General features: G+C 59.0%; 50 protein-coding genes and 2 tRNA genes (2 of these 52 cut by a window edge). 30 read left to right on the top strand and 22 right to left on the bottom strand.

What is annotated here, in order from left to right:
* Positions 1–715: the 3' portion of an imidazole glycerol phosphate synthase subunit HisF gene (gene hisF / locus ABGM91_RS04490; protein WP_215426788.1), read on the top strand. 53 nt of this gene lie to the left of the window's left edge; only the last 715 of its 768 coding nucleotides appear in the window; its start codon lies off the left edge, out of view; the stop codon is at positions 713–715.
* Positions 716–787: 72 nt separating this feature from the next.
* Positions 788–2,902 (top strand): glycoside hydrolase domain-containing protein, encoded by a 2,115-nt coding sequence (locus tag ABGM91_RS04485; protein WP_354834007.1) that lies wholly within the window; start codon positions 788–790, stop codon positions 2,900–2,902.
* 423 nt (positions 2,903–3,325) lie between these two features.
* On the opposite strand, the gene nifJ is transcribed toward ABGM91_RS04485, so the two are convergent.
* Positions 3,326–6,904: a pyruvate:ferredoxin (flavodoxin) oxidoreductase gene (gene nifJ / locus ABGM91_RS04480; protein WP_354834005.1), complete on the bottom strand. Its 3,579-nt coding sequence runs from the start codon at positions 6,902–6,904 to the stop codon at positions 3,326–3,328.
* Between the two features lie 344 nt (positions 6,905–7,248).
* On the opposite strand from nifJ, the gene lysS reads away from it, so the two are divergent.
* The 5 genes from lysS to ABGM91_RS04455 all read left to right on the top strand — a co-directional run bounded on the left by lysS (position 7,249) and on the right by ABGM91_RS04455 (position 11,847).
* Complete coding sequence (gene lysS / locus ABGM91_RS04475; protein WP_354834003.1) at positions 7,249–8,730, top strand: lysine--tRNA ligase; 1,482 nt, start codon at positions 7,249–7,251, stop codon at positions 8,728–8,730.
* 16 nt (positions 8,731–8,746) lie between these two features.
* Complete coding sequence (locus ABGM91_RS04470) at positions 8,747–9,532, top strand: protein phosphatase 2C domain-containing protein (protein WP_354834001.1); 786 nt, start codon at positions 8,747–8,749, stop codon at positions 9,530–9,532.
* Between the two features lie 154 nt (positions 9,533–9,686).
* On the top strand, positions 9,687–10,343 hold the full coding sequence (gene plsY / locus ABGM91_RS04465) for a glycerol-3-phosphate 1-O-acyltransferase PlsY (protein ID WP_354834000.1): 657 nt from the start codon (positions 9,687–9,689) through the stop codon (positions 10,341–10,343).
* 1 nt (position 10,344) lies between these two features.
* Positions 10,345–11,355 (top strand): NAD(P)H-dependent glycerol-3-phosphate dehydrogenase, encoded by a 1,011-nt coding sequence (locus ABGM91_RS04460; RefSeq protein ID WP_354833999.1) that lies wholly within the window; start codon positions 10,345–10,347, stop codon positions 11,353–11,355.
* 57 nt (positions 11,356–11,412) lie between these two features.
* Positions 11,413–11,847 carry an exosortase system-associated protein, TIGR04073 family gene (locus ABGM91_RS04455; protein WP_102712942.1) on the top strand — a complete coding sequence of 145 codons (435 nt, stop codon included), beginning with the start codon at positions 11,413–11,415 and terminating at the stop codon, positions 11,845–11,847.
* A gap of 70 nt (positions 11,848–11,917) precedes the next feature.
* Here the strand turns inward: ABGM91_RS04455 and ABGM91_RS04450 are convergent, their stop codons facing one another.
* Positions 11,918–12,367, bottom strand: a complete 450-nt coding sequence (locus tag ABGM91_RS04450; RefSeq protein ID WP_354833997.1) for a hypothetical protein — start codon at positions 12,365–12,367, stop codon at positions 11,918–11,920.
* Between the two features lie 221 nt (positions 12,368–12,588).
* Here ABGM91_RS04450 and ABGM91_RS04445 point away from each other — a divergent pair, with 221 nt between their 5' ends.
* The 5 genes from ABGM91_RS04445 to ABGM91_RS04425 all read left to right on the top strand — a co-directional run bounded on the left by ABGM91_RS04445 (position 12,589) and on the right by ABGM91_RS04425 (position 18,273).
* Entirely contained in the window at positions 12,589–13,383 is a 795-nt protein-coding gene (locus ABGM91_RS04445; protein WP_354833995.1) for a hypothetical protein, read from the top strand.
* Positions 13,384–13,454: 71 nt separating this feature from the next.
* Positions 13,455–14,516, top strand: a complete 1,062-nt coding sequence (locus ABGM91_RS04440; protein ID WP_354833993.1) for a radical SAM protein — start codon at positions 13,455–13,457, stop codon at positions 14,514–14,516.
* Entirely contained in the window at positions 14,509–15,756 is a 1,248-nt protein-coding gene (locus ABGM91_RS04435; RefSeq protein ID WP_215426801.1) for a radical SAM protein, read from the top strand. The genes ABGM91_RS04440 and ABGM91_RS04435 overlap by 8 nt, the downstream gene beginning before the upstream one ends.
* Before the next feature lie 120 nt (positions 15,757–15,876).
* A complete protein-coding gene (locus tag ABGM91_RS04430) occupies positions 15,877–17,166 on the top strand; it encodes an aminotransferase class I/II-fold pyridoxal phosphate-dependent enzyme (RefSeq protein ID WP_354833991.1) in 1,290 nt (429 codons plus the stop codon).
* Between the two features lie 408 nt (positions 17,167–17,574).
* The gene (locus tag ABGM91_RS04425) at positions 17,575–18,273 is read left to right on the top strand and encodes a PEP-CTERM sorting domain-containing protein (RefSeq protein ID WP_354833989.1); all 699 of its coding nucleotides are present in this window, start codon (positions 17,575–17,577) and stop codon (positions 18,271–18,273) included.
* A 123-nt stretch (positions 18,274–18,396) separates the two neighbouring features.
* On the opposite strand, the gene ABGM91_RS04420 is transcribed toward ABGM91_RS04425, so the two are convergent.
* The 4 genes from ABGM91_RS04420 to leuB all read right to left on the bottom strand — a co-directional run bounded on the left by ABGM91_RS04420 (position 18,397) and on the right by leuB (position 23,246).
* The gene (locus tag ABGM91_RS04420; RefSeq protein ID WP_354833987.1) at positions 18,397–19,932 is read right to left on the bottom strand and encodes a YifB family Mg chelatase-like AAA ATPase; all 1,536 of its coding nucleotides are present in this window, start codon (positions 19,930–19,932) and stop codon (positions 18,397–18,399) included.
* 73 nt (positions 19,933–20,005) lie between these two features.
* Complete coding sequence (locus ABGM91_RS04415) at positions 20,006–20,884, bottom strand: rhomboid family intramembrane serine protease (RefSeq protein WP_354833985.1); 879 nt, start codon at positions 20,882–20,884, stop codon at positions 20,006–20,008.
* Positions 20,885–20,969: 85 nt separating this feature from the next.
* Positions 20,970–22,010, bottom strand: coding sequence for an FAD-dependent oxidoreductase (locus tag ABGM91_RS04410; protein WP_354833983.1), 1,041 nt, complete (start codon positions 22,008–22,010; stop codon positions 20,970–20,972).
* Between the two features lie 126 nt (positions 22,011–22,136).
* The gene (leuB, locus tag ABGM91_RS04405; protein WP_354833981.1) at positions 22,137–23,246 is read right to left on the bottom strand and encodes a 3-isopropylmalate dehydrogenase; all 1,110 of its coding nucleotides are present in this window, start codon (positions 23,244–23,246) and stop codon (positions 22,137–22,139) included.
* A 165-nt stretch (positions 23,247–23,411) separates the two neighbouring features.
* Between leuB and ABGM91_RS04400 the strand changes: the two genes are divergently transcribed.
* Positions 23,412–23,486, top strand: a tRNA-Asn gene (locus ABGM91_RS04400).
* A gap of 24 nt (positions 23,487–23,510) precedes the next feature.
* Here the strand turns inward: ABGM91_RS04400 and ABGM91_RS04395 are convergent.
* Positions 23,511–23,900 (bottom strand): hypothetical protein, encoded by a 390-nt coding sequence (locus ABGM91_RS04395; protein WP_354833979.1) that lies wholly within the window; start codon positions 23,898–23,900, stop codon positions 23,511–23,513.
* A gap of 469 nt (positions 23,901–24,369) precedes the next feature.
* Here ABGM91_RS04395 and ABGM91_RS04390 point away from each other — a divergent pair, with 469 nt between their 5' ends.
* From ABGM91_RS04390 to feoB, 6 genes are all read left to right on the top strand, one after another.
* Positions 24,370–25,665, top strand: coding sequence for a DUF3440 domain-containing protein (locus ABGM91_RS04390; RefSeq protein ID WP_354833977.1), 1,296 nt, complete (start codon positions 24,370–24,372; stop codon positions 25,663–25,665).
* Positions 25,662–26,177: a ParB/RepB/Spo0J family partition protein gene (locus ABGM91_RS04385; protein WP_354833974.1), complete on the top strand. Its 516-nt coding sequence runs from the start codon at positions 25,662–25,664 to the stop codon at positions 26,175–26,177. Before ABGM91_RS04390 ends, ABGM91_RS04385 begins: the two co-directional genes overlap by 4 nt.
* Positions 26,178–26,186: 9 nt before the next feature.
* Entirely contained in the window at positions 26,187–26,381 is a 195-nt protein-coding gene (locus ABGM91_RS04380; RefSeq protein WP_354833972.1) for a hypothetical protein, read from the top strand.
* A 308-nt stretch (positions 26,382–26,689) separates the two neighbouring features.
* Positions 26,690–27,346 (top strand): metal-dependent transcriptional regulator, encoded by a 657-nt coding sequence (locus ABGM91_RS04375; protein ID WP_354833970.1) that lies wholly within the window; start codon positions 26,690–26,692, stop codon positions 27,344–27,346.
* A gap of 27 nt (positions 27,347–27,373) precedes the next feature.
* Positions 27,374–27,598, top strand: coding sequence for a FeoA family protein (locus tag ABGM91_RS04370; RefSeq protein ID WP_215426812.1), 225 nt, complete (start codon positions 27,374–27,376; stop codon positions 27,596–27,598).
* A 23-nt stretch (positions 27,599–27,621) separates the two neighbouring features.
* The gene (gene feoB / locus ABGM91_RS04365) at positions 27,622–29,745 is read left to right on the top strand and encodes a ferrous iron transport protein B (protein ID WP_354833968.1); all 2,124 of its coding nucleotides are present in this window, start codon (positions 27,622–27,624) and stop codon (positions 29,743–29,745) included.
* Between the two features lie 167 nt (positions 29,746–29,912).
* Here the strand turns inward: feoB and ABGM91_RS04360 are convergent, their stop codons facing one another.
* The 3 genes from ABGM91_RS04360 to ABGM91_RS04350 form a co-directional block, all read right to left on the bottom strand.
* Positions 29,913–30,812, bottom strand: coding sequence for an SDR family oxidoreductase (locus ABGM91_RS04360; protein WP_354833966.1), 900 nt, complete (start codon positions 30,810–30,812; stop codon positions 29,913–29,915).
* A 313-nt stretch (positions 30,813–31,125) separates the two neighbouring features.
* A complete protein-coding gene (locus ABGM91_RS04355) occupies positions 31,126–31,689 on the bottom strand; it encodes a chromate transporter (RefSeq protein ID WP_354834812.1) in 564 nt (187 codons plus the stop codon).
* Entirely contained in the window at positions 31,689–32,258 is a 570-nt protein-coding gene (locus tag ABGM91_RS04350) for a chromate transporter (RefSeq protein WP_354833964.1), read from the bottom strand. The genes ABGM91_RS04355 and ABGM91_RS04350 overlap by 1 nt, the downstream gene beginning before the upstream one ends.
* Positions 32,259–32,282: 24 nt before the next feature.
* Between ABGM91_RS04350 and ABGM91_RS04345 the strand changes: the two genes are divergently transcribed.
* A complete protein-coding gene (locus ABGM91_RS04345) occupies positions 32,283–32,564 on the top strand; it encodes a hypothetical protein (RefSeq protein ID WP_354833962.1) in 282 nt (93 codons plus the stop codon).
* A 64-nt stretch (positions 32,565–32,628) separates the two neighbouring features.
* Here the strand turns inward: ABGM91_RS04345 and ABGM91_RS04340 are convergent, their stop codons facing one another.
* Positions 32,629–32,889 (bottom strand): hypothetical protein, encoded by a 261-nt coding sequence (locus tag ABGM91_RS04340; RefSeq protein ID WP_215426816.1) that lies wholly within the window; start codon positions 32,887–32,889, stop codon positions 32,629–32,631.
* A 272-nt stretch (positions 32,890–33,161) separates the two neighbouring features.
* Between ABGM91_RS04340 and ABGM91_RS04335 the strand changes: the two genes are divergently transcribed.
* Positions 33,162–33,629, top strand: a complete 468-nt coding sequence (locus ABGM91_RS04335) for an acyl-CoA thioesterase (RefSeq protein WP_290565217.1) — start codon at positions 33,162–33,164, stop codon at positions 33,627–33,629.
* Positions 33,630–33,649: 20 nt separating this feature from the next.
* On the opposite strand, the gene ABGM91_RS04330 is transcribed toward ABGM91_RS04335, so the two are convergent.
* From ABGM91_RS04330 to ABGM91_RS04320, 3 genes are all read right to left on the bottom strand, one after another.
* Positions 33,650–35,059, bottom strand: coding sequence for a DHA2 family efflux MFS transporter permease subunit (locus ABGM91_RS04330; protein ID WP_354833960.1), 1,410 nt, complete (start codon positions 35,057–35,059; stop codon positions 33,650–33,652).
* 102 nt (positions 35,060–35,161) lie between these two features.
* On the bottom strand, positions 35,162–36,319 hold the full coding sequence (locus ABGM91_RS04325) for an acyltransferase (RefSeq protein ID WP_354833958.1): 1,158 nt from the start codon (positions 36,317–36,319) through the stop codon (positions 35,162–35,164).
* 271 nt (positions 36,320–36,590) lie between these two features.
* Complete coding sequence (locus tag ABGM91_RS04320) at positions 36,591–37,481, bottom strand: hypothetical protein (protein ID WP_354833956.1); 891 nt, start codon at positions 37,479–37,481, stop codon at positions 36,591–36,593.
* Positions 37,482–37,783: 302 nt separating this feature from the next.
* Between ABGM91_RS04320 and ABGM91_RS04315 the strand changes: the two genes are divergently transcribed.
* Positions 37,784–38,863, top strand: coding sequence for a hypothetical protein (locus ABGM91_RS04315; RefSeq protein ID WP_354833954.1), 1,080 nt, complete (start codon positions 37,784–37,786; stop codon positions 38,861–38,863).
* Between the two features lie 40 nt (positions 38,864–38,903).
* Here the strand turns inward: ABGM91_RS04315 and ABGM91_RS04310 are convergent, their stop codons facing one another.
* Both ABGM91_RS04310 and gpmA read right to left on the bottom strand, forming a co-directional pair.
* Positions 38,904–39,923, bottom strand: a complete 1,020-nt coding sequence (locus ABGM91_RS04310) for a 2-hydroxyacid dehydrogenase (RefSeq protein ID WP_354833952.1) — start codon at positions 39,921–39,923, stop codon at positions 38,904–38,906.
* Between the two features lie 25 nt (positions 39,924–39,948).
* On the bottom strand, positions 39,949–40,704 hold the full coding sequence (gene gpmA / locus ABGM91_RS04305) for a 2,3-diphosphoglycerate-dependent phosphoglycerate mutase (protein ID WP_354833950.1): 756 nt from the start codon (positions 40,702–40,704) through the stop codon (positions 39,949–39,951).
* A 178-nt stretch (positions 40,705–40,882) separates the two neighbouring features.
* Here gpmA and ABGM91_RS04300 point away from each other — a divergent pair, with 178 nt between their 5' ends.
* Complete coding sequence (locus ABGM91_RS04300; protein WP_354833948.1) at positions 40,883–42,814, top strand: beta-galactosidase; 1,932 nt, start codon at positions 40,883–40,885, stop codon at positions 42,812–42,814.
* Between the two features lie 82 nt (positions 42,815–42,896).
* Here the strand turns inward: ABGM91_RS04300 and ABGM91_RS04295 are convergent, their stop codons facing one another.
* Together ABGM91_RS04295 and ABGM91_RS04290 are read right to left on the bottom strand one after the other, a co-directional pair.
* Positions 42,897–43,469: a tyrosine-protein phosphatase gene (locus tag ABGM91_RS04295; RefSeq protein ID WP_354833946.1), complete on the bottom strand. Its 573-nt coding sequence runs from the start codon at positions 43,467–43,469 to the stop codon at positions 42,897–42,899.
* A gap of 8 nt (positions 43,470–43,477) precedes the next feature.
* On the bottom strand, positions 43,478–44,131 hold the full coding sequence (locus ABGM91_RS04290; protein ID WP_354833945.1) for a nitroreductase family protein: 654 nt from the start codon (positions 44,129–44,131) through the stop codon (positions 43,478–43,480).
* A gap of 288 nt (positions 44,132–44,419) precedes the next feature.
* Here ABGM91_RS04290 and ABGM91_RS04285 point away from each other — a divergent pair, with 288 nt between their 5' ends.
* From ABGM91_RS04285 to ABGM91_RS04255, 7 genes are all read left to right on the top strand, one after another.
* Entirely contained in the window at positions 44,420–46,648 is a 2,229-nt protein-coding gene (locus tag ABGM91_RS04285) for a hypothetical protein (protein ID WP_354833943.1), read from the top strand.
* 132 nt (positions 46,649–46,780) lie between these two features.
* Complete coding sequence (locus tag ABGM91_RS04280) at positions 46,781–47,308, top strand: gamma carbonic anhydrase family protein (protein WP_251841345.1); 528 nt, start codon at positions 46,781–46,783, stop codon at positions 47,306–47,308.
* Positions 47,309–47,327: 19 nt separating this feature from the next.
* Positions 47,328–47,813, top strand: a complete 486-nt coding sequence (locus ABGM91_RS04275) for a bifunctional nuclease domain-containing protein (protein WP_290565207.1) — start codon at positions 47,328–47,330, stop codon at positions 47,811–47,813.
* A 154-nt stretch (positions 47,814–47,967) separates the two neighbouring features.
* Positions 47,968–48,053: transfer RNA gene (locus tag ABGM91_RS04270), tRNA-Tyr, on the top strand.
* 233 nt (positions 48,054–48,286) lie between these two features.
* Positions 48,287–50,152 carry an SLC13 family permease gene (locus tag ABGM91_RS04265; RefSeq protein ID WP_215426831.1) on the top strand — a complete coding sequence of 622 codons (1,866 nt, stop codon included), beginning with the start codon at positions 48,287–48,289 and terminating at the stop codon, positions 50,150–50,152.
* 126 nt (positions 50,153–50,278) lie between these two features.
* On the top strand, positions 50,279–50,512 hold the full coding sequence (locus tag ABGM91_RS04260) for a hypothetical protein (RefSeq protein ID WP_215426832.1): 234 nt from the start codon (positions 50,279–50,281) through the stop codon (positions 50,510–50,512).
* Between the two features lie 82 nt (positions 50,513–50,594).
* On the top strand, positions 50,595–51,110 hold the full coding sequence (locus tag ABGM91_RS04255) for a hypothetical protein (protein WP_354833939.1): 516 nt from the start codon (positions 50,595–50,597) through the stop codon (positions 51,108–51,110).
* Positions 51,111–51,146: 36 nt separating this feature from the next.
* Here the strand turns inward: ABGM91_RS04255 and ABGM91_RS04250 are convergent, their stop codons facing one another.
* The 4 genes from ABGM91_RS04250 to ABGM91_RS04235 form a co-directional block, all read right to left on the bottom strand.
* Positions 51,147–52,172 (bottom strand): glycosyltransferase family 10, encoded by a 1,026-nt coding sequence (locus tag ABGM91_RS04250; protein WP_354833937.1) that lies wholly within the window; start codon positions 52,170–52,172, stop codon positions 51,147–51,149.
* A gap of 156 nt (positions 52,173–52,328) precedes the next feature.
* Positions 52,329–54,410, bottom strand: coding sequence for an acyltransferase family protein (locus ABGM91_RS04245; RefSeq protein WP_354833935.1), 2,082 nt, complete (start codon positions 54,408–54,410; stop codon positions 52,329–52,331).
* A gap of 96 nt (positions 54,411–54,506) precedes the next feature.
* Complete coding sequence (locus ABGM91_RS04240; RefSeq protein ID WP_215426836.1) at positions 54,507–55,505, bottom strand: glycosyltransferase family 10; 999 nt, start codon at positions 55,503–55,505, stop codon at positions 54,507–54,509.
* A gap of 122 nt (positions 55,506–55,627) precedes the next feature.
* Positions 55,628–55,953: the final stretch of a glycosyltransferase gene (locus ABGM91_RS04235; protein ID WP_354833933.1), read on the bottom strand. The gene runs 844 nt beyond the window's last position; 326 of the gene's 1,170 nt are visible here — the last part of the coding sequence; its start codon lies off the right edge, out of view; its stop codon occupies positions 55,628–55,630.

Genomic DNA, 55,953 nt, shown 5'->3' with positions numbered 1-55,953 from the left:
CAAGGGAACCAACTTCGTCAATTTGAGGGACGCCGGGGATCCGGTGGAATGCGCCAGGGCGTATGATGCCCAGCAGGCGGACGAACTTGTTTTTCTGGATATTACCGCTTCTTCCGACGGCCGCGCCACCATGGTGGACGTGGTGCGCCGCACGGCGGCCTGCTGCTTCATGCCGCTGACCGTGGGCGGAGGCATCCGCTCCGTGAAGGACATGCGGGAAATGCTTCTGGCCGGGGCGGACAAGGTCTCTCTCAATACGGCGGCCATCAACCGCCCGGACCTGATTAATGAGGGGGCCGCGGCCTTCGGCAGCCAGTGCATCGTCGTGGCCATTGACGCCAAGAGGCAGGCTCCCGGAAAATGGGGCGTTTCCACCCATGGCGGCCGTAAATTCGTGGGGCTGGATGCCGTGGAATGGGCCGTGGAGGCGGAACGCCGCGGAGCGGGGGAAATCCTGCTGACCAGCATGGATGCGGACGGGGCCAAGACGGGTTACGATATTGAACTGACCCGTGCCGTCAGTGAGGCCGTGCGCATTCCCGTGATCGCCAGCGGCGGAGCGGGCAACCTGGACCACATGGTGGAAGTGCTGGTGGAGGGAAAGGCGGACGCCGTCCTGGCGGCTTCCATCTTCCACTTTGGCGAATATACGGTGCCGGAAGCCAAAACCTACTTTGCCTCCAGGGGCATTCCGGTACGGCCTCTGGCGGAATAGCGGAAATATTCTTTTTTGAGAGAAAATGGAATTCCGGCACGTAGTGTGTACATGCGCCGTTTTCTTTTTCCTGTGTGTTCCGTTATTGCCTTAACGTCTTTTGTTCACGCCCAGTCCCCGGACAGGCACCCCTTGTACGAACCCGCCCTGGTTTCCGCCGGAGCGGCGGGTGATGCAGGCAACCTGTTTTCCGGGGCCAAAGTAACCGCTTCCGGGCATTACGGCAATGACCGTCCGGAACTGGCCGTGGACGGCCAGGCGAACAACGCGGGCAAATACTGGGGCTGTGAGGGCATTCCCGTCTGGCTCCAGATAGACATGGGGAAGCCCCGCACGCTTTCCGCCCTGCATGTCTGGCCGTATTGGGAGGGGGGCCGCATTTACAAATATAAAATAGAAGGTTCCGAAGACGGCAGGAATTGGAAAATGCTGGCGGACCAGTCTTCCAACAGCATTGCCGCCACTTCGGAAGGCGTTCCCTTCAAATTCAATCCCCAGACGGTCCGGTACGTCAAAATCACTTTTCTGGGCAACAGCGTCGGCAATGATAAAGGGGGGCATCTGGTGGAAATCAAGGGTTACGGCCCTGATGCCGCGCTGAACCTGCAAGCCGCAGCGGTGAAGGACTATGACCGCATCCCTTACAGCGGCGCGCCCGGGCAGGAAATGCTCCAGGATGCCGTGCGCCTGTCCGGCTGGAGGGGTGAGCGTGCCGGCGGGCAGATTGCCGTCTGGTCTTCCCAGGCGCAGCCCCAGTTGTCCGCAGCCTGCGCCGGGGTAAAAAACGCTGCCGGACAGGTGATTCCCGTCCGGACCTCCATGATACGCTACACCAAGGGGGGCAACAGGCTCATTTCAGATATCATAGGCAGTGAAAACACCTGCGACCTCCAGGCGGGAGGCGTGCGCCCCGTCTGGGTGGAAGTCAACATTCCCCCATCCGCCAAACCCGACGTGTACAAGGGAAAAATAGTGGTTTCCGCTGAAAGCGGCTCTCCCGTGAGCGTTCCCGTAGTTCTGGAAGTGGCTCCGGAATCTCTGCCTGCGCCCGCCAACTGGCAGGTTCACCTGGACCTTTGGCAGCATCCGCAGGCCGTGGCCCGCTGGCATGATGTGGAGCCGTGGTCTCCGGAACATTTCGCGCTGATGAAGCCGGTGATGAAGAGGCTGGCGGACGCCGGACAGAAAGCCATTACCTGCTCCCTGATTGATGAAGCCTGGAACGCCCAGACTTACGACTGGTTCCCGCCCATGATCGAATGGATCAAGGACAAAAACGGAACCATGCGCTGGAACTACGCCAACTTTGACAAATGGGTTTCCTTCATGATGAACGAGGTGGGCGTCAAGGGCCAGATATCCTGCTACACCATGATTCCGTGGAACATGAAAGTCCGTTATCTGGATGAAGCTACCGGAAAATACAAGTTCCTGGACCTCAAGCCGGACGATCCTTCCTACGAAGCCATCTGGGGGCCTTTCCTGGCGGATTTCCGCAAGCACGTCAAGAGCAAGGGATGGCTGGACAAGACCTGCATCGGGCTGGATGAACGGCCGGACGCCATGGTGAAGGCGGCCAAGAACGTGCTGGACAAGTACGCTCCGGAATTCAAGATCGTCTCCGCCGTCAACCGCCCTACCGCCATGACCCGGGACGTGTATGACGTCTCTCCCGTGATTGACCATGCGGGCACAGTCATGGGCGATCTGCTGGCGCAGCGCAAGAAGGAAGGGAAAAAGACGACCTTCTACGTTTGCGTCCATCCCAAAAAGCCCAATACCTTCACCGTTTCCCCGCTGGCGGAGGCGGAATGGCTGCCTCTCTTTGCCGCCGCCAACCATCTGGACGGTTTTCTGAGATGGGCCTACAATTCCTGGAACCGCAATCCGTTTGAAAAAACGGACTTCGGCAACTGGCCCGCGGGAGACTGCTACCTGGTTTATCCTGGAAACCTCAGTTCCCTGCGGTTTGAAAAACTCCGCGACGGACTGGAAGAATTTGAAAAGGTCAATATTCTGCGTGCCCGCGCTGCGAAGAATCCTAAGGCGAAAGCCGCTGTGGCCCGCATGGATGAGGAGCTTTCTAAACTTTTCACCGTGGAAAAAAGCCGCGGCGATTCCCACGAGGATGACGTGCGCAAGGCCCGTGAAATCATCCGCAAGACAGCGGAGGCTTCACGGAAATAATTGTTGAAGAAATAACCTTCTGTAAATTAAACGAAATAGCTCATCCGGCTTTGATTTTTTCAGAGCCGGATGATTGCGTTCAGGGGGGTGCCGGTTGGCCATGGGATGGGACCCTGTACAGGACAAGGGCCGGATTGTTTCCTTTGCATGGGTCATTTTACTGCCGCACGGGAATGAACCACTCCATGGGGCAGAGGGCAAGGAAGACCATCAGGGAGCGTTGCGAACTCCCGGGACGGAATAAACGTGCAGACATGGCTGGACGCCTTTGATAAAGGCCGGGAGGCCCTTATGTCCGGCAAAATGGCCATCAAAGACGCGGTGGAAGAGCATATCCCCGCGGCATGAACACGTTTTCCGGCTGCAAAAACGCCCCTGCCGGACGAACCGTGCAGGGGCGTTGAAGTTCAGTGGCCGTACGGTTTATTCCGCGGGCTTGTCGGCGCCCATGTTGGCAATGCTCTGGTACAGGTTCCAGCGGTGCCAGACGTCCTTCTGGGCTTCTTCAAGGAGCTTTTCAAAGCCTTCCTTGTTGGTCTTGGCCAGAAGCTTGAAGCGGTTTTCGCTGAGGAGTACGTCGCGCAGGTCGCCCTTCGGGCCCTTGCCTTCCACAATCAGCGGGCTCTTGCCCTGGAGGGCCAGGTCCGGATTGTAGCGGTAGAGCAGGATGCGGCCTGTGTCCACCCATGCCTTCTGCTGCTGCAGGCCCTTGGCCATGTTGATGCCGTGGGAGATGCAGTGAGAGTAGGCGATGATGATGGCGGGGCCGTCATAGGCTTCCGCTTCCACGAAGGCCTTCAGCGTGTGCTCGTCCTTTGCGCCGAGGGCGACGGAGGCCACATACACGTTGCCGTAGGTCATGGCCATCAGGCCCAGGTCCTTCTTCACGCCGGGCTTACCGGTTGTGGCGAACTTGGCCACGGCAGCGCGCGGGGTGGACTTGGAGCACTGGCCGCCGGTGTTGGAGTATACTTCCGTATCCATGACCAGCACCTTCACGTTCTTGCCGCTGGCAAGGATGTGGTCCAGGCCGCCGTAGCCGATGTCATAGGCCCAGCCGTCGCCGCCGAGGATCCAGACGCTTTTGCGGACAAGCTTGTCCGCCATGGTCAGGAGGCGTGCGCATTCCGGCTTGCCGGTGATTCTCTTCTTGAGTTCGGCGACGTTTTCACGCTGCTGTTCGATGTCCGCCTCATCCTTCTGCGGGTTGGTCAGGATCTGGTCAACCAGTTCCTGGCCCACGATCCCGGCGGCGTCACGGAGGAGCTCGATGGCGTGTTCCATCTGCTTGTCCAGGGAGACGCGGAAGCCAAGGCCGAATTCGGCGTTGTCTTCAAAGAGGGAGTTGGACCAGGCCGGTCCGCGTCCTTCCGCATCATGGGACCACGGGGTGGTGGGCAGGTTGCCGCCGTAGATGGAGGAGCAGCCCGTGGCATTGGCGACCACCAGGCGGTTGCCGAAGAGCTGGGAGAGCATCTTCACGTACGGGGTTTCACCGCAGCCGGCGCAGGCGCCGGAGAATTCGAACAGCGGGCGCAGCACCTGCATGGAGCGGATGTTGTCCGTCCTTACCTTGGTGCGGTCCACGTCCGGAAGGCTCATGAAGAAGTCCCAGTTGGCTTCTTCCCTGTCGTGAATCTTCTCGGCGGGAACCATGGTCAGGGCCTTGTGGGTCGGGTCCGTCTTGCTCTTGGCCGGGCAGACGTCGGAGCAGAGCGTGCAGCCCGTGCAGTCGTTCGGGGAGACCTGGATGACGAATTTTTCACCCTTCCAGTCCGGATGCTTGGCATCCAGGGACTCAAAGCTCGCGGGCGCGCTGGAGAGGGCGTCCGGGGCAAAGAACTTGCTGCGGATGGCGGCGTGCGGGCAAACGGCCGTGCACTTGCCGCACTGGATGCAGATGGCGGGGTCCCATTCCGGCAGGTCCAGCGCCAGATTGCGCTTTTCATACTGGGAAGTGCCGTTCGGGAACGTGCCGTCCACGGGCATCTGGCTGACGGGGATGCTGTCCCCTTCACCGCACATCATTTTGCCGAGGACGTTCTGGACGTAGTCCGGAGCGTCTGCGGACATGACGGGGGGAATGGCATGGCCGGTGATGGTCTTGCCGGTGGTGTCCACCCGGTGCAGGTTTTCCAGGGTGGCGTCCACAGCGGCGATGTTCTTGTCAACCACTTCCTGGCCCTTCTTGGCGTAGGTCTTGGCAATGGCTTTTTTGATGTAGCCGATGGCCTCGTCAGCGGGAATCACGCCGGCCAGCTTGAAGAAGCAGGTCTGCATGATCATGTTGATGCGGCCGCCCATGCCCGTCTTGCGGGCCACGGAGAAGGCGTCAATCGTGTAAAGCTTGAGGTTCTTGTCCAGAATCTGCTGCTGCATGCGTGCGGGCAGCGTGTCCCACAGCTTGTCCGCGGGGTGCGGACTGTTCATCAGGAAGGTGGCGCCGTTGGCGGCGTTCTTCAGGAAGTCAAACAGGTTCAGCAGCGTGGGCTGGTGCAGCGCCAGGAAGTTGGCCTTGGTGATTAGGTACGTGGACTTGATCGGGCGCGGACCGAAGCGCAGGTGTGAGATGGTGGAGGAACCGGCCTTCTTGGAGTCGTACACGAAGTAGCCCTGCACATACAGGTCCGTATGCTGGCCGATGATCTTGATGGCGTCCTTGTTGGCGCCCACGGTGCCGTCGGAACCGAGGCCGAAGAACATGGCGCGCGTCACGTCGTCCGCTTCCGTGGAGTAATCTTCATCGTACGGAATACTGGTGCCCAGCACGTCGTCGTTAATGCCGATGGTGAAGTGGTTCTTGGGGGCGTCCTGTTCCAGGCTGTCATAGATGCCCTTGACCATGGCGGGAGTGAATTCCTTGGAGGAAAGGCCGTAGCGGCCGCCTACCACCTTGGGCATGCCGTTGGTGAAGGAGAGCGTGCCGGAGCCCTGGGCATCAAAGAGGGCCTGGATGACGTCCTGATGGAGCGGTTCACCCTGGGAACCGGGTTCCTTGGTGCGGTCCAGCACGGCGATCTTTTTGACCGTGGAGGGAAGGGCCTTGATCAGTTCCGCGGCGGGGAAGGGGCGGAACAGGCGCACCTTCAGCACGCCCACCTTGGCGTTTTCACGGGCAATCATGGCTTCCACCGTTTCTTCCACGGCTTCAGCGCCGGAGCCCATCAGGATGATGACGCGTGCAGCGTCCGGGGCGCCGGTGTAGTCCACCAGATGGTAGGAACGGCCCGTGAGGCCTGCAAACCTGTCCATGGCCTTCTGCACGATGGCGGGGGTGGCTTCATAGAACTGGTTGACCGTTTCACGGCCCTGGAAGTAAACGTCCGGGTTCTGGGCGGTGCCGCGCAGCACGGGAGCGTCAGGCGTCAGGGCGCGCTCGCGGAAGGAGTCCACCCATTCCTGCTTGATCATGCCGTTCAGCGTATCGTCCGTGATGTCTGCAATCTTGCCGATTTCATGGGATGTGCGGAAGCCGTCAAAGAAGTTCATGAACGGAACGCGGGATTCCAGCGTGGCGGCGTGGGAAATGGCGGCAAAGTCCGCAGCTTCCTGCGTGGAGGAGCCGCACAGCATGGCCCAGCCGCAGGAGCGGGCGCTCATCACGTCGCTGTGGTCGCCGAAGATGGAGAGGCCCTGGTAGGCCAGGGAACGGGCGGCCACATGGAACACGGCCGGAGTCAGTTCCCCTGCGATCTTGAACATGTTCGGGATCATCAGCAGAAGGCCCTGGGATGCGGTGAAGGTGGTTGCCATGGCTCCGGTCTGGAGGGCGCCGTGGACTGCGCCGGCGGCGCCGCCTTCACTCTGCATTTCCACAACGGAAGGAACGGTGCCCCACAGGTTCTTCCGGTTCACAGCGGACCAGCTTTCAGCTGATTCACCCATGGGAGAAGACGGTGTAATGGGGTAAATGGCAATGACTTCAGAAAAACGATAGGCTACGGAGGCTACGGCTTCGTTAGCGTCAATCGTGCTGTAAGTTACGGTTGTCTGATCACTCATAAGTCTGCACGGATAGTATATAATTGATAAATAAGGTGCGCCTTAACGGAGACAGTTATAACATGTCTGACGCCAAAGGTAAAAGCAATTATGCGTAAACGGGGTTTTGTTGGCTGTTTTTTAATAATAAGACCAGTTTCCCTTCAAATCCTTTGAATATTGTCTCTTGCGTGGTTCTCCGGGGCCGTCCGGAAGAGCCGCTGGCGGTCCTCCGCTCGTGCGGAAGCGTGGGCCCCGGAAAGGAGGGGTGAACGCAACCCTCTTCAAGGCTCCCGCCCAAAAATGTTCCCCTGCCTGACAATGCACTAGCCAAAACGGAGGCAAGCCTTTAAAATCCCCGCACTATGTCCGAACAACAGCAGGCACATCCGAATACGACGGAATCCGAACTCATTGCCGTGCGCCGCGACAAGCTCGCCAAGATCCGCGAGCTGGGAATAGACCCCTACGGCGCAAGATTTGACGTGACCAACACTCCCGCCGGATTGAAAGCCGATTTCAAGGAAGACAAACAGGAGGCTGTGGCCGGCCGCCTGCTGGCCATTCGCGACATGGGGAAATCCCAGTTTTTCGTCATCGGGGACGTGCGCGGCAAAATCCAGGGGTTCCTGCACAAGAATGAGGTGGATGAAACTACCTGGAAGCTGTGGAAGCTCCTGGACCGCGGGGACTGGATCGGCATCAAGGGCACCACATTCCTGACCCGCACCGGGGAACCCACCGTGAAGGTTTCCGGCCTGACCATTCTTTCCAAGAGCCTGCGTCCGCTGCCGGACAAATGGCATGGCCTGGCTGACAAGGAAGTCACGTACCGCAAGCGCCATCTGGACCTCATTGCCAATGAGGAAAGCGCGGCCCTGTTCGTCACGCGCTCCCTCATGATTGCGGAGATGCGCCGCTTTCTTCAGGACCGCGGCTATCTGGAGGTGGAGACCCCCATGCTTCAGGACGTGGCCGGGGGCGCCGCCGCCAAGCCGTTTGAAACCTACCATAACGCGCTGGACATGCCGCTGACGCTCCGCATTGCTCCGGAACTCTTCCTCAAGCGCCTGATGGTGGGCGGCTTCACCAAGATTTTTGAACTCAACCGCAGCTTCCGCAATGAAGGCATCGACCGCCGCCACAACCCGGAATTCACCATGCTGGAAGCCTACTGCGCCTGCGGGGATTTTGAAACCATGGCCAACATGGTGGAAGAGCTCATCTGCCACCTGGCGGAAAAGTTCTGCGGAGGCCTCCAGATTGACCACAAGGATGCGGAAGGCAACGTGCTTTACACGATTGACCTCTCCCGCCCCTGGAAGCGCGCCGACTATCAGGATCTGATCCGCGGCGTGGCCGGACAGGACTGGTTTGACATTTCTCCGGAGGAACGCCGGGCCCGCTGTGAAGAGCTGGACGTGGAAATCAGCCCGGATATGAAGGATGTGGACGTCTCCCAGCAGGTATATGAAAAGCTGGTGGAGGAAAAAACCATGAACCCCTGCTTTGTCACCCATGTGGCGAAGGACCTGGTACCCCTGGCCAAGTTGAACCGGGAAAACCCGGACGTGGTGGACGTGTATGAACTGGTAATCAACGGGCAGGAAATTTCCCCCGGTTACTCGGAACTGAATGATCCGGACGTGCAGAAGGAGCGCCTGGAACACCAGGCCGCCGGAGAAACCCAGCGCGTGGATTACGACTTCATTGAAACGCTGGAATACGGCATGCCTTCCGCAGGCGGCATCGGCATCGGCATTGACCGCGTCATCATGATGCTGACGGGCGCTTCCTCCATCCGTGACGTCCTGCTGTTCCCGCAGCTGAAGCGCAAAGACAGTTAATTTACCCCCTGGCCGCATGGCTCCCCGCACCCCGGATACCCTGGACTGCGCTTCCGCCCAATGGATCGGCAAACGCCGTGAGCAGGAAGACGTGGTTAAAAGCCTTCCCGCCGCCGGCGGGATGCTGGGGATTGTGTGCGACGGCATGGGGGGCCATCTCCGCGGGGACTGCGCCTCCTGCGTGGTGGCGGAGGAATTTGCCGGGGCTTTTGCAGAAAGCGCGGTGGAGGATATTCCGGAACGGCTGACGGAAGCCCTGCATGCCGCCAACCGTGCGCTGGCCTCCATCCAGAAGGAACCGGAGGAATCCGGAACCACGCTGCTGGCCGTCTTCATCCGTGACCGCTCCCTGTGGTGGATCAGCGTGGGGGATTCCCCCCTCTACCTGTGGAGCGGAGCGGACAGCTTCCGCATGGACCGCCTGAATGAAGACCACTCCATGAGGCCGATTGCGGATTGTCTTTACCGGAAGGGGGAAATGTCCCTCCAGGGCGCCCTGCGCCAGCGCTGCGTGCTACGTTCCGCTGTCATGGGCGGCCCCATGGAGCTGGTGGACATCAGCGCCGTTCCCCTGCTCCTGCACCCCGGGGATGCGGTGCTGGCCTGTTCGGACGGCCTGCAGGTCTGGTGCGAGCTGCTTAGGGAGCCTTCCTTCCTGGCCCTTCAGAAAGCCCGTGACTGTTCCAGCCGGAAGCTGGCGGAAACCATCATGGAGCAGGTGAAGGACATGCTGGAACCCCAGCAGGACAATGCCTCCGTCTGGGCCGCCGTGATGCGGAAGCCGGGGACTGAAGACAAATAAAACGGTGCCGCCGGAGCGTGCCGGGACCGGAAATTGGCGGGGCCCTGAATATTCCGCGTTTCCGCTGGAACGGAGGCGCCGGAAAGAACTGGCGGCGAGATGATTTCCCCATTGTCATTTGACTGGCGGGGGGGTAGAATACCCTCCGCACGACATGATTGCCTGGATAGTTCTCTATATTGCAGCCTCCTACCTGGTTGGAGCGGTTCCGTTCGGCTACCTTGCCGGCAGGGTCAGGGGCCTTGACCTGAGGCAGCAGGGTTCCCGCAACATAGGGGCTACCAATGCATGGCGCGTGCTGGGCTGGAAGTGGGGCCTCTCCGTTTTCATCCTGGACTTTTTGAAGGGATTCGTGCCCGTGTTCGGCGCCTTGAACTGGCTGCCGTTTTTGACGGGGGATGCGGGCGGCTGGGATTTCAACGCCGTGGTGGTTCTCGTCTGTTTTGCCGTGGTGCTCGGCCATACCTATACCTGTTTCCTTGGGTTCAGGGGCGGAAAAGGCGTGGCGACAACCGCGGGCGTCTTATTTGCCCTCAATCCGGTGGTGGCCTGTGTGGCTCTGGGCGTGTGGCTGGTGCTCATGGTAATATCCGGCATCGTGTCGCTGGCCAGCCTGGTCGCTGCCGCGGCGATGATCGCCGCCGGGTGGTGGTCCTACCCGCTTTGCCGGGATGGGGCCGTTTCTCCCCAGATACTTTACGTTGCCTTTTTTACCGTGGTGGGGGCGCTGGTCATTCTCAAGCACCGTTCCAATATCGTGAGGCTCCTCAACGGAACGGAGCACTCCTTCTATTCCAAAAAGTCCAAGTAAGATGATGAATCGGTTACATAAAATAGCAGTCATCGGCGCCGGTTCCTGGGGTACGGCCCTGTCCATGGTCCTGGCCACCCGCGAATGTGAAGTCGTCCTGTGGACGCCGGAAGAAGCGCAGGCCCGCCAGCTTGCGGAAACGAGGCGCAGCCCGGTCCTGTCCGAGACCGCCGCTCCCCTGGCTCCCAACATCCACCCCACATGTGACCTGGAGCAGGTGAAGGATGCGGAACTCATCGTAGTAGTGGTGCCTTCCGTAGCCATGCGTTCCGTGGCGCAGCGGCTGCGCGGCCTCCCGGTGCGGCCGGACGCCGTCATCGTCTCCTGCACCAAGGGCATTGAACAGGGCACCCATAAAAGAATGACGGAGATCCTTCAGGAGTACCTGCCCTCCAACCCCATAGGCGTGCTTTCCGGCCCCAACCATGCGGAAGACATCTGCCTGGGCCTTCCGTCCGCCTCCCTGATCGGTTTTGAGGACCCCAAGTATGCGGACTGGGTGCAGCAAATCTTCGTTTCCAAAACCTTCCGCGTTTACTCCGCCACGGACATCATCGGGATGCAGCTGGGGGGAACCATCAAGAACGTCTTCGCCATCGGCGCCGGACTGTGCGAGGGCCTGAAGCTGGGGGATAACGCCCAGGCCGCCCTGCTGACCCGCGGCCTGGCGGAAATGACGCGCATCGGCGTAGCCAGCGGAGGCCGCAGGGAAACCTTCATGGGCCTCTCCGGCGTGGGAGATCTCATTGTCACCTGCTATTCCCGCCACTCCCGCAACCAGACGGTGGGCCGGAGGCTGGCGGAAGGGAAAAGCCTCCAGGAAATCCTGGACACCCTGGGCATGGTGGCGGAAGGGGTGCCCAACACGCTCTCTGTCTATGAAATTGCGCGGAAGCTGGGAGTCAGGACGCCCCTGATTGACGCCGTGTATTCCGTTCTTTATGAATCCAAGCCGCCGATGGAAGCGCTTGTGGAGCTCATGACGCGTGACCCGCGGCCGGAATTAGATTGATTTTTTGTTTTTTTGAGTTGCTTTTCCTCGACAAATTGTACTATATAAACAATCAGTATGAAACGTGCCATCATCTCAGCTCTTTTTGCCGCCGGCGCCATCGGTGTCGCCAGTGCGGACATTCAGGCTCCTCCCGCTTCCGAATACACCCCCACCCGCAAGCTGGGCCGCGCCATCGCCAACCTCATTTATTCCGTTGAGGAAATTCCGCTTGGAGTGATCAACTGGACCAGCCGTGAAGGCGACTATGCCGGTTTTTCCGTGGGCATTGTTGATGGCACCGCTACCATGCTTGAACGCATGGGCTACGGCATCTATGAGCTGGTCACGTTCTGGGCCCCCACTTACAAGTGCACGTACAAGCCCCCTTATCAGGGACGTTGCGGCATGAGCGGCCTTAAGGAATACAACCCCAACGGCGGCTTGAGCGAATTCCCGGCGGAACTCAGCTTCCAGAGCTACTACAAGTACTCCCGCCAGCAGCGCGACTAAGGTCCGACTGTTGAAAATTTCAAAAGGGCTGTCTGCAATGGAGCAGACAGCCCTTTTTAATGTTAAAGTCTTATTGTCCGCAGTAGTAAATTTCCATGTTGGGAGGGTTGACTCCGCCCACGGTGCCGGTAAGAGTATGGGCATGGTGGAAACTCCTCTTGGTTTGTTGCAGTTTAGCCACATCCGCTAAGGCATCTTGCGTAATATTGCTGCCCGGATGATGGCATTTGATTTCAATGGGGGCAAGATAAGGGCCATTTGAAAAAAGGAAATCAGGCGTTCCGTATCCCTGGATGCCGTTTTCCCGTTCATGATCAATATTGTTCATAGTGAGGTACGTGGCAAATTCAACCTGGAACCAGCCCTCCCAGCCGCCGGGAATATCCCAGGGGTAATCAGTCCTGGCGACACTGCCGAGAACGGTATCAACGTGCTGTCCGAACCGGGCCATATGATTGATGAAGCGGCCTCTATCATCGGGGCTGTATCCTAGAAATTGTTGTATTGTTAATTGAGCCATATCGTATTAATTAGTGGTTGAGCCCCTATCATGGCTACAGCGTTTACAGGTGAAAAGAGAGCCCTGCCCGGGCGGGGAAATGGCTTTTACAAAGGCATAAAAGAGTGCTTGCCTGTCACTGACCGTATGTAGAAAAGAAGGGGTTGTCCTTCGTGACGACCGTCACGATTGACGGGAGATGAAGGAAGAAGTATCTTTCCACGCGGAAAGGCTTTCCCATCATGAATAAAACAGTTGCTTTCATCGGCCTGGGCGCTGCCGTCTGCATGACGGCCCCCGCATTTGCCCAGGACACCCATCTTTCCCTGACCAAACAGAGCGTTGCCAGCATGCATGAAATTACGGCGGCGCTGGACAAGGTGACGGATGAGCCCGGAGCGGCGGACGCCGTGAAAACGGTTAAAAAGGTGCGTGAAAAGCTGGTAGACCTTGGGAAAAGGCAGTTGGAGCTGCCCGGCGCCACGCCGCAGGAGCAGGCGCAGATTTCCGCCCAGATGACGGAAGTGCAGAAGATTTCCGGTGAGTTGGTGAAATCCCTGGCCCGTTTGAAAAAAGAAGGCCTGCTCACGCCTGACTTGCAGAAGGCTTTGATGGATTTGCAGTCCGTCCAGACGGAACTGGCGCAGGCGGAGCCGTTCCCGAAGGATGCGGAGGGCAACACGCATGAAACCCTGCTGGCTAAAACCGTGGATGAAGTCAAGAAGCTGGATGACTCCCTGTCCAGGGTGAAGGATGAGGAAACCAGCAAGGCTGCCGTAAACCAGATAGGGCATTACCGGGCCGCTCTGCTGGACATTGCCAAAAAGCAGGCCGCCCTGCCGCCCCTCACCCGCAACCAGCAGGCCAAGCTGACGGGAGTGCAGCAGCAGCTTGTGGAAATGATGCAGCCCATCGTCAAGCATGTGACGGCCATCATGCTTTCTCCGGATGCCTCCAAGAACCTGAAGGAAGCCCTGAATTCCCTTTCCGAATTGCCTAAGGAAGTTCAGAAAATCCGTGAAGAGGCGGCCAAGTGAACTTTCTGGGGAATGCCCCTCTTTTGGACTGGTCAAAAATTATAATTGTTCTAAAGTGACTGTCCTGAGGAATGCGACCGATTTTTAGTGAAACAGATCTCAATGAACGCCCCTTCCTGGTTTTCTGGGAAGTGACGCGCGCCTGCGCGCTGGCGTGCAAACATTGCCGCGCCGTGGCCCAGCCGCGGCCTCATCCTGATGAATTGACCCATGAGGAAGCCCTGCGCCTGATTGACCAATTGGCGGAGTTGCGTCCCCCCATGCTGGTACTGACGGGCGGGGACCCCGTCATGAGGCCGGACATTCTGGAATTGATCCGCGCGGCGGCGGGAAAGGGGCTGCACGTGGCGTTGAGCCCCGCCGCTACCGCCCGGCTGCTGCATGCGGACTTTCATGCCTTGAAGGAGGCCGGGGTCCAAAGCATGTCCCTGAGCCTGGACGGTGCGCATGAGGCTACGCATGACGCCTTCCGCGGCGTTCCCCACACGTATGAACGGACCCTCCGAGCGGCGGAAATGGCAAAGGAGGCGGGCATGCACCTGCAAATCAACACCACCATCACCAGAAGCACCTTGGGCGAGTTTGACGACTTTGTGGGGCTGATGAAGAAGATGGAGCCGGGAATGTGGAGCGTGTTCCTGCTGGTGCCCACGGGCCGCGCCGCCATGGATGAAATGCCCACGGCGGAAGAAGTGGAGGCCGTCTGGGAAAAACTCAGCAAGGTAAGCCGTGAAGTCCCCTTCGGCGTCAAAACCACGGAAGGGCACCATTACCGCCGTGTAGCCCTTCAGGAAGCCCGCGCGCAGGGGAGCAAGCCTGCGCGCCGCGCCATCCCCACCCGGGACGGCAAGGGGATCATGTTTATCTCCCATACCGGGGAAATCCAGCCTTCCGGCTTCCTTCCCGTTACGGCGGGAAACGTCCGGACGGACGATCCGGGGGAAATCTACCGCACGCACCCCCTTTTCCTCAAACTCCGGGACGACAACGCGCTGCAGGGCAAATGCGGCCGGTGCGAGTACCGCACCGTCTGCGGCGGCTCCCGTTCCCGCGCCTATGCCGTTTACGGAGACATGATGGCGGAAGACAACCTCTGCCCCTACCAGCCCAGGCTTTCACAACACCATGATTAATATTACCAGACTTTGGACAGGGGCGGAACAGCCCGCGGACCATTTGAGATACGGGCAGGGCCACGGGCACGGCCGCTCTGCGGGAGGTGCCGTGGAATCCTGCGCTCCGGCCTCTTCCCGCGTCCGGAAGCCCATTGTGGTCTGGAACATCACGCGCACCTGCAACCTCAAGTGCGTGCATTGCTATGCGGACGCCTCCGCCAGGAAATTTGAAGGGGAGCTGGACTGGGACCAGTGCTGCGCGGTCATTGACGATCTGGCGGACTACAAGGTGAACGCCCTGCTGTTCTCCGGAGGGGAGCCGCTGGTGCATCCGCGCTTCATGGAGCTGCTGGAACGCGCCACCGGAAAAGGGCTGAAGGTGACCATTTCCACGAACGGCACCCGCATTACGCCGGAAGCCGCCGCGCGGTTCAAAGAACTGGGCGTGGCGTACGTGGGAATTTCCCTGGACGGCATCGGCGCCGTCCATGACAAGTTCCGCGGAGTGGAAGGCTCTTTTGAACAGGCGGTGCGCGGTTTCAAGCTCTGCAGTGAAGTGGGGCAGAAAACGGGCCTGCGCCTGACGCTGACCCGCAACAACGTGCAGTGCATGGAGCAGATTCTGGACTTCATTGACGCCAATGACATCCAGCGCGTCTGCTTCTACCATCTGGTTCCCACGGGCCGCGGCGTGGAGGTGCAGACCCTGACGCAGGAAGAGGCGCGCCATGCCATGGACACCCTGATTGCCCGTGTGGAGCAGTGGAAGGCGGAGGGCAAGAACCGTGAAGTGCTGACCGTTACCCAGCCCGCGGACGGCATTTACCTGCTGCTGCGCCAGCTCCGGGAAGGTTCCCCGCTGGCCAAGGACACGCTGAACCTCCTCCAGTGGAACGGCGGCGGGGCGAACAGCTCCGGCCGCGGCATTGCCAACATTGACACCCAGGGCACCGTGCATCCGGACCAGTTCTGGCAGTCCGTCACGCTGGGCAATGTGAAGGCCAACCTGTTTTCCGACCTTTGGGACGCCAAGGCGGGCGCTGCGGCGGACATGCTGCCTGAACTGCGCGGGTCCGACGACCCCCTGGAACGGCAGAAAAAGATTGAAGGCCGCTGCGGCCGCTGCGTGCACTTTGCCCTGTGCGGGGGCGGCTTCCGCACCCGTGCCGCGTTCGCCAACGGGCACTGGTACGGGTCCGACCCCGGCTGCTACCTGACGGAAGAGGAAATTTCCACCCCTCTGCCGGAAGCCGACTGATTCCGCACAAGGCTTTGCCCGGCACAGCCAGGGATGCCCCACGCTGCACTGCGTACAGGAAGAAAACCGCGCTTTTCCCTGCTTTACAAGGCACGCGGCATGGCATAGCATCCCTGCATCATGAGTCAGGAACTGAGACCGGAAACGCTGTGCGTGCAGGCGGGCTGGACCCCCAAAAAGGGAGAACCCCGCGTATTGCCCATTTACCAGAGCACCACGTTCAAGTATGAAACCAGCGAGCAAATGGCCAAATTGTTCGATCTGGAAGAAGCCGGATTCTTTTACACGCGCCTTCAGAATCCCACCAATGAAGCGGTTGCCAGAAAAATCGCGGAGTTGGAAGGCGGCGTGGCCGCCATCCTGACCTCCTCCGGACAGGCGGCTTCCTTCTTTGCCGTTTTCAACATCTGCGAGGCCGGAGACCACATCGTCAGCGCCGCTTCCATTTACGGGGGGACGTACAACCTTTTTGCCGTCACTTTCCGCAAGATGGGCATAGAAGTCACCTTTGTGGACCAGGACGCCCCGGCGGAGGAAATAGCCAAGGCCTTCCGCCCCAATACGAAAGCCCTGTTTGCGGAAACCATTTCCAATCCCACGCTTTGTGTGCTGGACATCAGCAAGATGGCGGACATCGCCCATGCGCACGGCGTTCCCCTGATCGTGGACAATACCTTTGCCACGCCCATCAACTGCCGTCCCTTTGAATGGGGCGTGGACATTGTCACCCACTCCACCACCAAGTATATGGACGGCCATGCCACGGCAGTGGGCGGAGCCATTGTGGACAGCGGCAACTTTGACTGGGAAGCCCATAGGGACAAATTCCCGGGCCTGACGGAGCCGGACCCCTCCTACCACGGGCTTTCCTACAGCAAGAGCTTCGGCAAGGGCGCCTACATCACCAAGGCGACCGTCCAGCTCATGCGCGACCTGGGTTCCATCCAGTCCCCGCAGAACGCCTTCCTGCTCAACCTGGGCCTGGAAACCCTGCACCTGCGTGTGCCCCGTCACTGTGAAAACGCGCAAAAGGTGGCGGAATTCCTGGAAAACCGGGAGGAAGTGGCCTGGATCAACTATCCGGGCCTGCCGTCCAACAAGTATCATGACCTGGCGCAGAAGCAATTCCGCGGCGGGCAATCCTGCGGGGTGGTCACCTTCGGTATCCGGGGCGGCCGTGACCGCGCCATCAAATTCATGGACAGCCTGAAACTGGCCGCCATCGTCACCCATGTGGCGGATTCCCGCACCTGCGTTCTCCATCCCGCCAGCCATACGCACCGCCAGTTGACGGATGAACAGCTCATGGAAGCGGGTGTCCGGCCCGACCTCATCCGCTTTTCCGTAGGGACGGAAGCCGCGGAAGACATTATTGCAGACCTCGGTCAGGCTCTGGAAGCCATCCGTTAAACCCTGGTCTTTCCTTTCTCGTACGAGCAGCCGTTCCGCGGGCATCTCCGCGGAACGGCTGCTCTGTGTGTGGTATGGGGAAGGCCGGGATGGCACGGAGTGTGGAACGCCTCCGGAAAGACCATTTCCCGGAGCAGGAGCCTCCCCTCCCCTGTAAAAACCTGCGGAAACTCCGCAGAAAAATAACTTCATTTCATTTTCCCCTTATTCCAAAGCTTAATTCCACGTAAAATAGGTATTTTAATAGGGTTATAAAGAAAAATCCAGCAAGGGCGCGTTCCGGGAAACGCTTCGGCCTTTCAACCTCAAGAAGATGCGCCAGATTTCAGAAAAAGCGGAAAATTCAAAGACTTTTCTTCTTAATTGTAAATTGACATAACATAATAAATTTATTATGGTGTGTAACTTATGAAAAGTAGATATTGTGCTGTATTAATAAGCTGCGCCAGCGTACTGGCCGCGAATGCCGCCACCATTATTGCTGAACTGCCTGAATCGGCCAATTTGCCGCAAACGGCAACCATGGCGCCGCAGACGGGGAACCAGCTTCTGGATAAGGTAAGGACCCGCGGGTTTGGCGTCTATGCGGGAGGCAATAACAACAGCCTGGCCAACTGGCCCCAAAATGGAGAAGGAACCTGGATCAACAACGAGAACGTCGGCTCCATCATCCTGTGCGGCAGGAGCGGCGTGGCCGGAGACTCCTTTGCCATGGTGCTGGGAGGTCCGGAGCAGGGGGACCTTGTCTCCTCCATCGTTTTTTCCTGTGATACGCCAGCCTCCGTCATTACCAGCTACGTCATGGTTCTGGCGGTTTATGACTCTGCCGGAACGCTTGTCCAGGACCTCTCCGCCATGGAAAGCTTCACCTTTAATTCCACCTCCAGGACGACGACCGTCTCCCTGAACATGGCGGATGCCCCCCTGGCGTGGGGAGAGGGTTACAAGGTAGTTGCAGGAGTGCGCGGCGGTGCGGGCTCCGCCACCTCCCCTTACACGCTCTCCAACATTCAGGTGGCCTATGAGATTGTTCCGGAACCGGGTTCCGTCTCCCTGGGGATGCTGGGCCTGGGCGCGCTGGCCGTACGGAGGTACCGGAGCCGGTGAACAGCCATTCCGCCAACCGGGAGGGAAGCGGGATTTGTCCCCCGCCTCCTTTTCCCGTTACGTTTGAAAAGGGCGAACTTCCGGAATGTGGGAAAACACGGCTTTCCGCCAGCCGGAGCGGGGTTATTCCCGGAGGGAGTGCTCAAAAGCCCGGTACTGCACGGCCTCATACAAATGGGAATCCTGGATTTCCGGGTTACCCTCCAGGTCCGCTATGGTGCGGGCCACTTTCAGGATGCGGTCATAGGCCCGGGCGGAAAGGGACAGTTCCTCCACGGCGCGGAGCAGAATGTCCCGGCCTTCCGGCCGCAGGCGGCAGTACCTTTGCAGGGCTTTTCCGGAAAGCGCCGCGTTGCTGCGGAATGGAGTGCCGGCATACCTGCTGCACTGGAGCCGCCGGGCCGCCATGACGCGCTCCCGGATGCTGGAGGAGCATTCCCCGGCTGGCGCGGAAGCCAGGATGGAAGGGTCCACGGCGGGAACTTCCATCAGCAGGTCAAACCGGTCCAGAAGCGGCCCTGAAATCTTCCGGCGGTAGCGGGCAATCTGCGCCGGGGCACACGTGCAGGTTCTCCTTCTGTCCCCCAGATACCCGCAGGGGCACGGATTCATGGCTGCCGCCAGCATAAAGCGGCAGGGAAACGTCATGGTGCCGGAGGCGCGGGAAATCACCACATGGCCGGATTCCAGCGGCTGCCGCAGGGTTTCCAGAGCGGCGCGGCGGAACTCCGGCAGTTCATCCAGAAACAGGACGCCGTTATGGGCCAGGGACACTTCCCCCGGAGTGATATTTGCCCCTCCGCCCATCAGCCCCGCATCCGATATGGTGTGGTGCGGTGCCCGGAACGGCCGGCGCGCCACCAGCCCGTTTCCCCGTTTCAAGAGTCCGCATGCGGAATGGATTTTACTGGTTTCCAGGGCTTCTTCCCGGCTCAGCGGGGGCAGGATGGTCGGAAGCCGCTGGGCCAGCATGGATTTGCCGGATCCCGGAGAACCGCTGAGCAGGATGTTGTGGCCTCCCGCCGCGGCAATCTCCATGGCGCGGCGGGCGTAGGATTGCCCCTTGATCTCGTCAAAATCCACGGCAATTTCCTTTTCTCCATCACTTTGTTCTTTCGCCGCGGAATTTGTGAAAGGAGCGGGCAGGGCGGCGGAGGTGAGCAGCTGCCAGGCTTCCCGCAGGGAGGAGACGGGATAAATATCCACGCCCTGCACCGGCGCCCCCTCATGGGCATTGGCGCAGGGCAGCATGATGCGTTTCCGTCCCATGCGCCTCGCCTCCATAATCTGTGGCAGGGTGCCTTGTACGGGGCGTACGGTGCCATCCAGGGCCAGTTCTCCCATGATGCACCAGCTAGAAGCGTCAATCTCCGTTTCCGCCGCTCCGGCAATCATTCCCAGGGCAATGGGAAGATCAAAGGCCGGCCCCTGCTTCCTTAAATCCGCCGGGGCCAGGTTGACGACAAAAATTCCCTGCTGGAAAGGCAGCCCGCTGTTCTGGATGGCCGTATCCACGCGCTGGCCGCTCTCCTTGACGGCCGTATCCGGCAAGCCCACGATAAAGATGCGTTTTTCCGCCATGGGGCGGAAATCCACTTCCACCTCCACCTCTATGCCATCCACGCCCAACACGGTGGAAGAATACAGCCGGGTCATCATTTCCCCATGCTAGCGGGGAATACCAAAAAATAAAGAAAAATAGCAGAACAAATAAAAATATCTGCCGGATTATTCAGCGCCGGGAGGCCCTCCGGAGGATTTCCCGCTCCTCTTCTGTGAGGCTGGACACGCCGGACCGGGATATTTTTTCCATAATGTCATTCACCTCTTCTTCGGAAGGGAAGCGGTTATTGGCGGAATGGCGTGCTGGGCGTGCCGGAGACTGATGGGAGGAAGGAACGACCCGTGCCTTGGGGGAGGACAGTTTTTCCTTCCACAGGATCAGCAGGGTCAGGATAAATCCGGCAAACATGCCGCCCAGGTGGCCCGCTTCACCGCCTGCATTGCTCCACTGGAAGATAATGACGGCGCAGGCAATGCCCAGCACGGCCAGCGCGAACTGGCGGACGCTCAGATTGACCGGAGGGAACAGAAGCTGGACCCGCGCATGCGGAAAAAGCACCGCGCACGCGGCCATGATGCCGTAAATGGAGCCGGAAGCCCCCACCATGGGAATGAAGCGCCACTCCGGATCAAAAAATCCCATGTACCCCAGCAGGGAGGAGAACAGGGCCGCAGCCACCCCGCAGAACAGGTAATACAGCAGGAAGCGCAGGTGGCCGAAGCGTTCCTCCACCACCGGGCCAAAAAACCACAGGGCAATCATGTTGAACAGGATGTGGCCCAGGTTGGCATGCAGGAACTGGTAGGTGAACAGGCGCCACAGCTCCCCTTCATGAAAGCATGTATATTCGCTGTAGGCCCCGTAAAGCTGAATCAGGTCCAGGCGGCCGGGAGGGTAAATATTCCGCGGAATCTCCACCTGGAAGAAGAACCCGAGCATGAAGACGACCACATTAACCAGGATCAGCCAGTGCACTATGACGGCGCCGCGCTGGTCAAACAAATGCTGCCGTACCGTATTTCCCCAGTTCTCGTTCTCCGCTCGCATATAAGGCCGAATGTAATCGTGTTCAGGGCGTTTTGACAAGGAAAATACCCGTCCCGTTCAAGGAAGGGGGAGGAACCGCGCCGCATTATTTCCACAGCGCGGCGGGCAGCAGGTCCGGCGGCAGTTCCGCGCCGTGCACAAGATGTTCCGCCAGTCGGGCCGCCGACCACGGGGAGGTGGTCACTCCCTTGCTGCCCAGCCCGGAAAAGACATACTGGCCGTTCAGGCCCGGAATGGGTCCGGCGACGGGCTGGCTGCGCCGGATGATGGGGCGCACGGCGGCGCGTGCGCGGATGACGTTCATCTCTCCGGAATAGCGCCTGACCAGGTCCAGCATCAATTCCTGGACGGCAGGCGCCTCCGGAATGCCGGGAGCTTCCCACGCCCACGCGTACGTAGCGCCGAAGCGCCAGAAAGAGCCGTTGTGAACCAGCCAGCGGCCAAAGTGCAGGATACCCGCGTGCCAGTCCAGCTCCTTCAGGTCCAGGTCCAGAATTGTGCCCTTGGAAGGGCGTCCTTTCAGCGGGGCCATGTCCGGATGGCATCCGGCCTCCCAGCCGGTGCACCAGACCACATGAGTGAAAATCCGTCCGTTCCAGTGGAAAAGGCCGTCTTCATCCGGCTGGATGTCTGCGGGAGACACGTCCGCTTCCGCAAAACGGCCCTGTTCCGTGAAAAACCGCCGCATGGCATTGACCATGTCCTCCACGTGAAGGACGGCGGAACCGCGCGTATAAGCGGCTTTTCCCTGTCCTTTCCAGTGTTCGGGCCACGGAAAAAGGGGCCCGGCATAGGGGCTGGATTCCGGGGCCATCTGGCGCTCCTGCCAGATTTCAAGCTGGTCCTCCGTTTCCAGTTCCCGGAAAATCGGGGTCTTCTGCCACCAGGAGCCGCCCAGTTCCCGTTCCGTTTCCGGATAAAAATCTGCTGCTGCGGACAAGCACTCCTCCTGCCGCCAGCCGGGGCGGAAGGCCCGGCCCGTCAGGGGATTCACCAGCCCGGCCGCCACACGGGAAGCCGTTTCCGCAACAGGGCGGTCCGTAATGGTGAAATCCGTGCCGCGGCGTTTCAATTCCCATGCCAGGCAGCTTCCCGCGATTCCCTGGCCGATGATAAGAACGTTCATGATCGTTGAATGAAGAACCGGAAAAACCCGGGAATATATGGAAAAATGGAGGCAGGGTCTCTCTCCTCCGGAAGCGGAATACCCCGCAGGCACCGGAATGCGCCTGCGGGGCTGGAAAAAGGCGTCTTAAAGGGCCGCGATAATGGCGTCCCCCATTTCCACGGTGTTCACGCGGATTTCTCCAGGGGCTCCCGTAGCCAGGTCTCCCGTGCGGTAGCCCTGTTCAATCACGCGGCGCACGGCGGCGTCAATGGCGTCTGCCGCGTCCTTTTCCCCGAGGGAATAACGCAGCAGCATGGAAAGGGAAAGAATCTGGGCGATCGGATTGGCAATGCCCTTGCCGGCGATGTCCGGGGCGGAACCGCCGGAAGGCTCGTAAAGGCCGAAAAACAGGCCGTTGTCCCGGCTGCCCTGGCACAGGCTGGCGCTGGGCAGCATCCCCAGGGAGCCGCAGATCATGGCCATCTCGTCGGAAAGAATGTCCCCGAACAGGTTCTCCGTCACCAGCACGTCAAACTGGCGGGGATTGCGCACCAGCTGCATGGCGGCATTGTCCACGTACATGTGAAGCAGCTCCACGTCCGGATAATCCCTGGAAACCTCAATCATCGTCTCGCGCCACAGCAGGGAATTGGTCAGCACGTTCGCCTTGTCCACGCTGGTGACGCGCTTGCGGCGCCCGCGGGCGGCTTCAAAGGCCACCCTGGCAATGCGCTCCATCTCGCTCTTGTGGTAGCGCATGGTATCCACCACCACCACGTCGTCCCCCTCCTGTTCGCGGAAACGCGGTTGGCCAAAGTAGAGACCGCCCGTCAGTTCCCGGACGCAAAGAATATCAAAACCGCCTTCAATCAGCTCATTCTTGATGGGGGAGGCATGAGTGAGCGCAGGCAGGCATACGCCGGGGCGCAGGTTGGCATACAGGCCGAAGTGCTTTCTCAGAGGCAGCAGGGCGCCGCGCTCCGGCTGTTCATTGGCGGGAAGGTGTTCCCACTTGGGGCCGCCCACGGAGCCGAACAGGACGGCGTCCGCCTCCTCACAGGCGCGGATGGTTTCTTCCGGAAGGGCCTTGCCGCAATGGTCGATGCCCGCACCCCCCACAAAAGCCTCCTTGCGGCTCACGGTAAAACCGAATTTGGCGCTTACGGCGTCCAGAACCTTCAGGGCCTCCTTCATGACCTCGGGGCCGATGCCGTCGCCGGCCAGAACAGCAATATGATGGTGATGTTCACTCATGTCGCTGAAAGTCTGGGCATTCTCCTCTGAAAGGTCAAGAAACACCGCTGGCATGTCCATTTCCCGGCGCCCTTTTTGCGTCAAAAAGCATACAGGAACAAAAAAGTACTTGCCAAACGCCCGTGCCTCCATTAAAAATCCCTCCGCGCTCCATGGAACGCAAACTCCCCTGTAGCTCAGCGGTAGAGCGGGTGACTGTTAATCACTAGGTCGTTGGTTCGAGCCCAACCGGGGGAGCCATTCTTTTTCTAAAGCCCTGTAAGTTCAACGACTTACGGGGCTTCTTTTTTGCCTGTTCCGGGGCTGGAAAGGTGAAAAATCGTGGGGAAACAGCCATAAATGCTGACCCAATATCATTTTTTGATTCCGTTCCGGCGTAAAACCGCGCTTACCGGATAGACTCATGAAGCGCTGGAAAGTAAATCCGGCAAAATATGCTCCAAGCGGGTGGTGACGGGGCCGTATTCCGCCAGGTTGTCCGGCTTTTGCAAAGAAAACCGGGTATTTTTTCTTCAAGGGAAGAATAACGGCTGTATCGCCATTTGAAAAATGAGCCCGCAGGAGGGCGCTTGAGAGAACCCTTAGTGAAAGAGGCTGGAGAGCGGCATCATCCTGTATCTTAACCGGGCCACCAGTAAAAAGGATGCCGTGCATTCTCCGCTGAAAGAATTAAAACAGCGGAATCCTCAACAGGTTCCATTCCATTTTGATTCCCGTTCCGGTGCATTGATTCTGAAATAATATGGCTCCCCGGGCAAAGAGAGGGGAACCGTGCCGCGATGGAAGCGGCGCTCCTTGAATGGCGTTACTCGTGAAAAAGCATGGGTATTTGACAAGAGGGCAAATCACAGTAAAATTACTGAAATAATTGCAGTAAAAACATTGACCTGCTCCAATAATTCAGTAGGTTAGTATTGTTGCAGAAAAACAACGGATCGTAATCTGCTGCGCATTTTAAAACATGGCGAGACACGATGTTATTTACCATTACGCGGGCATGAAGGCGTGGCAGCCTTGGTTGGCAAAGGAGCCGCCGGCAGGCATGGCTGATTGGCGCGTCTCCGGCAGGTTGCCTGCCGGCAGGCTGCTTCAGGCGTGATGCAAGAAAGATTCTGGAAAAATTGTGAAAACCTACCTGGACAAAAACGTCTATGAAGCAGCGCTGGAACGCATCGCCTACTGCTTCCAGGAGTTTGACCATGTTCTGGTGTCTTTCTCAGGCGGCAAGGATAGCGGCGTCATGCTCAATCTCTGCTACAATTATGCGGATGAACAAGGTCTGCTGGACAAGCTGACCATGTACCATCTCGACTATGAGGCCCAGTACCAGATGACGACCGAGTACGTAACCCGGACGTTTCTGGAACAATTCCCCGGCATCCGTAAAATGTGGTATTGCGTGCCGGTCAAGGCCCAGTCGGCCTGCGCCCTGGGGGAGCCCTACTGGACGCCGTGGGACGCCGCCCAAAAAAAACTGTGGGTGCGGCCCATGCCGGAAAACCCCTATGTGATTCATGAAGGGAATCTGGACGTTCCGTTCCGGCACGGCATGGTGGATTACGAGTTCCAGGACAAGCTCTCACGCCACTTTGCCAGGCAGCACGGAAGCACCGCCGTCATGGTGGGGCTGCGGGCGGATGAGAGCCTGAACAGGTACGCAGCCGTTGCGCGCGGCAATAAAAGGAGATCCTATAAAGGCAGAAAGTGGATTACGCAGACGGATGCCGTAACCGTCAATGCCTACCCTTTGTACGACTGGCGTGTCAGCGATATTTGGACGGCCAACGCCCGTTTTGGTTTTGACTACAACCGCCTTTATGACCTTTTGTACCACGCGGGCCTCACTGCCGGGCAAATGCGGGTGGCCAGCCCCTTCAATGATTGTGCCCAGGAAAGCCTGAAACTTTACAAAGTCATTGATCCCGCCAACTGGGCACGCATGATCGGGCGCGTCAACGGCGTCAACTTTACGGGCCTGTACGGAGGCACAACGGCCATGGGATGGAAAACCATCAAGCTGCCTCCCGGCCATACATGGAAGTCCTATTATGAATTCCTGCTTTCCACGATGGACGCGAAAACGGCAGCCCACTACAACAGCATTCTTGAAAAATCCAAAAAATACTGGACAAAAGGGGGCACCGTTGATCCCGGAACCGCTGATGAAGTGCTGGCCGCCTACCCTCTGGCCACCGTGACGGGGAAGTCGAGGCGCTACGGCGGGCGCGACGTCGTTCAATTCATGGGATACCCCGACGACATGCCCGTCAGCAATTTCCGGCAGGTACCCTCCTACAAGCGCATGTGCATCTGTATCATGAAGAATGACTACTTTTGCAGATATGCCGGATTCAGCCCTACCAAGGGGGCGCTTGCCCGGCGCCGTGCCGCCGTCAACAAATACCGCAATATTTCATGAACACCTCTTCTCCATCCCCCGTCTACAGGATTCGGCGTGTTCCACTGGACCAAATCCGCTCCAATGCCTACAACCCGAATAGTGTGGCTCCCCCCGAAATGAAGCTGCTTTACCAGAGCATCAAGGAAGACGGCTATACGATGCCGATTGTCTGTTATAAACTGGAGGACGGCACCTATGAAATCGTTGACGGGTTCCACCGCTGCCAGATCATGAAAATACACCGCGATATCTACGAGCGGGAGGAAGGCATGGTGCCGGTGGCCGTTATCGACAAGCCCCTTGGAAACCGCATGGCCTCCACCATCAGGCACAACCGTGCCCGTGGCTCTCATAATATTGAACTCATGACCAACATTATCCGGGAATTGACGGAAGCGGGCATGTCGGATGCGTGGATACTTAAAAACCTGGGCATGGACGCAGCGGAACTGCTGCGCCTCAAGCAGCTCAGCGGTATTGCCGCCCTGTTTCATAACAGCGAATTCAGCCGGGCGTGGGAATCAAAATGACACCAGTCCATGAACAAAGATGTCACTCAATTGCTGGAAGCCATCCAGAAGAAAACGGGCTGTGACACGAGCGGCGCCGTGCGCTGGCTGGCGGAGCAGGCCGGAGTATCCGAGAGAACGGCGTGGTACTGGAAACAGCAGGACAAATTGAGGACGGCAACGGAAAAAAACCTCGGCAGAATTGCGGAGGAATTGAAAAGGTAAGCAGGGGACTGTGTTTATGCCGCCGGGGAGGGATTTTCCATCAACCGGGGATGGCTTTTAACGGGGCCCCTGTTCAGGAACGGCCCTGTTTTTCCTTCTCCGGAAGGGACGGTTCAAAGATGCCGGGCAGGGGAGTGCCTTTCAGGAACAGCCCGGCAATGACGCGTGCCGCCTTATTCCCGTCCGCCGGCTGCCCACAGCCATTTTCCGTATGGAAAATGGCCTTGCTGACACGGGAGAAGCTTTTTTATTTGAGCGAAATAGCATTTTGTTAGGTATACCTTATAACAAAGGAAAGCATCAGCGCCATGACCAGCAGCCGTGAAGATTATTTAAAAGCAATTGCCAGACTCCAGCAGAATGCTGAGCGCGTCAGCAACAGGCATATTGCGGATGATCTGGGCGTTTCCGCCGCTTCCGTCAGTGAAATTATCCGGAAGATGGAAAAGGAAGGCCTGGTGGAAAGCGTGGAGAAACGCTCCATCCGCCTGACGCGGAAAGGGGAGGAAGCCGCCGTGCGGCTGGTGCGCATTCACCGGCTGTGGGAGGTTTTCCTGGTAGACCATCTGGGATATGCGTGGGGGGACGTGCATGAGGAAGCGGAAAAGCTGGAACATGCGGCTTCACCGCAGTTGATGGAAAAGCTGGACCGTTTTCTGGGTTACCCGGAGATGTGCCCCCACGGGAGAAAGATACCGGGCAGGAAGAAGCAGGGACCGCAGGAAGGGCCGCTTTCCCGGCTGTCCGACCTTCCGGCAGGGATTCCGGCGGTGGTCAGGCGTGTGCCGGAGTCAAAAGAACTGCTGGAGCTTCTCGCCTCCTGCGGCATTCGCCTTCATGAAAAAGTGGCCCTCCTGGAAGAAGGCGCGCATTGCGGCGCGTTTCTGGTGGAAGCCCGGGAAGGGCGCCGGCTGGAATTGCCGGTAGCCGCCGCTGATGCCATCCTTGTGGAAATTTCTGCATGAACAATTAATAGAAAGGATAAACTGACCATGACATTAAACCAGTTGCCTGAAGGAAAAGCCGCCAGGATTGAGTCTCTGGGAGTGGAAAGCCGCCTGAGAAGGCGGTTGATGGATATAGGCATGATTCCAGGAACCCGGGTGGAATGCCTGGAACGCGGGCCGTTCGGCGACCCCGTTGCCTTTCTTGTGCGCGGAACGGTGATGGCGTTCAGGTCTTCCGATCTGGAATTGATTACCGTCAAGTCCGCCTGAAACCAGCCAATGAAGGAGACCCGGTGAGTCCGAATAGTGAAGAGGAACGGGACGGTTCTTGCGGCCCGGTGGAAAAGCGCATGCCTGTTGTGGCGCTGGCGGGCGCTCCCAATGTGGGGAAAAGCACGGTGTTCAACGCGCTGACGGGGCTGCGCCAGCATACCGGGAACTGGCCCGGGAAGACGGTGGTCCGTGCGGAGGGTATCGTGGGGCGCGGTTCCCGGGAGTACCTGCTGGTGGATACGCCGGGTACGTATTCCCTGCTGGCCTGTTCCTCGGATGAGGAGGCGGCGCGGGATTTCATCTGTTTTGGCCATGCGGATGCCGTCATCGTGGTCTGTTCCGCCACCAATCTGGAGCGGGATTTGAATCTGGCCCTCCAGGTCATGGAAACGACGGGAAATGTGGTGGTCTGCGTCAATCTGATGGACGAGGCCCGGCGCAAGGGCATCCGCATCAACTGCCCTCTTCTGGAAGAGCGTCTTGGAGTGCCCGTGGTTCCGGCGGCAGCCGCCAGGGGGGAGGGGCTGAAGGTTCTGGCGGAGACGGTGCAGCAGATGGCGTGGTCCGGAGAAAGGCGCCCTTCCCGCCACCTGTCCTACGGGAAGGACCTGGAACCGTGGCTGGAGCGTTTGGAAGTCGCCGTTGCCGGCTGTTCCCTGAACGGTCTGGAAGCACGCTGGGCGTCCGTCAAGCTGCTGGAGGGGGATGAAGGAACGCTCGGGCTTCTGGCGCAGTATGCGGGAAATGATTTAAGGAAAGAGAAGGAGGTGGAGAACATCCTCCGTGAGGCGTCCGCGGCGGATCCCTCTTCCGGCGAATCTTTCGGCGACCGTGTGGCGGCCGCCTTTGTGGAACGGGCGGAGCGGCTGTGCCAGGGAGTGGTCATCCTGCCGGACGGCGGGGGCCTGGGGCGCGACAGGCGCATTGACAAGGTGCTAATGGGCCGGTGGACGGCTTATCCCCTCATGTTCGTCCTGCTGGTGCTCATTTTCTGGATCACCATTGTGGGGGCCAATTACCCTTCCCAGTGGCTGGCGGACCTGCTTGGGGAAGGCCAGGAGGCCCTGACGGCCCTGTTCCGCCTGGCGCATGCTCCGGAATGGCTGCACGGCGTGCTGGTACTGGGCGTTTACCGCGTGGTGGCATGGGTCGTCTCCGTGATGCTGCCCCCCATGGCCATCTTTTTCCCCCTGTTCACGCTGCTGGAGGATTCCGGCTATCTGCCCCGGGTGGCGTTCAATATGGACAAGGTGTTCCAGAAGTGCTGCGGCTGCGGCAAGCAGGCGCTGACCATGTGCATGGGGTTCGGGTGCAATGCGGCGGGAATCACGGGGTGCCGGATCATTGATTCCCCGCGGGAAAGGCTCGTCGCCATTTTGACGAACAATTTTGTTCCCTGCAACGGCAGGTTCCCCACGCTGATCGCGCTCATGACCATGTTCTTTGCCGGGTCCGTAGCTTCCGGATTGCAGCCGCTGGCCTCCGTTGCGGGGCTGGTGCTTCTGATCGGCCTGGGCGTGGGGATGACGTTCGCCGTAACGGCCCTGCTGTCCCATACGATTTTGAAGGGGACGCCGTCCTCCTTTACCCTGGAACTGCCCCCCTACCGCAAGCCCCAGATCGGGAAGGTGATTGTCCGTTCCTTCATGGACAGGACGCTGGCCGTCCTGTGGCGCGCGGTGATGGTGGCGGCTCCCGCCGGGATCATCATCTGGCTGATGGCGAATATCCGTTTGGGAGACGCCAGCCTGCTGGTGCACGGCACGCAGTGGCTGGACCCCGCCGGGCGCCTCATGGGGCTGGACGGCGTGATCCTGATGGCGTTTATTCTGGGCATTCCGGCCAATGAAATCGTCTTTCCCCTGATCATCATGGGGTACCTGGCTTCCGACAACATGATGGACATGGATGACATGAACCAGTTGAAATCCCTCCTGACGGACAACGGCTGGACCTGGGTGACGGCGTTGTGCACCATGCTGTTTTCCCTGATGCACTGGCCGTGTTCCACCGCCGTTCTTACGGTCCGCAAGGAGACGGGCAAATGGAAGTGGGCCCTGCTTGCCTTTGCCATCCCGACGGTCTGCGGCGTTGCCATGTGCATTCTGGTGGCGGGAACGGCGCGCCTGATGGGATTCGCCTGATTTGAGAGGGAATTCATGCCGCCGGGGCCTGCTCCGGAACGGCGGGAGCGTCCCTTCCCGGAACCCGGGAAGGGAACAGAAGGCCAAGGGTTCAGCTCTGCCGGAAAGACAGGCGCCTGCGGGGGTAAAGCGGCTCGCATCCTTTTCCGGTTCCGCGGATGTCCGCCTCAGGACAGGTGCATTCCTCCCGTGACGCCGAAGACTTCCGCAGTGATGAAGCTGGATTCCTGGGACGCCAGGAAGACGTACAGTCCGGATAGTTCCACAGGCTGTCCGGCGCGCTTGAGGGGCGTTTTTTGGCCGAATTCCGGCAGGTCTTCCTGAAGCTGGCCTCCCGTCACCTGCAGGGGCGTCCAGACCGGGCCCGGCGCCACCACATTGACCCGGATTCCCTTGGAGGCCACCTGCTTGGCCAGGGCGCGGCTGAAGGCGATGATGGCTGCTTTCGTGGAGGCATAGTCAATCAGGTTTTTGCCCGGCTGATAGGCCTGGATGGAGGAACAGGTGATGATGCTCGCCCCGGGCTTGAGGTGGGGGAGGACGGCCTTGGCAATCCAGAACAGGGAGAAGACGTTCACTTCAAATGTCTTGGTCAACTGCTCCGTGGTAATGTCCTGAATGTCTTCCACGGCCACCTGCTTGCCGGCCACCAGCGCCAGGATGTCCAGGCCGCCCAGTTTTTCCAGCGCGTCCCTGATGAGCTGCTTGCAGAAGGATTCATCGCTGAGGTCTCCGGGCAGCAGAACGGCCTTTCTCCCTTCCTTCCTGATCAGTTCCGCCACTTCCTCCGCGTCGCTTTGTTCTTCCGGAAGATAATTCAGGGCCACATCCGCTCCTTCACGGGCATAGGCAATGGCGGCCGCGCGGCCTATGCCCGAATCCCCGCCCGTGACCAGGGCTTTCCGGCCGCGGAGCTTGCCGGTACCCTGATAGCTTTCTTCCCCGGCGTCCGGCACGGGCTTCATTTCGGATTGCAGGCCGGGGGCTTCCTGCTGCTGTTTTTCATACCCTTCCCGGTGGAATTCATGGCGGGGGTCCTGCATCTTGCGAATATCTTTTGTGCTCATTTTTTCATTAATCGTGCTGTTGGCGCGGTACTGCCGGAAGAATGAATATTCCTGCCTGGCGGCTCCATTTCTTCTCCGGTGTTCCGCTTCTCTTCTCCGTGATGACCGGAGCCCGCGTTATCCGTTCAGGGGAAGACGGGTTTTTATGCTAACATGTCATTGATATTCATGGATATAATGTTATTCTGAATAATATTCCCCTTGATCAGGATAAAACTTTCCAATCCCGCTCTTCCTTGAATACTTTTAAATTTCTCCAATTTGTTATCAGGAAAAATTACCGGATGGAAGGTCAACCGGCAGGGCGGTTGCTTCAGGACAATCCGTAAATAAAATACCCGGCCAATCCCGTCAGGCTCATCAGCAGGATGGGGTTCATCTTCCATTTCCGCAGGATGAACAGGGCCGCGCTGAAGAGGATGATGCTCGGAATATCCACCTCCGTGATGGCGTGCCAGTCAAAGGTGCCGCAGAAGGTCAGCATCAGGATGGTGCCCCCGGCGGACATGATCAGTCCCACGGAAGCTGCTTTCAAGCCTTCCAGAACCCCGGAGACGTAAACGGACCTTTTGTGCCTCTGGAAAAAGAGGTGCAGCAGCAGCGCCGCGGCCACGCCGGGAATGATGCATCCCAGGGTGGCCGCCACGGCTCCGGGAATGCCGGCGATTTGCAGCCCCACGAAGGTGGAGGTGTTGATGGCCAGCGGCCCCGGCGTCATCTGGGAGATGGTGATAATATCCGTAAAGACCTTCTGCGTAATCCAGCCCTGGTGAATCACCACCTGGTCCCGGATCATGGGGATGACGGCGTAGCCGCCCCCGATGCTGAACGCGCCGATCTGGAGAAAGACGCTGAAAAGCTGCCAGAGCGCCTGCATCATCCGGCCCTCCTTCCCAGCGTTCTCCGGACGTGCCAGAGGCTCAGGACGCAGCACACGGCCAGAATGGCGGCGATGTTGAGGCGGAAGATGAAGCTGGCCAGGAACGCGCCCGGCACCAGGGCATTCAGCAGGGCGGATTTTCTGCGGAGAATCATCTGCCACATGTCCGCCACAATGTCCACAATGAGCGCCGCCACGCCCGCCTGCATGCCGCGCAGCACCGCTTCCACGGCGGTATTGGAGCTGAAGGCGTCATACCAGACGGATACGATGGAGAGGATGATCAGCGGCGGAATGACGGCTCCCAGGCAGCTGGATACTACGCCGGCCATGCCTGCGGTCCGGTGCCCCGCCAGCGCAGAGAGGTTGACGGCAATGGCCCCGGGCGCAGATTGCGCGATAGCGGCCATGGACAGAAGCTCCTCCTTGGAAAACAACCGTTTTTTCCGGACAAAGTACTTGCTGATCATGGGAACGACAATGTAGCCGCCCCCAAAGGTGAAAGCTCCGATGAACAGGTTAATCCAGAATAACCAGAGGCATCTTTTGACTTTTTCTCCTGTCATGCGGATTACGTTTAAGGGGAGGAAATGGCGCTGCGGGTTCCGGCTTTGCCGAAGAATGGACGCCGTTTTCAGGAGGGAGAATGTCTTAATGCCCCCGTGCTGCTTCCTTTTTCCAAGGATGATGGAACACGGCAATCCTACCACAGCCGCCGCTGGAATTCCATGCCATTACACCCGCAAAGGCAAAAAATATGGGAAGGAGGAGTTTCCTGGCCCTGGCAGCGCGGTGGTATCGTGAAATTTTTGCACGCCGGGAAACGGGCACAAAAAATCCGGCGGGTTTTACCTGCCGGACGTAAAAAATAAAGGAAGTAGAAGGTGGAAAATTACTCGTCCCCTGCTGTGTTCCGGTTAAGGAAGAAAAGTGCAGTTACTTTTTTTCCCGTTCCAGTTCCGCTTTACGGGCCAGGATTTTGTCCATGACAGCCTGGCGGTCTTCTTCCGGGATTTCCACGGGATTGCCGCGGTAATCGCTGGTCATGGCGGCCAGGGCTCCTCCAACGTGGTGCATGTTGAAGATAGGCAGTTTCCAGGTGGAAGGCTTTTCAGGGTCCGGCACGTACGCGAAGTCGGAAGCAGGCCATTCTTCCCCGTCCACTTCTTTCGTTTTGGGTTCTCGATCACGGTCCATAAGGAATGGACAATCCTGTCCGCCGCCATGGTGAAAAATGGCGGGAATAAGACGCACAAATCCGCGTGTCCGGCAGAAGAATGCCTTTTTCTTTTTCTCATTTTGAATGGAACGGAAAGTTCCGGCGTCTGTTGTACCAGTCATGCAGGCCGGGATGATCTGCACAGGGAAGGAAACCGTGGGAGCGGCCTGCGCCGCTTCCGCTTTTTGCTCTTTACAAGAGGGCCGGGATGGATGAGCATAACTGCATTAATTTATAATTATTCTTATTTATGGAAAGTACCTATCAACATGCCCAGCTTCCGGAAGACCGCATTCCCGCCTTGCGCGTGGAGCCCATGCCCGCGGATACCAATCAGAGCGGGGAAGTGTTCGGCGGCTGGGTGATGAGCCAGGTGGACCTTGCGGGCGCCAATACGGCCATGCGTTATGCCCTGAGCCGCTATATTGTGACGCGTGCGGTCAGCAGCCTGACGTTTGAAGCTCCCGTGCTGGTGGGGGATGTAGTTTCCTTTTATACGGAGATTATCAAGGTGGGGCGCACTTCCGTCACGGTGAAGGTGGAGGTGTACGCGGAACGCCTGACGAAGCTCTGCAACAACATCGCCAAGATTACGGAAGCGGAGCTGGTTTACGTGGCCCTGGGGGCGGATAAGAAGCCGATCACCCTGGAAGAGTCCCGCGCCCAGTTTGCGCAGTGCTGCTCCATTGATACGGGAGAGAGCGTTTCCTGTTCCTGAACGGGTGCGCCTCTCCGGCATCAGGCCGCTTTTTTCCGTTTGCGGGTAATGCCCTTGTCCTTGTCCACCAGGGCAAAGATGAAGGAGCTGGCCGCCGCCGTGATGCCAATGGTGACGAAGGTGGCGTGGAAGGCAGCTTCCACCGCTGTTCCGGACGTGGCCGAGTGGCCGCCGAAGCTGTCCAGCAGCAGGGAAGCCGCGGCGATGCTGACGGCGATGGATAATTGCATGATGGTGGAGAGCAGGGAGTTGCCGCTGCTGGCGTCCGAGTTGGGGAGGTCGATCAGCGTCAGGGTGTTCATGCAGGTGAATTGAATGGAGTTGGCTCCCCCCAGCAGAGCCAGCATACCCAGCAGGGTGAGTTCACTGGTGCCGGGGCCGACGAAGTAGAACGCCGCCAGCAGGGCTCCGATGGTAAAAGTGTTGACCACCATGATGTTCCGGTAGCCGAATTTGCCGAGCAGCCGCGGCGCGACCGTTTTTGCCAGCAGGTTGCTCAGCGCCAGGGGGATCAGGGACATGCCGGATTGAAGGGCTGAGTAGCCCAGCACCACCTGGAAGAAGAGCGGAATCAGGTAAGGCAGGCAGCTTCCGCCCAACCGGCAGACGATGTTGCCCGCGATGCCGATGGCGAAGTTCCTGATGCGGAACAGGGCGGGGCTGAAGAGGGGCGCCTTTAACCGGAACGCCAGCGCCCAGTACAGGAGCTGAAGCACGCCTCCGGCAGACATGAGCAGGATCATGCGTTCCCTGTCTTCCGTGCCTCCTGTGGTGGAGAGGCCCATGGTGACCAGCACGGCGGAGGAGGAGAAGAGGAGGAACCCGGGCCAGTCAAATCCCTGTTCCCGGACGGCTTTCAGGTCCGGCATGATTTTCCAGGTGGCCCACAGGCCCGCGATGCCCACCGGAATGTTGATCAGGAAGATCCAGTGCCAGGAGGCGTACTGGACGATGATGCCGCCCAGCACCGGACCCAGGAGCGGCCCCAGCAGCGCCGGAATGGTCACGATGTTCAGGACGTTCACGAACATGGAGCGCGGGTAGGAGCGAAGAACCACGAGCCGCCCCACAGGCATCAGGAAGGCGCCCCCGATTCCCTGGATGACGCGGCAGGCGGTCATCATGGGGACGGAGGTGGAGAGGGCGCAGAGCAGGGACCCCGCGGAGAAGACGGAGATGGCGAAGAGGAAGGTGCGGCGGGAGCCCAGCTTGTCGGAAATCCACCCGGAGGCCGGGATCAGGACGCAGACGGTGAGCATGTACGCCGTTACCAGGGAATGGAGCTGGAGCGGGTGGCTGTGGAAGCTCCGGGCGATGGTGGGAATGGCCGTGTTCAGGATAGTGGCGTCCAGCATCTGCATGAAGAATGCGGATGCCACCAGAAAGGGCAGGTAGCGCAGCGCTTTTGAGGATGTCTGCAATTTTTCCATGGACGGCCACCGCCAGTATCCGGCTGGGCCGCGCCGGGGGCAAGGCAGATGTTTGTCCGGGATGCTCCCGTTTGTTTTTCCGGGAGTCTGCGGGGGCGCCGTTTACGCCTTGGGAGGTTCCGGAGCGCGGCGGCCGAGCACGCGTCTGGAGAGCCACGCGCGCACGGGTTCGTCATAGAGCTTCAGGCACCCGTAGGCCACGGCAATGCAGAGGAAAAGGACGCCCACCGCCACGGGGAGAGCCCGGGAAAAGGGGACTTCCGCGTCGTGCACCCATGCCAGGTAGATGTAGACAATGGGATAGTGGGTGATGTAAAGGGGGTAGGAGATGTTTCCCAGGAAGCGGCTGGCCCGGGAGGAGATGTCTCCGGGGATGTCGCTGGCCCCCATGAAGACCACCAACGGGAAGATGATGATGATGCAGAAGGCGTCATACAGGCCGTTCAGATGGAAATTTTCCGCGCCGCCCACATGCGGCATGGCCAGGGCCGCCGCCAGAAGCAGGCTGCACCACCAGAAGCCGTGCCTGATCCGTCCCGGCTTGCACAGCCGGAACAGGAGCAGCCCGCCGAAGAAGGGGAACATGAGCCGCGTGAGGCCCACGCGGCATTGTTCCACGTCCAGCGTCCAGCCGCCGATGTTGTTGCCCTGCGTGTAGCATTGGTGGATGAGGGCGCATCCCGCCAGGAATACCAGGACCGCCAGCCATCTGCTGGTGAATTTCCTGATGAGCACGGCGTAAAGGATGTTGGCGATGTATTCGAAGAAGAGGGACCAGGCAGGACCGTTCAGGGGGTGCATTTCCGTCCACCCCCGGATGTCCAGGGAGACGGGCACGGGCAGCAGGGTGAACCCCACGGTCATGACCAGCAGCATTTTCCACACGGGGGTTTCCGCCAGGTTAGGGAAAATCTCGGAGCCCTGGAAGTAGAAGAGGATGCCTCCCAGGAGCATGCCCATGACCACCATGGGCTGCAGGCGCACCAGCCTTCGCTTGCAGAAGTTCCATAGGCTCATTTTTCCCCAGCGGTTGTCATAGGCGTATCCGATGACGAATCCGGAGAGCATGAAGAAAAAGTCCACAGCCAGGTAGCCGTGGTTGATGATCTGGTCCGTATGGAATTGGAAGTCCCTTGTGCTCCCTTCAAACATGTGGAACAGGACCACCATGACGGCCGCCACGCCGCGCAGGCCGTCCAGGGCGGCATAATGCGGTTTGGGAGCCAGGACAGATGGAGAGAGGGGAACCGGAGCGCTCATGGTATAAAGTACGGCAAAAAATGATCGTGCTTGCAGAGAGATGGATGATATTTGCGTGGCGCGCAGCCGCGGTGCCGGAAGGGCCCTTCCTGCGGAAAAGATCCCGGTGCGGGGCTGTGCTGTAGCGGTCCGCCCGGCAGGCGGGCAAACCGCCTCCTATATTCCACAGGGGGGAAGGGAGGTAAAGAAAAATGAAGAAATGGAGAGGGATTTTCGCAGTCGCCTTTTCCGGAGTGGGGAACAGGTTCCTGCAAAAACGGTCCGGGGGGACTTACGGAACGGGCGTGAGCACCACGGATTTCGTCTCCGCCCCGCTGGTGATTCCCTTGACGGTCAGAGTGCATTTCCCCGGCGGCAGCGTGATGGTGCCGGGGGAGTATTTGACGAACCGGGACCAGCCCCCGGTGCCCGGGAAGGTGAATTCCGTCAATTGGTCATTGACGGAATAACCCAGCTTGAACAGGGTGGAGGGAGCGTCCGCGATGGCGTAATCCGTCGTGACCGTGTAGGTGCCGCCTTTTTTGGTGTAAATGTCCCAGCTGACGGAATTGAAGTGGGACAGGACGGTGAATTTCCCCATGTCTTTTGCCAGGGCGCGGGTGACGAGGCAGTTTTCAGGCAGAAGCGTGATTTTGCCGCTCGCGGCGGCCCGGACTACCGGGAAAATGGCGGTGGGAATCAGCCGGATATAGCGGACGTAAATGCCGTCCCTTCCTTTTTTCTTCAGCGTGAAGGTTTGCTTGCCCTTGGCCAGGTTCATGCGGCCCAGGTGGTAGATGCCTCCGTCTGCCGTGCCGCCGCCGGAGGTGGGCACGTTCCACAGGAAGGGGGCGCTGCCGCCGCATTTCAACTCATACTGGGCGGTGGCGGAAGCTGTCCAGGGGAACGTGTACCAGACTTCAATGACGTATTCGCCGTCATTAGCCACGTTGACTTCCCAACTGGCGCCGGAGTCTTTTTCCGCCATGCCGGCAATGAATTTGCTGGACTGTATTTTTGCCAGCTTGCTTTTGGAAAGCTCCGCGTCTTCAGCCTTCATCAGGATGGCCTTCCCCTGGATAACGCCGGAGGAGGCCGTTTTAATTAATCCGTCCGCCGGAAATTTGGCCTGGGCGGTCATGCAAAGAAGCAGGGAGGCATGAAGAAGGAAGAGCAGTTTCATGTTGGATATGGGTGTTGATAGTTGAGAAACAGAGATGAATCTTCTCAGGTCTTGTCCTTCAAGATACCGTTGCGGTCAATAAAAAAGTGGAAGATTTTTCCGTATTTTTCCCGGCCACCAGGGTGGAGCAGCTGCATGGCCATCCGCAGAATCCCTGTTGTGAAGGCTCCAGGGAAGGGATTTTTGGGCAGAAAGGAAGCGCCGTGTCCCGGTACGGAGTATTCTGGAGATTCCAAGCCGGAGGCAGAGGAGGAAAAAGGTAAAAATCTGCTTGTCCTCAATGCATCAGGAGCATTTAATCAATGATAGCCGGGCAGTGGTCCGGCGTAACCCCAACTACGATGATGATGAACTGTTATTTGCTGATTTTCCTCCTGTCCGGGATGGGAGCGGGAATGCTGAAGGCTGAAAAAACGCTGTCCGACTTTGACCGGGAGCCTTTTGAGCAGCCCCTGATCAGGCCCGGAAAAACGCTCCTGTCCCCTGCGGCGGCCCGTGTGGAAGCCTATATGGAAAGCCTGCCTCCCGGAGAACGGGAAAACGCGTCCGTTCCCTGTTTGGTGCAGGTGAAGGACGTGGCCGCAAACAGCTGGCCCGGTGTGAAGGGGAAAGCGGGAACGGACTGGATTGCTGCGGAGCTGTTTTTCCAGCTCAACGGCTGTTCCGTTTCCCTGGAGAGGCAGCTATTTCAGAATGCCAGGAAACCCGTGGTTCCAGTCGGTTCGCGGCTGTTGTTTTCCGGCTCCCTGCCCGCTGGCGTGCTCCGGAACTCCCTGCTGCCGGGGGAGACGTATGAAAACCCGGAAAGGGCGGATAAAATTTGCCGGGCCGTTTTTAAAAATTTAAAGAAAGCGGAAGGCACGCCTCCCTCCATTCCGGATATGGCGCCTGCTTTGCAGGAGAAATACATGAAGAAAAATCCTGCCGCCGCTGTGGTTCCGGCCGCCCTGCTGAAGGAGATTGCCGGGGATGGATACCGCGTTCGTTCGGAATCGTTGCCGAATGGTATGAGAGCCGTGGTTTTTTCCTGCGGGGCGGAAGAAAGCTGCCTGGCGGCCAACCGGCGCTGGATGGAGCTGGTTCCCCTGCCGGAGGAAGATTACTTCATCGTAATCAACCATCTGGACGGTCACACGGCGACCCTGCTGCTTTACCGGGTCGTCAGGCATGAGCATGAGGTTTCCAACACGGATGAAGGTACGGCGGAGGCCTCCCTTCCGGAGATTTCCGTGGAATGCGTGTACCGGGCCCCCGCCATTTACAACGTGGTGTGGTGGCTGGGGGGCTGGGATTATGAAAGGAACGTGATGCGCGTGGTGCGCCGGGAGATGATGGAGAAGCAGGGGTATGAAACTGTTTTTTATGACGTTCCCATCCGGTAGAGTATCGGGAAACCGGGCTTTTCAGCACGGCCTCATGCTTTTACTGGTGGAGGCTGACCCGGTTCACCAAGGGTTTGCCTTCCAGAAAATCCCGGATGTTGTGCAGGGTGACTTCCGCAATATTGTGCAGGGCCTCCTTCGTGAAGAAGCCCTGGTGGGAGGTCAGGATGACGTTGTTGAAGGAGAGCAGCCGCGCCAGGGTATCATCATCAATGATTCTGTCTGATTTGTCTTCATAAAAATATTCCCCTTCCTCTTCGTACACGTCCAGGCCGGCGGAGCCCACTTTCTTTGATTTCAGGCCGTCAATCAGCATCTCCGTGTTGATCAGCTTGCCGCGCCCCGTGTTGATGATCATGACGCCGTCCTTCATTTTGCGGATGGAGTCCGCGTTGATCAGGTATTCCGTTTCCGGGGTGAGGGGGCAGTGCAGGGAGATGATGTCGGACCGCGCGTAAAGGTCGTCCAGCGTGGTGTACGTGATACCGGCTTCTTCCGCAAAGCACTGGTCAGGGTGCGGATCATAAGCCAGGATGTTCATGCCGAAGCCCTTGAGGATGCGGATGAGGATTCTGGCGATTTTACCCGTGCCGATGATTCCGGCCGTTTTCCCGTTCATGTCAAAGCCCATCAGGCCGTGCAGGGAGAAATTGCCGTCCCTGGTGCGCCAGTAGGCGCGGTGTATCTTGCGGTTCAGGGCCAGCATCAGCGCTACGGCATGTTCCGCCACCGCGTAAGGGGAGTACCAGGGAACCCGCACGACGGGCAAATCCTCATCTTCCGCCGCTTTCAGGTCCACGTTGTTGAATCCGGCGCAGCGCAGGGCCAGCAGCCTCACGCCGTTTTCCTTCAGGCTCCGGATTACTTCCCTGTCCGCCGTATCGTTGACGAAAATGCACGCCACGTCCATGCCGCGCGTCAGCGGAACGCTGTCCGGAGTGAGGTGCCCCTTGAAGTAGCGGATGTCGTAATGGAAATCGCGCTCGTTGGTCGGGTTGAAGGAGTCCCGGTCGTAGGGTTTGGCGTCAAAAAACGCAATGCGGCAGAATGGGTCGGTCATGTGGAAGGAAAAAGGGTTGAGTGGCTTATGGTTTTTTAGCTGCCTGCCCCTGGCTGGCGACGGCTTCCATGCGTTTGCGTATTTCATCCGGATCCCCCAGGAAATAGTCTTTCTTGAGGTTCATGGAATCGTCAAATTCGAACACGCAGGGAATGGCGGTGGGCAGGTTCAGGGAAAGAAGCTGTTCATTGGGAATGTGTTTCAGGTACTTGATCATGCCGCGCAGGGTGTTGCCGTGGGCTACGATCAGGATGTTGTCCAGCGTCCGGAGGGAGGGCAGGATGGTTCCCTCCCAGTAGGGCATCATGCGGTCAATGGCTTCCTTCAGGGATTCCGTCCGCGGAAGCTCTCCGGCGGGCACGCCTTTATAGCGGGGGTCCCATCTGGGGTTGGCGGGATCATCCTCCGCCAGGGGCGGCGGTGCCACGTCATAGCTGCGCCGCCAGACCAGCACCTGCTCGTCTCCGTATTTTTTGGCTGTTTCACTTTTGTTCAATCCCTGCAGCATGCCGTAATGCTTTTCATTCAGCCGCCAGCTTTTGGCGACGGGAAGCCAGTCCTGGTCCAGGCGGTCCAGCACGCAGTTGAGCGTCTTTACGGCACGCTTGAGATAGGAGGTATAGGCCTGGTCAAAGGCCAGCCCCTTGTCTTTTAACAGGTCGCCCGCGTGGTACGCTTCCTCCACCCCCCGTTCCGTCAGGTCCACATCCGTCCATCCGGTAAATCTGTTTTCACGGTTCCACGTGCTTTCTCCATGGCGCAGAAGAACAATCGTTTTCATATCGCTGAATTTAGACACCCGGCTTCCGGCATCCGCGCAAAGGAAGGCGGGCGTATGACATGATTGCAGGCTCCGCCACGGGAGGAATTCGTCCTGAAAAGGCCCCCCGGCCCGCAGGTGCGGGAGCATATGTGAAATTGTGATTGGCAACCGTCTTCAAATGGATTAACAGTTCATCATGATGAAGCAATATGGGTTCAGGTGTGCCGCCGCCCTGATGGCCGCCGGAGTGGGAGCGCTCGCCTGGGCCGGGCCCGAGGCCGTCCAGAATGTGCAGAAGCCCGCTCCTTCCGGGGGTGCTCCCGCCGTGTTCAAGTTCGGCGGGGAAGGGAATCAGGAGTTCATGCTGAACGGTAAGCCGTTCCAGATCCGCGGCGCGGAGATGCACCCCCAGCGCATTCCCAGGGAATACTGGAGGCACCGCATCCGGACTGCGCGGGCCATGGGCCTGAACACCATTGCGTTTTACGTGTTCTGGAATGACCATGAGCAGCCGGACGGCAGCTTTGATTTCAAGACGGGCAACCGTGACCTGGGGGAGTTTCTCAAGATTTGCCAGGAGGAAGGCATGTGGGTTCTGTTCCGCCCGGGCCCCTATGTGTGCGGGGAGTGGGATATGGGAGGCCTGCCCCATTATCTGCTGAAGGATCCCAAAGCCAAGTTGAGAACCACGGAAGACTCCAAATTCATGAAGGCGCAGACGCGGTACCTGGAGGCGGTGGCGCGTGTGGCGGAGCCGTTTTTAGTGAAGAACGGCGGTCCCATCCTGATGACCCAGCTTGAAAACGAATACGGCAGCTACCAGCGGAAGGACCGCAAGTACATGGAATGGCTGAAGGCGTTCTGGACCAAAAAGGGGTTCGGCCCCTTTTACACGTCCGACGGCGCGGGAGAACATTACCTGAAGGGCGTTGTGCTGCCCGGCGTGGCCGTGGGGCTGGACCCGGGCCTGAACGACGGCCACTGGAACGTGGCCAACAAGTGCAATCCGGGCGTTCCCGTCTTTTCCTCGGAAACGTATCCGGGCTGGCTGCGGCACTGGGGGGAAGGGAACTGGGCGCCCACTCCGGAAATCGTCAACCACGTTCGCTGGTTTATGGACAAGGGGCGCTCCTTCAGTCTGTTCGTGTTTCACGGAGGCACCAACTTCGGCTTCACGGCAGGGGCCAACAACGGTGGGCCGGGACAATACCAGCCGGATGTTACAAGTTACGATTACGGCTCCCCCGTGGATGAGCAGGGCCGGATGAATGAGTATTACACCCGGATGAGGGAAATTATTCTGGAAAAACTGCCCGCGGGCGCCGCCGTGCCTGAACCTCCCGCGGATATTCCGGCCATGGAGATTCCGGAGTTCACGCCCGTGGTGCATGCCGGGCTCTGGGAGAACCTGCCCCGGCCTTTCCGGTCCAAGTTCCCGCAGCCTCCCTATTTTGAGCAGTGGAACCAGAACCAGGGAATGGCTGTTTACAGCACTACGGTTCCCGCCGGTCCGGCTGAAAAGCTGGAATTGAGCAACGTGAATGATTATGCCCAGGTATACCTGAACGGGGAACTGGCAGGCACGCTGGACCGCCGCCTGGGGCAGAAGAGCCTGGAACTGCCGGAACGCAAGAAACCCGCAACGCTGGAAATCCTGGTGGAGGCCATGGGCCATATCAATTTCCACATCAGCATGGAGAGCGACCGCAAGGGGCTGCACGGAGACGTGAAGCTGGGGAAGCGTGAGCTGAAGAACTGGACGGTGAGGGCGCTTCCCCTGAAAGCCGCTTCCATTGTCCGGGCCCCCAGGGGAAAAGGCCCTTCCGCAAAACGGGAAGGCGCGCATTTCCGGGCCGTGGTGAATATTGATGAGCCGCAGGATACGTTCCTGGATATGTCCCGCTATGCCAAGGGGTATGTTTGGGTGAACGGCATTAACGTGGGGCGGTACTGGAACGTAGGGCCCCAGTTAAGGCTGTATGTTCCGGCGCCCTTCCTGAAAAAGGGAGAGAACGTGATTGATATTCTGGACCTTCATGAGAAGGAGCCCAAGCCCATCCGCGGCATGAAGGAGCGCAACAAGGAGCCTGGAAAGATAGATACCAAAAATCTGGACAACCAGTGGTAAAGCCGCCGGGCTTTCCGTCCGCGGTCCCGGAAGAGACTTTTTCTCCATGAAACCGCCCCACGGGGGAAAACGCGGCCTGGGGTCAGACGCCCTGAGCCTGCCGTTTTTTCCGGAATTCCTCTTTGAATGCCTTCCAGTCCGTGGTCCTGACCAGCTCCGCGAGATTGGAGTAGTAGGATCGGTGGTGCCCGAAGCGCTCGTCCATCAGTTCCTCAAGGGCTTTTTCCGGCGTCCAGCCCTGCATGACGATGCGGTACGCGGCGCAGACAATGCCGGTTCTGTCGGAGCCGTGCCAGCAGTGTACCAGGATGGGCTTGGGTGCGCTGCTGATGACCAGCAGGCAGTCCATGAGTTCCTCCCGGGACACGTTTCCGGCCGCCAGCTTCCTGCGGTACAGGCGCAGTCCGGTGTGTTCCGCTTCATCGGCGTCGCTGTGGTATTCCCGCAAGTTCAGGACGGATTTGAGCCCCAGCTTTTCCAGGGCCTTGAATCCGCGGCTGCCGGGCTGCCCTGAACGGTACAGTTCAGCACTGAGGCGGTAGCAGTTTTTGGCGTCTTTGATCTCAACGGGGCTCGGAACTTCCGTCATGGTTTCTGCACAGGCAAGGGAAAACGAGGCCGCCAGGACGGCAAGCACCATGGATTTCCGGTTCATGGCCCTTTTCAGGAATTGGAAGGATAGCCGACGCTCTGGGCGTACAGGACTTTTTTGAAGACGGGGAGCCGGAGACGGCGCTGAAGGTATTCGGCATCCAGCATGGCCCGGAAAACGGTGCCCAGCCCCGCCGAGGTGCAGAAGAGGTAGACGTTTTCGCCAATGAATCCCACATCCGCGGCGGCGGTGACCTGTTTTCTTTTCGCGTCAAAGTCTCCGGGCTGTTTGGACTGGTCCACCACATAGACGAGGTTCAGGGGCGCAGTGCCCACAAAGTCCTGTGTTCCCGTTGCGGCCCTTATGTCACCCTGGACGACTTGATGCAATTTGTGGGTTTCCGGCTTGTAAAGATAGGCTCCTTCCGGAAGAACTACGTAGATTTCTATTTCATTGGAATTCCGTGAGGACGGCGCCGTGCGGTAGTCCGGGTCATCCCGGGTGACGCCTTGCGCCGCCCAGAGCAGGGAAGACAGGACTTCCACCGGAATGGGCTTGTCTGTAAAGGACCGGGTGGAATGCCGTTCATTCAGAACCTGCATGAGGGGCTTGCCGCCCTTTTTGTCCGGCGCGGGCAGCATGATGTCATCGCTGAGGGCTGTTCCGGAGAGGAGGCTTCCGGAGAGAACGGCAAGAGAGGAACAGAGGGCATGAGAAATATTCATAGGCGGGGAAAAACGTACAATGGTTATGGGATAATCAGCGTGATACTTGTATTTTTTTCATGTTTTTGGAAGCGCATGAAAACTTAATCCTATAAAATGGCTATGAAAACACAAGGAAAAAGCGCCAGGACTGGTTCTTAACAGGTTCCGCAGGATGGGGGATATGAAAAAGACCAGCGTTTCAGGTTGACCTGGGAAAGGTAATGCGCTTTTATGTCAGGCGGAATGAGGTTGAAAAACCTTTTTCTTCCTTGTCCAGGCTGCTCCAACCCTCTCAACCCGTATCCGATGAATCCTGCCAATCCCTTGCGTCCCGGTTCCCCCAAGCGTAAAAAATCTTCCTCCGGGGGAATAGTCATAACCATCATTCTGGTGCTGGCTCTTGCCGGCGGCGGCGTGGTTTACCACCGCATTTCAGTTCAACGGGCGGCGGAGGCCGCAGAACTGGCGGCCAGAAAGGAGGCGGAGGCGAAAGCGGCCCGCGCACGGAAGGCCGCTGAGCTGGAGGCGGCGCGCAGGGCGGCGGAGGAACGGGCGCGCGCGGAGGCGGCTGAAAAAGCCCGGCTGGAAGCGGAACGCCTGGCCGCGGAAGAAGCCGCCAGAAAAAGGCAGCAAAAGAAGCCGGAGGAGGTGAAGCCCGCGCCCGCGGAACCGAAGGAAGAGCCCGTGGTTCAGGAGGAAGACCCGCGGCTGGAGATTTTCAAGAAGCCCGTTCTGCTGGTCAGCCTGAAGGCCAGTAACGCCGCCAATAGAAAGCTGTTTACGGACGCCTTCAATCTGGCCCTGGAAACGGGCCGCTATGACCTGTACGCTGATTTTCTGCGGTCCAATCTGGAACGGGACGCCGTGAAGGTCATTAAATTCGGCAAATTCGACGTGTCCATGTATGACCAGAGCCCGTATCTCATGCGCGCCAATGAGTTGTACCAGCTCATCAGCAAGGTGGGAGCGGAAACCATTCAGGAGCAGCTCAAGGAGAGTTCTCCCAGATATTTTTATCCATGGCTTTTTTCAGACCCCTCCGATCCCCTGAGGCTGTTCCTGCGCACGATGGCGCGGGAACAGACGCCGAAGGAGCAGTGGGGAGGCATTCTGCGGAAGTGGGCGGAGTTCTGGATGAAGACCTCCGCCATGCCCCGGAGCAAGTATTCCTCCCTGGCGCTGGCCTGTGCCATGCTGGATCCCCGCATAGCCGCCAGCCCGTCCAGGCTGCGGGCCTCTTCCTCCACCAGTGTTTCCACCACTCCCCTGACGCTGGAACAGGTGTTCGAATACTTTGTGGAGATGGATGAAGCCCATGAGCTTCTTACAGATATTACCAAATTAAGCCCTTCCGAGCTGCTCTTTGTGGTGGACGTGCGCCTGCCAAGGTCGGAGATGGACTGGGCGCGCAAAAAGGTGCGTCTTACCCGGAAGGGCTGGGGCGGGGCCTATTCCATGATCCGCTACCGGATGGACCGAGCCGCCCTGGGCAAGGACCCGTACACGAACTATACCTTCCAGGAGATTCTGGATGAAGGCGGCATCTGCATGGACCAGGCTTATTTTGCCGTAAATACCGCCAAATGCAACGGCATCCCCTCCGCCTACGTTACCGGGGACGGCAACCGCGGCCCGCACGCCTGGATCAATCTGCTGACGACGGATGAAACCTGGCAGTCCTATGGCGGGTACGGATATAATACGGGGCATTTCTCCCATCCGCACAACCGCAAATCAAAGCATGAATCCACCCTTTTGCAGGGCATGGACAAAAAGGTGAACGGGGCCCGGCTGGACAGCTCCCTGGATTATCTTTCCCTGGCGGACCTGTTTGAAGAAATGCAGAAGCCGGATTGCGTCCGGGTCATGCTGGAGGCCGCCACGCAGGCCACCCCCGGAAGCCCCCTGGGCTGGGAACGCCTGATTGCGCTGATGAGCCGCCCGGAAAGCGGCACGAAGCTGGAGGAATGGGATGCGCTGGTTACGATGATCAAGCGCAAGTTCCGCTCCCGTCCGGACTACTTGGCCATGGCCGCCCGCGTGGAGGATGAATACATTTTCCCCATGCGGGACGCCTCCACCAACAAGCGCAACGTGGCCCGCGACCTGAAAAAGCTGGAAAAGGAGACGGACGAGGGCCGCAGCGACCTGACTTCCGCCGCCATCAAGCGGCAGGCGGATATTCTGATGGAGAACGGGGACAAGGCCGGGGTGGCTTCCCTGTACCGGAAATCCATGAAGGATTACGCGCGCCGGGCAGAAGTGTTTGAGGCGCTGATGGGGCAGTATTACCAGTATGTTTCCCAGGACCAGGAGGCCGTGCTTCAGTTGGCCAAGGAAGCGGAATCTTCCTACAACCGTTATATCCGGACCAAGTCGGACGATTATTTCAAGGTGAAAAAGGAGGTCGCCATCCAGAAGAAGATTGCCGGGTATTATGAGAAGGGCGGCAATGAAAAGAAGGCCGCCTCCCTGCGCAAGGATGCGGAAAAGCGGGAAAAGAACAGCAAGAAGGGCATCAGGGAAGAGAATTAGCCCGGCAACGCCTCCCGCGGCCCCTGCATTTCCGCGAAGGGCTGCCGTGCCTCTCTCCGGCTGCGGCATACCCGTGGAATGAACGTTTTTAGGCTGGAATGCTGTCTTATCTTCAACTAATAAATGACCTGTATGTCAAGAGAACCTTACGCGAACTTCTGGCCCAAAGTGGCGGATACCGCTTTTGTGGCGGACAGCGCCGACCTGATCGGAGATGTCACCATTGGAGAACACGCCAGCATCTGGTACCATACCACACTGCGCGCGGACATCAACAAGATCGTTATTGGGGACTACTCCAATATCCAGGACAACAGCTGCATCCACCTGGCGGACGACTTCGGCTGCTACGTAGGTAATTACGTGACCGTGGGCCACGGAGTGATCCTGCATGCCTGCACCGTGCAGGATAATTGCCTGATCGGCATGGGTTCCATCATTCTGGACGGCGCGGTCATCGGTGAAGGCTCCGTGGTGGGCGCGGGTGCATTAATCACCAAGGGCACCGTCATTCCTCCCAATTCCCTGGTGCTGGGCTCCCCCGCCAAGGTGGTGAAGGACCTGGGTCCGGAATCTGCGGACAACAACCGCAAATGGGCTGAAAAATACGTGAAGGTGGCTGCCCGCTACACGGAACGCGTTATCAATCCCGGTTTTTAACATCTGATTTCCTCCCTCCATGCCGGATGAAAAGCTGATCACCCTGGAACCGTACGCCCTGCTCTATACCCGGGCCGGGGCCGGGGTATGCCTGCGTGATCCGCTGTCCGGCAAGGTGGGCGTTATCTTCATGGAGCTGGCGGACGGCATGGCGCTGGAGCGCATCCTGAACGGGGAACGCCCGGTGCGGCCGGATACGTCCTCCCTGCTGGGGCATTTTCTGTCCGCCATGGAATGCCGGGTAAGGCTGGTGCTCATCAACGGGCGCAAGGATGAAGTCTTTTACGCGCGCGTGGCTGTGGAGGCCGCCAATGAAGTCATGGACAAGCTGGTGGAGCTGGACGCCCGCCCGTCAGACGCCCTGATGATTGCCGCCCGGTCCGGAACCGGCATTAAAATTGTTCCCGCCGTCTGGGAAAGCATGGAGAACATCCTGCCCCAGCTGGAGCAGCTTGACTCGGATTCCCCGGACAGCCGCGCTCCGGTGTATGTGGGAGAGCCGTAGGGCGGCGTTCCGTGCTTCGGCACCGTGCCATTTCCTGCCCGGCGGCATGAATTGCGGCATAAGGATTTCCTGCCGATGGGCGTACCCATTTTTTATAAAAAAAACTTGCTAAGGCGCGGGAATCCCTATACATTCGCCGCACATCACTTCAAGTGGGTAGATTCCCGAGCGGTCAAAGGGGGCAGACTGTAAATCTGTTAGCATTCGCTTTCGAAGGTTCGAATCCTTCTCTACCCACCACTTTTCTTTTTAAAACGCGTTCTTTCCGGGAGCGCGTTTTTTATTGCGCGCGCCGTTGCGGATTCATGACGCCGGGGGGGGGCAGTACGGCCTGCGCGCGGCGCATGGCCCGTTCCCTGGCCGGATATGGGGAGCGGAAGATGCTGCGCGGATGACTTGTTCAGCCTATCGACAAGGTGTACGGGACATGTTAGAAACTTCCTTCCCTATTTTCACCTCTACCGCTTATTGACATGTTGACCACGCTTCTCATCCTGGGAGTATCCGCCGTTTTGTTCGTTCAGGGGAGAATCCGTTCGGATATTGTCGCGCTCTGTTCCCTGCTGTGCCTGATCGTGTTCGGGATTTTAAGCCCGGACCAGGCGCTTTCCGGGTTTTCCAATTCCATCGTGGTCATGATGGTGGGGCTTTTTGTGGTGGGGGGAGCCATTTTCCGGACGGGGCTGGCCAAGATGCTGGGCGGCAGGATCATGAAGCTGGCAGGCAAGAGCGAGCTGCGGCTGCTGGTGCTGACCATGCTTGTTACGGCGGGCATAGGCGCGTTTGTCAGCAATACGGGAACGGTAGCCCTGATGCTGCCCATTCTGGTGAGCCTGGCTGCGGACGGCGGCATCCAGACCAGCCGCCTGCTTATGCCCATGGCGTTTGCCAGCAGCATGGGCGGCATGCTGACGCTGATCGGCACTCCCCCGAACCTGGTCATCAATAACCAGCTTCAGGAGGCCGGCATGGAGGGGCTGGGCTTTTTCTCCTTCACTCCCATCGGCCTCGTCTGCATCGTGACGGGCGTTCTGGTGCTGATTCCCCTCAGCAGGAAGTTTCTGGGCCATCATGACGACAAGACGGAACATGAGGCCAAGGGGAAGTCTCTCAGCCAGTTGATTGACGAGTACCAGATTATCAACAATCTTTACCGCCTCCGGGTGGTGGAGGATTCCGCCCTGACGGAGAATCCCCTGCATGACCTTCATATTCCGGACCGCTACCACGTGAACATCGTGGAAGTGCGCCGCAGGCATTCCAGCCGCCATTCCTTCCTTCAGACGGTCAGCCAGACCATGGCGGGCTCGGACACGCGGGTGGCCAGGGGGGACGTCATTTACGTGATGGGGGAGTTTGAGGACGTGGACCGGTTCGCGCGGGAATGCGGGGCGGAGATGATCAACCGGAGGACGTCGGAAGACACGGACTCCATGCTGAAAAGCAAATTGAAGTTTGACGAGATAGGCATTGCGGAAATGCTGCTGATGCGCAACTCGGACCTCATCAACATGCCCGTGAAGTCTTCCGGACTGCGCGCCAAGTACGGCGTCAACATTCTGGCTATCCAGCGGGACAATCATTACATTTTCCACAATTTGAAGGACGTCAAGCTCCAGTACGGGGATACGCTGCTGGTTCAGGGAACCTGGGCGGATATTGCGCGCCTGAGTGAAAAGACCTTTGAATGGGTGGTGGTGGGGCAGCCTCTGGCGGAGGCGTCCAAGGTGACCCTGACGCACAAGGCCCCGCTGGCCGCCGGCATCATGGTGCTGATGATTGCGGCCATGGTGTTTAACTGGGTTCCCGCGGTGGCGGCGGTGCTGATTGCCGCCGTGCTGATGGTGCTGTGCGGCTGCCTGCGCAACGTGGAGGAGGCGTACCGGACGATCAACTGGGAAAGCATTGTGCTGATTGCCGCCATGCTTCCCATGTCCGTGGCGCTGGAGAAGACCGGCACCTCGGAGGTTATCTCCCACGGGCTGGTGGCCGGGCTGGGCGGCTTCGGCCCGCTGGCCCTGATGGCGGGCATTTACTTTACGGCGTCCCTGCTGACCATGTTTATCAGCAATACGGCCACGGCGGTGCTTCTGGCCCCCATCGCCCTGCAATCCGCGGTGAGCATGGGCATCAGCCCCTATCCGCTGCTGCTGGCGGTTTCCGTGGGCACCAGCATGTGCTTTGCCTCTCCCTTCTCCACGCCGCCGAACGCGCTGGTCATGCCCGCCGGCAAGTATACGTTTATGGATTACGTGAAAGTGGGCGTGCCGCTCCAGGTGATCATGGGCCTGGTCATGGTGGTGGTGATTCCGCTGTTTTTCCCCTTCGCAAAGGCCTAGGCCGGAGAGCCGTTCACGCAGCGGAAAGGGCGTATGGCAGGGTAATTTACATGCATTACCAGAAAAAGAGAGACAAGAGGAACGTGCGGGAGTAGAAGAGGATTGTTTAAGAACCCCCATTTTATCATGAAGTATTTGCTTATTGTTCTGGCCGCTGCGTTCGCCATGCCGTCCATGGCGGAGGAAGACGCTCCCAAGAGAATGACTTCCGCGGAAAAGAAGGCCGCCCTCCTTGAAAAATATGATACCAACAAGGATGGCAAGCTGGATGCCGAAGAGAAGGCCAAGATGAAGGAAGACTTGAAGAAGCAGAAGGAGGAGGAACGGGCCAGGAAGCACGCCTCCCGCAAATCCGACTAAGGGTTTATTCCTTGGCGGGTCATCTGCTTTCCGAACGGCTTGAACCGGGTTCAGGCCGGAGGGGGAACTTGTGCCTGTTCATATGATGAATTACGGAATTTGGACCAGATGGGCCGCGGCGGCCGTGTTTGCCGGCCTGGCTGCCTGCACGGCGGAGGAGTGGGCGCAGTTTAACCGGGAACTGGAACAGAATCAGCGGGCCGCCGCCGAACGCCGGGTCAAGTACCGCAAAGTCAGGCTCCAGTGCTCCGACTGGGAGATGGCGGATACGGCTGCGGCCTCCCTGTCGTCCAAGGGGTTCCAGGTCATGTACCCCGGAGAGGATGGCTACGGGGCCGTGGCGACCGTCAGCAAGACGGCGCAGGAGCATGTGCTGATTCGCAACGGGAATTATTTTACCACGCTGCACGGGCCCAATACCCGGCCCGGCTACAGGACGAAGGTTACCGTGACCGTGCATAATTTGACGGGCAGGAAGCTGGCTGAATACCAGGGGGAAAGTGTTCCTTCCGAATCCTTCCACCGTTCGGAAGCGGCCCGTTCCGCCTGCCGCAAGGCTATCGGCAGAATGCCGTCCAGCAGCTCCATTTACTGGTAGGTAATGCCGGAAGGCGTGTCCGGAACGGAATCCGGGTTACGCCCCGGTTCCGCGCTTGCCGCGTGACCTGATTTTATAGGCCAGGGTGTCAGCCAGTTCCCGGATGGCGTTGAGCGGGTTTTTCCGCAGAACATGGCGCCCTTTCAGCGTGGCGCCGGGGCGGACGGTTCCGGTTCCCCGGTGGTTGCGGATGACCGCCGCCGTCTGGGCGAACATGTTATATTTCTCCAGCACCAGGCGGCGCGCCTCCCGGATGGCGGGGAGGCGTTTTTCATATTCCCCGCCGTCCATGGCCTTGCGGATGATTTCAAAGGCTTTCTGCGGGTTGTCCAGCGGGATGGGGATGAAGCTTTCCGGCGGGAAGCATTCCGTTGCCAGCGGGTCTCCGGCGTAAAAGGGAAGGGTCATGGCGACAAAGGCGTCAGACAGTTTTTCCGTCCAGTGGTGGGGCTCCAGGTGGTTTTCCACGCACAGATGGTATTTGTAGTCATCCATGGCGACGGTTTTGTTTTCTATTTCCTGAATGCCGTGCCCGAACCAGTCCAGTTCCGGCAGATGGTCCGCCAGGTAGCGCGTGAGGTCGTAACGCATTTTATGCATGGTATGCGTGTGCTGCTTGGCGGAGCAGATGGTGGAAAGCATTTTTGTCTTAGGGAATTCCGTCTGGTCCAGAATTTCCTGCATGGGCTTGATATACAGCCATTCCAGGCAGCCGCGGCCCAGGGTGTGGTTGGGATGCGGCAGGTCCCGGGAGGAGTGGGTGGTCAGGACGGTGCCGAACTGGCCGGTGTACGCCCGGCTGTAGATCTTGATGGACGGGGGTTCCACCGTGATCAGGATGGTCTGGTCCGGCGGGCAGAGCAGGGGTTCCGTTTCATCCTTGATGGTGCCTACGGAGCGCCTTGGAAATTCATCATACACCAGCACCCAGTCGTAATCCGTCATGGCGGCGTCCGTGCAGAACAGGCAGTCGCCCCACAGCAGGGATTCCGTTTTGTCCGGGGAGGCCTTTGTGGATTTTCTGATGACCTTGATGCGTGTGGGGCGGGGGGAGTCCGTCATGAAAGTATAGGCGTTGAAAAGGTGCTCGGGCCTGCCGCCGGATTCCGGAATTTTCTCCGGAAGCGCCGCGGCAACGCTGCCTGCATGGCGCCAGTGTATGGGGCCTTCCTGCCTTGTCAATGTCAAAGGATTGGAGCTTCCGGCAGGAAAGCTCCGTCAGTTGGACGCCGTGCTTTCCAGGGCGGGCTCCGGAAAAAGCTGGTCAATGATGCAGGAGACCATTTTTCTGGAGCCGTAGGGGGAAAGGTGGTTGTCATCACAGTACATCAGGTTGCCCATGTCTTCCTCCAGCCATTGCCCGTCTTGATGGAAGGCGCCGTGAAGGGGGATAAAGCGGCACAGGCCTGTAGATTCCATGTGTTTCAGAAGGGCGAATACGGGGCGCTGCCGCGTGGTGAAGTCCCCGCCCAGCAGGCGGTCCGCCCGGTTGGCGTTCAGCAGGACGTTGCGCCGCATGAGTTTGCGCGGGCCGAAGGTCCATTCCGGCACGGGCCCCAGCAGCACGATTTGCTTGCCGGCCTTGTGGAGGCGGGCGCAGGTGTGGCGCAGGCCGTCCGCCACCAGTTGTTTCAGGCGCGCGTCCCGGTGGCTGTTGACCAGTTCAATCCACCGGTTGTGGATGAATACGGTGTGAATCCGGGGAGTGCTTTCCAGCCAATCCAGAATCAGGTCCATATTGTGTTCCCAGTGGGGGTACATCATGCGCAGGAGCGTGAGGGAATCAGTGTCTCCGGAGTCCGAGATGCCGCTTAATGGGCACAGCCGCGCCCGGTAGAAGAGGCCTGAGCGGTGCAGAAGCCGCGCGGCGTCATCAAAGCCGGGGGAGCTGGCCATGGCGTGGCTGTCCCCCATGAGCAGGAAGGAAGGCGGCTCCCCGGTTTTCCCCAGCAGGACGAAGGGGTAGTCCGTCACGTCCCCGAGTTCAGGATGATGGGGCTGGATGGCGTTCCCCTTTTCCACCACTGCCCGGTCAGGGGGGACGATGCCGAAGGAGGGAGGGAAGGCCGGGCCTTTCCAGTATTCCGGGAATGATATGTTGTTGGCGGTTACATGCCAGTAGTCCCGTGCGCCGTCCGTCCATTTGAGCCATTCTCCCGCAAAGCCCAGCATCAGGCAGCCGGAGGCCGTGAGAAGAAAGGCTTTCCCGGGTTTCCACCATGCGGTCCCGGTCCGGAAAGGCGTTTCCACGAATTTCCAGGAGAGGAACCCCAGGAGGAGGGAGAGCGCAAACATGCCCGCATAGTCCCACGGGCTGCATTCATTGAAGCAGATGTAGGTCCAGTACACGATGACGGGCCAGTGCCACAGGTACAGGGAGTAGGAGATTTTGCCGATGCCCGTGCTGAGCGGGTGTTTGAGGATGCGTCCGGACCAGCCATGGCTTCCGTAGCGGATCAGGAGGGCCGCCCCCGCGACGGAGGGAATGGCCGCATACCCCGGAAAAGGCGTGGAAGCGGTGTAACAGGCAAAGGGGAGCAGGATGCCTGACCACCCCGCCAGGCGCAGCCAGCTTCTTCCGCGGCCCTGTTCCTCCGCGGCCGGAGCCAGGGCCAGCAGACAGCCGGCCAGGAGTTCCCAGGCGCGGCAGTAGAGCAGGTAGAAGGCTTTGTTGTGCTCCAGATGCCCCATGTGATGGACGGCGGCAAACAGGGAGAGCGCCAAAGCTCCGCAGAGGACGGGCGCGACGGCGTTTTTCCTGAATTTCCAGAGCAGCCACAGGGTGAGCGGGATGGCCAGGTAGAATTGTTCTTCCACGCTCAGGGACCACAGGTTCAGCAGGGGGTTTTCTTCCGCGGCGGGGCTGAAATAATCCCCTGCGGTCCTGCTGAAGTAAGTATTGGTGATGAAAAGCGCGCTGGATCTCACCGTTCTGCCCAGGGTGCGCAGGTCGTCGCAGTCCAGCACCACGCAGCCGAAGGCCAGCACTACCGCGATCAGGCAGAAGTAGGCGGGCATGATGCGCCTGATCCTGCGGCAGTAGAAGGAGGGCAGGGAGAAGGAGTTCTCTTTCAGGCTGCGGACCAGGCCGCCGCCGATCAGGTAGCCGGAGATGACGAAGAAGATGTCCACGCCCGTGTACCCTCCGGGGCACGCCCATTCCAGCAGATGGTACAGGACGACGGCCAGTACGGCAAAGGTGCGCAGGCCGTCAATGTGCGGAAGGTAGGCGCCATGGACGGTGTTTCCGGCCTGATGGAGGGAAGGCGAACAAAAGTTTTCAGAAAGGCATTTGCTCATGAGGCGGAAAGGAGGCACATACGGGAGTGGGAAATAAGGCGGGAATGCGGGAAGGGAGAAAAAACGGCGTGGGATTGCGGGGTCGGGGAGCTTCTGTTATTTGCGCAGGCGTTTTTTCAGCCGCCGCCACGCCAGGCGCAGCCTGTGGCCGCGTTTTAAAAAGCGCTGGTAGTAGGAAATCCAGGTTCCGTCCCCCTTGCGGCGCGCTTCTTCCGGAGACTGGTCGAATATCCGGTAAAGTTTGGCTGTTTCACGTTCCGTTTCTTCCAGGAAGAGGGCTTCCTGTTCCGGGGTTTTCCAGGGGCGGGACATGATTTCACACCACAGGCCGTCGTCTTCATCCACTTTTTTTACATAGGCCACGGCATCGTCCAGCGTGGGGAAGTCATGGCAGTTGATGAATGCAGCGGAGTTGAATTCCCTGCCGATGTCCGGGTTGCCCCAGTAAATGGGGATGGTGCCCGCCAGCATGCTGGTGACGATTTTCTCGCTGGTGTAGCCGGGGTACCACGCGTTTTCAAAGGCAATGGAGAATTTGTACGGCTTTTTCATCCGGATGGAGGAAGAGTACCAGTCTTCCGACTGGTGGCCGTCGCCCGGCGTGTTGTTGAGGTGGGGCCCCAGGGAGTTGACGAACCGGAAGGCGGAGAGCTTGTGGAAAATGGCGTCCCGGTTGGGATGGGATTTGCGGTTGGAGTAAATGAAGTTGCAGAAGCCCGTTTTGGAGGCCAGGAGGGCGCGGGCGTCCAGGCCTTCCTTGCCGCCGTGCACTTCCTGCAAATGGTGGCGCAGGAAGGGGAGTTTGACGGTGCGGCCGCTCCCGGGCACGGTATCCAGCCCGATGTAGTAGTCAAACAGCATGAAGTCCGGGGCAATGGCTTCATGGCAGGCGTACATGACGGTGATATGCCCCGGCGCCCGTTCCAGAAAATCGTAGAATGCCTCCCGGTTGACGTAAAACCAGGGGGTGGCGATCAGGTAATCGAAGTCGGTATTGTCTTCCACCACATGGTACCGGTCTTTCAGGAGCTGGAGAATGCCTTCCCTGCCGAAATCCGGAGTGGACTGTAAAAAGGAGATTTTAAGCGTTTTCATGGGAGGAGGCGGGTCGGAGTGGTTCAGAGTGTATGGGGCGGCTCTTTCTTGTCAATGACAAAGGAAGAGGCTGTCCGGGCATGTTGGAGGAAGGTTGCCCGGCGGTTAAACGTCAGTCATTTTCACCCTTCGCGACGGTATTCCCGGAGCGTTTCTTCATAGAGGGCGGCATGTTTTGCCGCAATGACGGGATAGGAGAATGTCTGTTCCGCGTGTTTCCGCCCTTCCTCCGCCAGTGACAGCCGGAGTGCCCGGTCATGGATGAGGCGTTCACAGTGGCCTGCCAATTGATGCAGGTCTCCCTGGGGAGCCACCAGCCCCGTTTTGCCGTCCAGGACCACTTCCGGAACTCCGCCCGTCCGGAAAGTGACGGAAGGGGTCTTGCAGGCCATGGATTCCAGAGCTACGTTGGAAAGAACGTCCTGCAGCGTGGGATTCAGGAACATAT

It is taken from the genome of Akkermansia muciniphila (assembly GCF_040616545.1).
Lineage (GTDB): Bacteria > Verrucomicrobiota > Verrucomicrobiia > Verrucomicrobiales > Akkermansiaceae > Akkermansia > Akkermansia muciniphila_E.
Note: the sequence above shows the minus strand (reverse complement) of the source record. Positions and strands in the feature narration are given on the sequence as shown.

What these genes read in the sequence shown, in the direction of transcription:
- nifJ (WP_354834005.1), bottom strand. Translation starts at nt 6,904, where the DNA reads ATGAGTGATCAGACAACCGTAACTTACAGCACGATTGACGCTAACGAA.
- lysS (WP_354834003.1), top strand. Translation starts at nt 7,249, where the DNA reads ATGTCCGAACAACAGCAGGCACATCCGAATACGACGGAATCCGAACTC.
- ABGM91_RS04470 (WP_354834001.1), top strand. Translation starts at nt 8,747, where the DNA reads ATGGCTCCCCGCACCCCGGATACCCTGGACTGCGCTTCCGCCCAATGG.
- plsY (WP_354834000.1), top strand. Translation starts at nt 9,687, where the DNA reads ATGATTGCCTGGATAGTTCTCTATATTGCAGCCTCCTACCTGGTTGGA.
- ABGM91_RS04460 (WP_354833999.1), top strand. Translation starts at nt 10,345, where the DNA reads ATGATGAATCGGTTACATAAAATAGCAGTCATCGGCGCCGGTTCCTGG.
- ABGM91_RS04455 (WP_102712942.1), top strand. Translation starts at nt 11,413, where the DNA reads ATGAAACGTGCCATCATCTCAGCTCTTTTTGCCGCCGGCGCCATCGGT.
- ABGM91_RS04450 (WP_354833997.1), bottom strand. Translation starts at nt 12,367, where the DNA reads ATGGCTCAATTAACAATACAACAATTTCTAGGATACAGCCCCGATGAT.
- ABGM91_RS04445 (WP_354833995.1), top strand. Translation starts at nt 12,589, where the DNA reads ATGAATAAAACAGTTGCTTTCATCGGCCTGGGCGCTGCCGTCTGCATG.
- ABGM91_RS04440 (WP_354833993.1), top strand. Translation starts at nt 13,455, where the DNA reads ATGCGACCGATTTTTAGTGAAACAGATCTCAATGAACGCCCCTTCCTG.
- ABGM91_RS04435 (WP_215426801.1), top strand. Translation starts at nt 14,509, where the DNA reads ATGATTAATATTACCAGACTTTGGACAGGGGCGGAACAGCCCGCGGAC.
- ABGM91_RS04430 (WP_354833991.1), top strand. Translation starts at nt 15,877, where the DNA reads ATGAGTCAGGAACTGAGACCGGAAACGCTGTGCGTGCAGGCGGGCTGG.
- ABGM91_RS04425 (WP_354833989.1), top strand. Translation starts at nt 17,575, where the DNA reads ATGAAAAGTAGATATTGTGCTGTATTAATAAGCTGCGCCAGCGTACTG.
- ABGM91_RS04420 (WP_354833987.1), bottom strand. Translation starts at nt 19,932, where the DNA reads ATGATGACCCGGCTGTATTCTTCCACCGTGTTGGGCGTGGATGGCATA.
- ABGM91_RS04415 (WP_354833985.1), bottom strand. Translation starts at nt 20,884, where the DNA reads ATGCGAGCGGAGAACGAGAACTGGGGAAATACGGTACGGCAGCATTTG.
- ABGM91_RS04410 (WP_354833983.1), bottom strand. Translation starts at nt 22,010, where the DNA reads ATGAACGTTCTTATCATCGGCCAGGGAATCGCGGGAAGCTGCCTGGCA.
- leuB (WP_354833981.1), bottom strand. Translation starts at nt 23,246, where the DNA reads ATGAGTGAACATCACCATCATATTGCTGTTCTGGCCGGCGACGGCATC.
- ABGM91_RS04395 (WP_354833979.1), bottom strand. Translation starts at nt 23,900, where the DNA reads ATGCACGGCATCCTTTTTACTGGTGGCCCGGTTAAGATACAGGATGAT.
- ABGM91_RS04385 (WP_354833974.1), top strand. Translation starts at nt 25,662, where the DNA reads ATGAACACCTCTTCTCCATCCCCCGTCTACAGGATTCGGCGTGTTCCA.
- ABGM91_RS04380 (WP_354833972.1), top strand. Translation starts at nt 26,187, where the DNA reads ATGAACAAAGATGTCACTCAATTGCTGGAAGCCATCCAGAAGAAAACG.
- ABGM91_RS04375 (WP_354833970.1), top strand. Translation starts at nt 26,690, where the DNA reads ATGACCAGCAGCCGTGAAGATTATTTAAAAGCAATTGCCAGACTCCAG.
- ABGM91_RS04370 (WP_215426812.1), top strand. Translation starts at nt 27,374, where the DNA reads ATGACATTAAACCAGTTGCCTGAAGGAAAAGCCGCCAGGATTGAGTCT.
- ABGM91_RS04360 (WP_354833966.1), bottom strand. Translation starts at nt 30,812, where the DNA reads ATGAGCACAAAAGATATTCGCAAGATGCAGGACCCCCGCCATGAATTC.
- ABGM91_RS04355 (WP_354834812.1), bottom strand. Translation starts at nt 31,689, where the DNA reads ATGCAGGCGCTCTGGCAGCTTTTCAGCGTCTTTCTCCAGATCGGCGCG.
- ABGM91_RS04350 (WP_354833964.1), bottom strand. Translation starts at nt 32,258, where the DNA reads ATGACAGGAGAAAAAGTCAAAAGATGCCTCTGGTTATTCTGGATTAAC.
- ABGM91_RS04345 (WP_354833962.1), top strand. Translation starts at nt 32,283, where the DNA reads ATGGCGCTGCGGGTTCCGGCTTTGCCGAAGAATGGACGCCGTTTTCAG.
- ABGM91_RS04340 (WP_215426816.1), bottom strand. Translation starts at nt 32,889, where the DNA reads ATGGACCGTGATCGAGAACCCAAAACGAAAGAAGTGGACGGGGAAGAA.
- ABGM91_RS04335 (WP_290565217.1), top strand. Translation starts at nt 33,162, where the DNA reads ATGGAAAGTACCTATCAACATGCCCAGCTTCCGGAAGACCGCATTCCC.
- ABGM91_RS04330 (WP_354833960.1), bottom strand. Translation starts at nt 35,059, where the DNA reads ATGGAAAAATTGCAGACATCCTCAAAAGCGCTGCGCTACCTGCCCTTT.
- ABGM91_RS04325 (WP_354833958.1), bottom strand. Translation starts at nt 36,319, where the DNA reads ATGAGCGCTCCGGTTCCCCTCTCTCCATCTGTCCTGGCTCCCAAACCG.
- ABGM91_RS04320 (WP_354833956.1), bottom strand. Translation starts at nt 37,481, where the DNA reads ATGAAACTGCTCTTCCTTCTTCATGCCTCCCTGCTTCTTTGCATGACC.
- ABGM91_RS04315 (WP_354833954.1), top strand. Translation starts at nt 37,784, where the DNA reads ATGATAGCCGGGCAGTGGTCCGGCGTAACCCCAACTACGATGATGATG.
- ABGM91_RS04310 (WP_354833952.1), bottom strand. Translation starts at nt 39,923, where the DNA reads ATGACCGACCCATTCTGCCGCATTGCGTTTTTTGACGCCAAACCCTAC.
- gpmA (WP_354833950.1), bottom strand. Translation starts at nt 40,704, where the DNA reads ATGAAAACGATTGTTCTTCTGCGCCATGGAGAAAGCACGTGGAACCGT.
- ABGM91_RS04300 (WP_354833948.1), top strand. Translation starts at nt 40,883, where the DNA reads ATGATGAAGCAATATGGGTTCAGGTGTGCCGCCGCCCTGATGGCCGCC.
- ABGM91_RS04295 (WP_354833946.1), bottom strand. Translation starts at nt 43,469, where the DNA reads ATGAACCGGAAATCCATGGTGCTTGCCGTCCTGGCGGCCTCGTTTTCC.
- ABGM91_RS04290 (WP_354833945.1), bottom strand. Translation starts at nt 44,131, where the DNA reads ATGAATATTTCTCATGCCCTCTGTTCCTCTCTTGCCGTTCTCTCCGGA.
- ABGM91_RS04285 (WP_354833943.1), top strand. Translation starts at nt 44,420, where the DNA reads ATGAATCCTGCCAATCCCTTGCGTCCCGGTTCCCCCAAGCGTAAAAAA.
- ABGM91_RS04280 (WP_251841345.1), top strand. Translation starts at nt 46,781, where the DNA reads ATGTCAAGAGAACCTTACGCGAACTTCTGGCCCAAAGTGGCGGATACC.
- ABGM91_RS04275 (WP_290565207.1), top strand. Translation starts at nt 47,328, where the DNA reads ATGCCGGATGAAAAGCTGATCACCCTGGAACCGTACGCCCTGCTCTAT.
- ABGM91_RS04265 (WP_215426831.1), top strand. Translation starts at nt 48,287, where the DNA reads ATGTTGACCACGCTTCTCATCCTGGGAGTATCCGCCGTTTTGTTCGTT.
- ABGM91_RS04260 (WP_215426832.1), top strand. Translation starts at nt 50,279, where the DNA reads ATGAAGTATTTGCTTATTGTTCTGGCCGCTGCGTTCGCCATGCCGTCC.
- ABGM91_RS04255 (WP_354833939.1), top strand. Translation starts at nt 50,595, where the DNA reads ATGATGAATTACGGAATTTGGACCAGATGGGCCGCGGCGGCCGTGTTT.
- ABGM91_RS04250 (WP_354833937.1), bottom strand. Translation starts at nt 52,172, where the DNA reads ATGACGGACTCCCCCCGCCCCACACGCATCAAGGTCATCAGAAAATCC.
- ABGM91_RS04245 (WP_354833935.1), bottom strand. Translation starts at nt 54,410, where the DNA reads ATGAGCAAATGCCTTTCTGAAAACTTTTGTTCGCCTTCCCTCCATCAG.
- ABGM91_RS04240 (WP_215426836.1), bottom strand. Translation starts at nt 55,505, where the DNA reads ATGAAAACGCTTAAAATCTCCTTTTTACAGTCCACTCCGGATTTCGGC.